This window comes from Rubripirellula tenax, assembly GCF_007860125.1.
Lineage (GTDB): Bacteria > Planctomycetota > Planctomycetia > Pirellulales > Pirellulaceae > Rubripirellula > Rubripirellula tenax.
Genome location: NZ_SJPW01000003.1, coordinates 115,343 through 173,013, shown reverse-complemented (window position 1 = coordinate 173,013; position 57,671 = coordinate 115,343). Strand labels below are relative to the sequence as shown.

Sequence of the window (57,671 nt, the reverse complement as noted above, 5' to 3'; positions counted from 1 at the left end):
TCAGGCGAGGGTTGGAACAAGCTGAAAGCGATCGAGCTGCTGTTTGTCGTCGGCATGCCCAACAAAGAAGTCGCCGAGGCAACGGGCCTCAGTGAACAGCAGATCGCGAACTACAAAAGCGACTTCCAAATTCGACTGCGTTCGATCATCAACCGAATGGAATTGGACGAAGGCGTCTTTCCCGAATTGGCTTAGCAGCCTGTTGAAAACGGGGTCTGACCCTTTGGAGACGTTGCTGAAATATTGTGAATTCGAAACGTCGGAGAGGGTCAGCCCCCTTTTTCAGCAGGCAGTTAGTGCGTCGGCGGAAATCGCAGCGTAAAAGCCGACGCGGCGATCATTCGGCCGTTGGGTGCGGTGGCGACGAAACCAGATAGCCGCTCCAGAATAACGGTTGGTCACCCGTGATTCCCTGGCGATCGTGCTCCGATTGCATCAGCAGCGGTTCCGCCGTCGGGTCGAGTTCTCGCTGGCGAATGAGCGTCGTCGCACGGCGCCATGATTCGTTCATGCCCATGAACGGAAGCTCTTGCAGAAATTCTCGCAGCAGCATGGCCGACGATTCGCCACCGACCGCCCATCGCGAAAGCAACACACTTCGCGCTCCGGCAACATGCAGACCAACCAAGGTCGTGAAAAGTTCATCGCCCGATCCAATTTGGCCGATGTCAATCGACGTTCGCAATCCAAACAGCACCACGCTGGCCGGCGATCCCACAGGAAAACGCAGCCAACCCTCCACCGTTCCGTACGGCGATGACTGGTCATAGGTCGCCAATCCTGTTGCCAGTGGGTTCTTTAAGTTGGCCGGTCGAGCGGAAGCGACTACCAAATGGCCGACCCGGTCGCCCACCAGCCCGGTCGGCACATTCAATTGGTCTGGCAATCGCAACGGTTCCTTAATCACGTCGACGACCGAATCGACAATCGACGCATTCAAGTCAACGTCGCGGGGCGCAAAAAACTGGTCGGTCGTGATGCCAACGACGCGCGAAGTTGCCGGCATCGCCGTCGGTTTGACCGCAATTCCTGGTGTCGGCGCGTACCGGATGGCGATCTTTTCAGAGATCAACGGCGAGTCGGGCTCGCCAATCGGCAGCAACTCGAACGGCAAATACCACAGCGGTCCGTCCGGCACGATGATCAGTTCGTCGAATCGCTCGGCGGTGATCTGATTGCCTTCGGGGAACAGTTTTTGTCGGATCGACACAGCGATCGTTTTCCATTCGTCATCCTCGGGTAAACGCTTTCCGCGAGTCTTGCCAACACCGATGCTCATCATCAAACGGCTGATGTCGCCTGGAATCCGGTTGCCGGCCGCAACGTTCCACATCACCACTTTGCCGTCGGCCGATAGAGTCGCATACAAACGGTTGCCGACGTGCGTGTAGGTCAACATCGCTGTGCGGGGGCCCAGTTTCGCGATCGGCAATTTCGGGTCTAAGGTGGGCACGGCTACTTGCGGCAAGCTGGTGCGGTTGATCGCCAACAACGTTGCCTTGGCCTCCATCATTTGTGCCACCGCGGCATCGGGCTCGGCGCGATTGATTGCGGCGCCTCGCAGTTCGGCCATCAACGGCCCGGCGGCCTTTCGTAGCTCGGCGATTTCCGGTGCAAGCAGTTGATCGTCACCTCCGGCGATCGCCCGAGCCTGCAGGATGCGTCCGCCGATGGGTTGTCGGTCGACGAAACGTGCTGCCAACATGGCGTCGCTGGCTTGCAGTAGGTCTTCCGCGTATCCCGACGCGGCAGCCAAGTTGATTCGCATCGCATGAGCCGGTGCTCGGTCGAGGATCAATCCGGCGATCGCGTCGACGGGGTCGCGACGCCAAACGTCGATCGACGGTTCATCGCAATACATTTTTAGCCACTTGGAACCCGTGCTGGCGCCGACGTTGCTGCCGGCCATTTGAGTCACCAATCCAAGTTGATAGATGCGCGGCATCGAAACGAGCGATCGTTTGCGGTCGGCGTGCCGAAGCGCGAAGCCTTCGATCGACGACAGAGCTTTGTCCAGATCGTTCACTTTGCCCGATCCCATTGTCGCGCCATTCGCGGCCGCGATCCGAGCTAGAACGTACGCGCCGTAGGCTTCCAAGCGAGGTTGAATCACATCGCGACGCGACGACAGAGCTTGAGCTTGTCCGAGCAAGCCCGACGCGGAAGCGGGATCGCCGGCGGTTACCGCCGCGTCGGCGGCAGCGATCAAGCAGTGCAGTGTCCCCAATCGCGACTGGCGACTGAGTGATCCGGCCGCAACGGTCGCCATCTGGGCGACGGTTGCCGCGCGGGCCGGACTGGTGCACCCGGCCGCCAACTGCATCGCTTCGCCTATCCATTCGGGTTGCTCCAATACCGCTGCCGCATTGGCCACGTTGGCCGCGATCGGGATGACATCATCGGGGTTCGCCGATGCGGCCAAGGTCGACGCTTGGCACAGCATTGCGATCGGCGACAAAGGATGGACACCGCCGGGTGTCGACGAACGAGCGGCCTCGGCGACGACACTTTTCTCGTCATGCTCTGAAAAATAACCGGCCGTCCGCATCGAACCGATCAACGAACGCGCCACGGGAATGTTCAGGTTCGCGGGGAATTTTGTGGCACTGACCAACGCCACGGCCATCGAGTCTTCTTCGGATAACGGCCCCAGGATGATCCGTCGACGGTAGGACGCGGTCGCGATGCCACGCATGATTTCGATGATATCCATCGACCGGACGTTCAATTCCTCGATCGCGCCGCCGGCGACCAATGACTGCTCGGTGACTCGATTCCCGGACAGAAACATCATCCGATCGCTCGTCGCGATCAAATTGACACTCGCCGCGTCGGGCCACAGCCAATTCGGCTTGGTTCGCTGAACTCCCATCTGGACGGTCGAATTCCAGTCCACTCGCGACAGCCAACCTTGGTATCGAGTCGCGATGTCATAGACTTGGTCCGAAATTTCGCGAGCGGCCGGAACATTTCCCAGGTGCCAATGGCATTCGCCCATCATCGCCAGTGCGGGAATCGCGTCGATCATCCGCCCGTTGATGTTGCGGCGAGATCCACGCAGCGCGGCCTCGAAAGCGTTCAGGGCTGATGGCAAATCGCCTCCGCGATAGACCCCGAGCGCCAAATAATACGTTTGCGGCGGATACTGGCCGGTCGGCTCGACGCCACCCAATGTCCCAAAAGCGGTTCCCTGGCCCTGGGCGAAAACAGCCTGACTTGGCGAAAATAGGCAAAACGAAAGTGCGGCGGCGGCAAGCCAAGCAAACCTGCGCCGAAGCGAATATCGAAGCGAATGGAGGGTCGGTGGCACGATCGTCGCAAAACGGCGATGATGCACCCATCGGGACGGGAATGGGCCAGATGCGTTCAAAGATCGCGTGAGGCAGATTCGCTTGAGACAGATGCACTTGTGATAAGGTCGCATAGGATTGCGGCTTCCAAAGTTAGGAAATCCAGAGCTGAGAAAAGAAAGCTGCCTTATCCTACAAGACTTTCGAGGCGAATCGGCGAACCGAATTCGGATAGGCCCGACGGTGGCCGCACCGCACAATCGCAGTTGACCCATATTCCCCAAACCCGTAACTTTAGCTTTCAGAACGATTTACGCGATTAAAGCGGGGCGAATGTCCGCGCACGGGCATCGGTTTGTCGCGATCAGGGATGAACTTCTTGAAGCGCTCGAGGCGCCAACGGCGGCTGACCTCGCAGGCTTTTCGGCAAAACAACTTCTATAGAACCATGTCATTTTTTGAACAGATTTGGGACATCCTCGGCGTCATTTTCGGTGGCGCCTTCGGTTCCGTTGAACGCGGTATCACGGCCGTTTTCGGGTCGGCCAACGCGCGGACCGTCGCTCGGTTTCGTGAACGCGCCGATCGAATCACGGCCATGGAGCCCAAATATGCGGCGATGACCGACGAAGAAATTCGCGCCCAAACGAATATTCTTCGTGGGCGACTGCGTGACGGCGAAGCGCTGGATGACATTTTGGAAGACGCGTTCGCGGTCTGTCGCGAAGGCGGCAAGCGTTTCATGAGCATGCGTCATTACGACGTTCAATTGATCGGCGGCATGGTGCTTCACAATGGTGGCATCGCCGAAATGGTGACGGGCGAAGGAAAGACGTTGGTCGCGACGTTGCCGACGTACCTGAACGCACTCGAAGGCAAAGGCGTTCACGTCATCACGGTCAACGATTACTTGGCCCGTCGCGACATGGAATGGATGGCACCGCTGTTCATGAACCTGGGGTTGACCATCAACGCGATCCAGTCCGGCATGTCGACGGCGGAAAAGCAAGCCGCTTACGCATGCGACATCACTTACGGAACGAACAACGAATTCGGCTTTGACTATCTTCGCGACAACATGCGACCGGCCGCCAAAGGCGACGATCGGTTCCCCAGCGAAGTTCAGCAATGCCAAGGTCCGCTCAACTACGCGATCATCGACGAAGTGGACAATATTCTGATCGACGAAGCACGGACTCCGCTGATCATCAGCGGCCCGGCCGATTTGGACTTGGGACGCTACCAGGAATCGGATCGCGTCGCCCGGCAATTGGTCAAAGAAACACACTTCACCGTCGACGAAAAACAGCACAACGTCACATTGACCGACGAAGGTGTTCGCGAAGCCGAACGGTTGGCCGGTGTCGAGAGCTTCTACACCGCTGGCAACATGGAATGGCCGCACCTGATCGACAATTCGTTGAAGGCTCATTATTTGTATCGGTTGGACGTTAACTACGTCGTCAAAGATCGCCAGATTGTGATCGTCGACGAGTTCACCGGGCGCTTGATGGAAGGCCGCCAATGGTCCGACGGGCTCCACCAAGCCGTCGAGGCCAAAGAGGGTGTGCCGATCAAACAGGAAACGCAAACGTTCGCAACGGCGTCGCTGCAAAACATCTTCAAGATGTACAAAAAGTTGTCCGGTATGACGGGCACGGCGATGACCGAGTCGACGGAGTTCATGAAGATCTACGGCTTGGACGTGGTCGCGATTCCGACGCACCGCCACATGCAACGGATCGAGCATCCCGACCTGATCTACTTGACCGAAAAAGACAAATTCAAAGCGCTCGCCGATGAAGTCGAACGCGCCCACAAGTGGGACATTCTCAACAGTAAAGACGACGAACACTGGGGCATCATCCAAAGCGAAACGGATGACGAAGTCAGCATCATCTTGAAGGGTGAAAAGACGGCGTCGAAGTTTCCGAAGTCGAAAATCACCTCGATCGAACGGAAGGGTCGCCCCGTGTTGATCGGTACGGTTTCGATCGAGAAATCCGAACGGTTGTCCGAGTTGCTGGAACGTCGTGGCATCGAGCACGACGTTTTGAACGCGAAACAGCACGGTCGCGAAGCCGATATCGTCGCCCAAGCGGGCCGGTTGAATGCCGTCACGATCGCGACCAACATGGCCGGTCGTGGTACGGACATCATCCTGGGTGGTAACCCCGAGAACATGGCTTGGGCACAACTGCAACACGAATACCCGACTCGTTTGGAAGTGCCCGACGAAGTTTGGAACACTTTGGTCGACGAGATCGACCAACGCGAAAAGATGAGCGAAGAGGGCGAAGTCGTTCGCGAGATCGGTGGTCTGTACGTCCTGGGTACCGAACGTCACGAGTCTCGCCGTATCGACTTGCAGCTTCGCGGTCGTTGCGGTCGTCAAGGCGACCCCGGTTCGAGCCGCTTTTTCTTGTCGCTCGAAGACGACTTGATGCGGATTTTTGCTGGCGATTTTGTCAAAAGCATGATGGAACGCTTGGGGATGAAGGAAGGCGAAGCGATCGAGTCTCAAATGGTGACTCGCCGAATCGCGGCGGCCCAAAAGAAGGTCGAAGAACGCAACTACGAAATTCGCAAGAGCTTGCTCGACTATGACGAGGTCATGGACGAGCAACGCAAGCGGGTTTACCGATATCGCCAAAACCTGTTGGACGGACACAGTTCGCGGAAGATGATTTTGGAATTGGTTCGCGGCCAAATCACCAAGTACGTCGACACGTTCCTTGAAACGAATTACGGCGTCGACTCGTTTGCGTCATTCGCCGGAGCGAAACTAGATTGCCAGCTGGAACCACGCGATTTTTCGAACATGGATTTCGAAATGGCCGACTCGTACGCCAAGGATATGGCCGAGCGATCTGCCGAAGTCACCGTTGCCGAAGTCGTCGAGGAAAATCTTCCCGAAGCGATGGAAGATGAATGGAACTGGAAGGCGCTGGCGAACTGGGCAAACACGCGATTGGGGACCAACTATCAGGAGCACTCGCTCCAGAAGATGGACCGCGACGAAATGATCGATGTCTTGACGGCCGCCGCGCATCAAAGGATCACGACCGTTGATCTGAGCGAAGGCGAGATGATGTTAGACGCAGACTTTGGTCTGCGAACGCTCAGCGCTTGGATGCACCATAAGTTCGGCATCGAAACCACGCCCGACGAATTCCGTGATGTCGAAGATCGGCGAAAGGTTTCCAAATCGCTGTACGAGCGTGCCGAAGCGGCGTACCTGCACAAAGAAGCTGAGTATCCGGTGCTGACGGGACTGTCGCGGTTCACCGAGAAGCAAGGTGCCCAAGTCTCGCTCGATCGCGAAGGTTTGGTCCAATGGGTGTCGCGTCGATTCGGTGCGTCGCTGGATATCGATAGCGTCCGACTCAATCGTGACGAACTGAAAGAACAGCTGATCGAATTCAGTCGCAACACGCACGGCGCCGCTGACGAAAAACACCAGCTGGCGAAATCCAAACTCGACGATTTGTTTGGGAAGGCAGACCCGAAAACGACGGCTGCGGTCGCCAGCGGAACGAACGGCAAACTCGACCAGTTGGCGGGTTGGCTGAACGACGAACTGGATCATCACGCTGCCAAAGAAGACCTGTCGCGAATGAACCGCGACGAAATGGCTTTGACGCTCGATGGAGCGGTGGACGATCGCTTCCACCCGGAAATGCGTCGCATGGAGCGGCAAGTACTGCTCAATATCGTCGATGACACGTGGAAAAATCACCTGTTGACGATGGACCACCTGCGTAGCAGCGTCGGTTTGAAGGGCTATGCCCAAATGGACCCCAAAGTCGAATACAAACGCGAAGGCATGCGGTTGTTCGAAACGATGTGGGAATCGATCGGCGAACGCGTGACGGACTTGATTTTTCGGATGGAGTCCCTGAACGAAGAATTCATCCGCAGCACCTATGTCGAAGGCCAAGCCCGTCACGACGAAGCCAACTCGGCGATGGCCGTTGCCGCCGAATCGAATGCTTCGCAAGCTGCGGCCGAAGCCAGTAACAGCGGTGGTGGCGAAGCGTCGCGACCGGATCCGATCCGAAATGAAGGACCTCGTGTCGGTCGCAACGATCCGTGTCCCTGCGGCAGCGGTAAGAAGTACAAAGCGTGTCACATGCGTAAGTAACGCGTATCGGGTTCGATGGAACGGAAAAAGGATTTTCCATGCGATTCAATTTTCTGTACGCCGTCGGGCTGATGTTGCTTTCGCCGGTTGTCGGGTACCGAATGGTTCGCCACGGTCGCTATCGGCGAGGGATTTCCGAAAAGCTTTTCGGGCTGGCGGCGAAGAAGGCCCACGCGATGACGCAAGGCCGCGGCTGTCTTTGGGTCCATGCGGTTAGCGTCGGTGAAGTGAATTTACTGCCTGGTTTGGTCCGGGAAATAGTACTTCGCGAACCCGGCGTTTGCGTTGTCATCAGCACATCGACGGATACCGGCTACGACTTGGCACTCAAGCTGTTTGGTCGCGAGCGAGTCTTCTTTTGTCCACTCGATTTCACGTGGGCCGTCCGACGAACACTCAAGAATTTGGCACCACAAAAGTTGGTGCTGGCCGAGTTGGAATTGTGGCCCAATCTGGTTCGTATCGCCACCGATTTCGGTGTATCCGTTTGCGTTGCCAATGCGAGGCTAAGCGAACGAAGCAGTTCCAGGTATCAAGCATTTTCTCGCTGGACCGCGTCCACGTTTGCCCGATTGACGTGGGTCGGTTGCCAAGACGAAGCGACTCGCAAACGCTTCGAGGCCTGTGGGACGCCGCCGAGTCGGTTGACGGTAACTGGATCGCTTAAGTTCGACAACGCGCCGACGTCGCGAGATGTCATCGCCGTCAATCGACTGTCACAGTGGGCCGGTGTTGATCCGTGGCATCGCGTTTGGATCGTCGGCAGCACCCAGCCAGGCGAAGAGGCGATGGCGATTTCGATCTACCAGTCGTTGGTTAGCGACCATCCAGAACTGCGTCTGGTTTTGGTTCCTCGTCATCGAGAACGTTTTGACGAAGTCGCCAAACTGGTTGAACATCATGGATTGAGCGTCCACCGTCGCAGCAGTGATCCGGCGATCGGGAACCAGAATTGGGAGGCCTCGTCGGTCGTTTTGGTCGACACGATTGGCGAGCTAAGAGATTGGTGGGGCGTTGGTCCGATCGCAACCGTCGGTGGCAGCTTTGGCGATCGCGGCGGTCAAAACATGCTTGAGCCGGCAGGATACGGATCCGCGGTTTCGTTCGGTCCCAACACACGAAATTTTCGGCAAATCGCAGAGCAATTGATCGATGCGGACGCCGCTGTTCGAGTCAACGATGCGGCGGAGTTGGAAACGTTCGTTCGCCGATGTTTGGACGACATTCCTGCTGCTGATTCGCTGGGACGAAGTGCCAGGGCGTTGGTGTTAAAGCACCGTGGTGCCACCGAGCGAACGGTCGCATCGTTGGTGGCCGATCGAAAGAAAGCTGCGGCTTAGGCGGTTCGAATGACCGCCTACGAAAAACGGGACAAACCCCACGCGGAGTTTGTCCCTATCGGTGCGACGGAGCGCTTCGCCGCAACCCGAGTACTTCTTCGTCGTTCGATCGCAGCCCAATCTTCGGCTCTTATCGCCAGACTTTCGTCCGCCTAAGAAAAACCGAACTCTGGTGAGTTCGGTTACGAGTGCGAGTCCCGGCATTTTATCTTGCCGGATTGGTGTCCTAACGCCGCTGACTATTCGTTCGACGTGTCGCGACTAGGTCGGCCACCACGGTCGCCGCCGGGTCGCCCTCGGTCACCACCGGCACGACCTCGATCGCCGCCGCGGTCACCACCACCACCGGGGCCACCGCGGCCGCCGCCCAGTGCACCGTCGGGCAAGTCAAACTTTTCGCCCTTCATTTCTTCGAACTGAGTTTTCTGTGCTGGCGTTAGAACGGCGAAAATTTTCTCGTCCATATCCGAACGCATCTTCGTCATTTGCTCTCGCATGTCCGAGTTGCCATCGCGGTTGCTGAACAGTTCTCGCATCTTTGTCGTCATCTCTTCACGCAGCGACTCACGGACTTCGTCCAGTTCCTTTTTTTGCGTGTCGCTGATCTTCAATTCGCTAACGACCTCGGGGTCGCCGAGCGCTTGAGCTCCCTGGGCTTGCAGCGAGATCTCTTTGAGACGTTCCATTTGTTCGGGGAACAGAACTTCATCGAGTTGCAGTTTCATCTCCGCCATTTTTTCCGAAGACTCTTTTTGCATCTTGGCGAAAAATTTCGTGCGGTCTTCCTCGCTCATTGAACGAAAGTCGACTCCCTCGGGACGTGTTGGACGCATCTGTTCGCCGAGCTTTTTGAGGGCTTCTTCTTGATCGGGCGAAATTTCGAGTTCCGTTCGCACTTCGTCGACTCGGAGCAACGTGAATGTAGGATCACCACCCATTCCGCCGCCACCACCACCGCCACCGGGGCGTCCGCCGAAACCACCGCCACCGCCACCTCCGCGTTGCCGATTGCCGTCTTGGGCGGAAACCGCCGCGACGGTCAGGCCTGCGGAAATCAATACAACGGCCATCAGCCGAAGGGACGCGAATGAAACTCTCATAACTATCGTTCTCGGTGCGAAAGGGATTCGAATGGAGCAAGAAAAGGGCGGTCGGAAACCGTTCGCCAAAGGTTGGTTCGAACCGGCAGCGATTTCGCCAAGTGTTTTGTTTGAACCATTGATTCGGTTCAGGGTTTCGGCACCGTTATCCCGACAACGTCGGTTTTTTGAAAAAATTGCTCCTTACCGAGCTTGTACAGTCCGTCGAACCAATTTTCTGGTCGCCAAAGGCTGTCGGGAACCCTCCCGACCAGTGCCAACGGCGACAACCTCACCGCGATTCCATTTTGGAGAATCCCATGAAACGCACCGCCATCGCCATGCTGTCCCTCGCGACTTTGCTAGTCGCACCCCTGTTCGCCCGTGCAGATGAAGCAACTGCGACGGCCGAGAAGACGATCGTCGAAACCGCGATCGCCGCCAAGTTCAACACGCTGGTCGCTGCCGCGAAGGCGGCCGGACTGGTCGAAGCCCTCAGCGGCGAAGGCCCACTGACCGTGTTCGCGCCCACCGATGCTGCGTTCGAGAAGCTGCCCAAGGGAACGGTTGAATCGCTGCTGAAGCCAGAAAATAAGGACAAGCTGGTTGCGATTCTGAAGTACCACGTCGTCAGCGGTTCGGTTCCTGCCGCCAAGGTTTTGCAGTTGGACTCGGCCAAAACGCTTCAGGGCACCGACGTCACCATCACTCAAGAGGGTGGCGCTGTCATGGTCAATAACGCCAAAGTTGTGAAGACCGACATCGAATGCAGCAACGGCTTGATCCACGTGATCGATGCCGTTTTGCTTCCCAAGGAATAGTTTCCCCAAGGCTGACCGATACGGTCATCTAGACGGAACACAGACTAGCTCTGACGCGGTCGCGTCAGAGCCCGGCGGTCGGCGACGACGCCAACGGATGTTCCGGTGCTTCGTGAGCGAAGTTACCGTCCGAGCGATCCCTTCTTCGACTTCTGCTCGAACCCTGCCCACGCGTCTCGTATAGAATGCTTGGCGAGGCATGGCGAAACCGAACCGCACTGTGGCGAAGTTTTGACGTGTTCGACTTCGCAACACTTTTCTACACGCGGCACTCTGGGTCTCGATGATGCGTTACACGATCGTTTGTTTGTTCTTCATCGTCATGGCTGTTGCTCAAACCGACAAGACTTCTGCCGACGATGTCGCGGATCAAGGTTGGGCTCGATTCCGAGGCGCCGGTGGGCGCGGCGTGTCCTTGGCCGACTTGCCAACGAAATGGAGCGATACCGAGAATTTGGAATGGAAAACATCGCTGCCTGGGAAAGGATCCAGCAGTCCCGTGGTCTTCGAAAATCGAATTTACCTGACTTCCTTTACCGGTTACGCGATGACCGACGATGATCCCGGTGATCGGTCCCAGTTGCAGTTGCACGTGCTGTGTTTCTCACTGGATGACGGACAATTGATTTGGGATAAGGAGATCGCGCCATCGGAGGAAGAACAGAAAGCGTCGAAACGAGTCACCGAACACGGCTACGCGTCGCCAACGCCTTGTGTCGACGCCGAGGCGGTCTACGCCTCTTTTGGTCCGTCGGGAGTGGTCGCCTTCTCTCACGAAGGCGAGCCCTTGTGGAGATGCAGCGTTGGAACCAATACCGCCGGATTCGGCGCTGCTGCCAGCCCGATCGTCTATCGGGATCTGGTCATCATGAATGCGTCAATCGAAGACGGCGCCGTTTATGGAATCGACAAAGCAACGGGCGAAGTGCGATGGCGGACCGAAGGAATCGATCGAGCATGGACGACGCCGACGTTGGTGCCGTGTGCCGATGGAAAGACGGACTTGGTCGTTAACCAAAAAGGGGCCATTCTTGGTTTGGATCCTGACACCGGTAAACGTCGATGGTCGTGCGATGGTCTCGACGACTATGTCGTGCCCTGTGTGATCGCAAGCGGTGGCCTGATGTATTGCAGCTACGGGCGCAGCAACACAACGATTGTCTTGCGATCGGGCGGCGAAGGTGACGTCTCGCAAAGTCATTTGGTTTGGGAAGTGCCGCGTGGAGCCAATGTGACGAGCCCCGTGTTGGTCGGAGATTACTTGTATTGGTCGCACGATAAAGCGATCGCTTTGTGTCTGCGGGCTAGCGATGGCGAAGAAATGTTCCGCGAACGAATGCCGACACGTGGCCGAGTTTACGGATCGATTGTGAGTGATGGCCAGAAGCTTTTTTTGACCACACGCGATGCAGGAATCTTGGTCATCGCGGCATCGCCGGAGTATCACGAGTTGGCGACCAACCAGTTGGGTGACGAATCAGAACGATTCAATGCCACGCCGGCAATCGTTGGCGATCGATTGCTGATCCGAAGTGATCGCACACTTTACAGCGTTAGAACGAAGTAGCTTCCGGGGGGCGTGCAAGCGAAGGTTTAAAAACGCATGAATATGCAGTCGCTTTTAGCGAAATCTTCGCAAAGCTACGTCGGAGATCGGCCATCCGGGCGCCGCCCAATCGTGATCCGGTAGGATGATGACGCTCGCGGCTCACACGCGTTTTCGAAGACCCGACTCAATGAACAAGCCGTAGAGGGAATCTAAAACGTGCCGGATGAATCGATCGACAATGATGACCTCGACCAACCGACCATCGTCGGACCGAAAGAGGATAGTCCGTCGGAAGACCGATCCGGTGCATCGTGTGGATTCGCTTCCATTGGTTCGATTGTTGGCCAGTATGAATTGCTAGGCGAGATCGCTCGCGGCGGCATGGGCGTCGTCTACCGCGCCCGGCACCAGCGACTGGGGCGACTCGCCGCAATTAAGATGATCTTGGATCCCGACGAGGCTGGTGATCGCGCGCATGATCGGTTCGACACCGAAGCGAAAGCAGCGGCGACCTTGGATCATCCTGGGATCGTTTCTTTATTCGAATCGGGGCACTGGAACGGCTATCCCTATTTTGCCATGGCCTATGTCGACGGCAAGAGCCTTTCCGACGAACTGCGTAGTGGGCCGCTCAAACCGGTCCAGGCGGCCAATCTAGCGGCCTCCATTTCCGACGCGATGGCGCACGCGCACGATCGACACATCGTCCATCGTGATTTGAAGCCAGCAAACATTTTGATCGACGAAAAAGGACAGCCCCATATCACGGACTTTGGTGTCTGCAAAGATTTGTCGGCGTCATCAGAATTGACGACGGCGGGTGAGTTGGTCGGCACGCCGCACTACATGCCGCCCGAGCAAGCGGGAATGGCCGGCGTTCCGCTTGGACCGGCGGCGGATGTTTACAGCATTGGTGCGGTATTGTTTGCAATGTTGACCGGTCGACCTCCGTTCTTGGCGGCGACGCCAATCGAAGTCGTATCACAGGTTTTAACGCAGGATCCGGTTTCGCCGCGGGCGCTCAATGCCAGCGTCCCCATCGAACTGTCGACCATCGCTATGAAGTGCTTGCGAAAGAATGCCAAGCAACGCTATCCGCACGCGAAGGATCTCGCCGACGATCTTCATCGCTTCCTCAAAGGCGAGCCGATTTTGGCGAGGCCTCCTAGCCTGATTGATCGGTTTCAAATTCTGTTGCGACGTCATGTCTTCGTCGCCAGCGTTTCGAGCACCGGCGCGTTGGCGCTGATCGCTATGATGTTGTTCCTGTTCGTGTCGCTCACGCGGACGCGCGACAATTTAGCAACTACTCAAATTGACTTGGACAAGGTCGAAGCCCAACTAAAGAGCGAACGCATTACCGTTGCTCGATTCTTGCGTACCCGTTCGGTATCACCTTCCGGTACGGATCCGATCAAAGTCATCCAGCAATTCGAAATGGACCGAATTGTCGATGCGCACCTGCAAGCAACTCCCACTCACCCCGATTTAGCGATGGAGCTAGCGGTGGAAGCGGCGAAGTGGTCCGTTTCGAATGATTTGGAATTGCCGGAAAACATTTTCGATTTCCTAAGAAACGAAGTGATGCGCCAGCAACCCAGTGATGCCGCCGCCGAACGCAAAAAGACATCTCAAGTGGTCGAGGGCAGCGACCTGTACGCGGAACTAGAAGACGCTTCGGCATCGGATCGATCGATTTTGGATAAGTTGATCGACGTTGCCAGAAAGCAAATTGTCAAACCCATGTCGAACGCCGACCGACGCTTGTTCGGGCTGCGTGTCGACGAGAAACCAGATACTGACGAGACCCAACTGTGAGCATTCAACTGCATATCATCGCTGGTCCGGATGCAGGCCGGAAGTACGCGTTGCCAGATAACGGAACGCTCGTTATTGGACGCGGTAGCGACAGCGATACGAAAATTCGGGACCCTCGACTCAGCCGCGTTCACTGTGAAGTGCAACAGCGAGATGGGCACTTTTTCTTGGTCGACCGAGGTGGCGCGGGTGGTGTACATATCAATGGTTGCGCGGTTGAAAACGAAAAGGCGATGAGCCTGGGGACAATCTTTGAAATTGGCGACTCACACTTGAGGTTGGAATCCGATGGCGGGCTTGATGCCGCCACCATGGTGCCCGGAAAAATGAAACTGCCGGGAATCGAACAACTTGCCGGCAAACCCAAGCCGACCGTCGATTCATCGCTTCGCGATCTCGTTGGTCAAACGTTCCAGGACCGATTTCAGGTAGACGAAATTGTTTCGCAAAGCGCGACCAGTGTCGTTTATCGTGGCACGGACTTGAAGCACGATCGGCCTGTCGCCATCAAAGTCTTGCGTCCTCAGATGGCAACGTCCGATCCGCAGCGAGAACGATTCACGCGCGCGATGCAAACCGTCATGCCGATCAAGCATCCCAACATCGTTCGGCTCCGCATGGCCGGTCGACGTGGCAACTATTGTTGGGCGGCGACGGATTGGGTCGACGGTTGCAGCGTTGCCGCGCTGATTGATTCCATCGGCATTTCGGGAATGTTGGATTGGAAACAGGTTTGGCGAGTCGGCGTGGATATCTCACGAGCCCTGGAGGAGGCTGGGCAACATCACGTGGTGCATCGAAATGTCACCCCGTCGAATTTGTTGCGACGAGATAGCGACAAAGCGTTTTTGCTTTCCGATTTGATATTCGCGAGAGCCTTGGAGACCACCGATGCCGCGCAATTGACACGCCCCGGTGATGTGATCGGCGACCTCGGCTATATGGCGCCCGAGCGGATTTTCGATGTCGAGAACGTCGACGAACGTTCGGACCAGTTCGGTCTAGGAGCGACGTTGTATGCGTTGTTGACCGGGAGGTCGCCCTACGCTGCGAACTCGCTTCCACAATTGATTGCAAACCTAAAGGGCGAGAAGCCAACCGCGCCTTATACCTTCCAAATCGGATCGGATGAACGGTTCAGCCATCTGGTGATGCGCATGATCGAAATCAAACCCGCCGATCGCTACCCCAACTCGACCGCCGTGCTGAAGGAGCTGGAACGCGTTGGTAGGCTGGCTGGGATGGAAATATAGGCCGAGTCACCATGCCTCGCCCGTGTTTCGTTTGCTGGCGTGAGATCGGTGTGAAACTTGATGCCCCCTTGGGTTTCAATTGCCTCGACTAGCCGATTTTGCTATCTCCCACGATGAGGGTGACGGATCTTGGCTCCGAGGAACAAACGCATGATGGCACAATCAATCGCCGTATTCACGGGCATCGTGTTCTCGTTGATCGGTCCATGCGCTTTGGGACAATTAACGATTTCCGATCCGGGCGAGAACCAAGAACAAGGCTATTTGCTCGGTGAAGGCGAGTCGTTCGGTCGTCCCGCAACTTCAGCGACGATTTCTGCGACAGCGGCCAGTCACCGTTCGTTGGCGCGGCCAAAGCCAATGACGCTTAAGGATGATGGGTTCACGACGAAGGAACCGTTGACACAAATACGCATCAACGTTCGCTATTTAATGGTCGATGCGGCAACACGTCAACAAATGTATCGACAACTCGATCCTAGCCGGACTCGTCATCTGGGGCCACCGTCGCGACAGTTGCCCGGCTCGAAATCGGTCTCGTCGCTGGAGGCTCGCGACGGGTGTGACAACACAATCACGGTTCCCTCGGGTGCGACTGTTTGTTTGTTGGATGCCACGGATGCGAAACTAATCATCGATGCCGTTTCGGTTGCCGCCGCTTCGTCAATGCAGCGATCGCCATCGGCCATGCTGTTGGACGGCAAAGAAGCGGAGATGAACGATCTGACGCAACGGCCGTTCGTCGTTGACGTACAAGGGTCGGCGGAAGATCGCAAACCCGTGATCGAAGTCTTTGAAGAAGGAACTCATCTTCGTTTGCGAGCGGATGTCGTTGCGGGTGAGACTTCGATTCGCGTGACGGCCCGCATCGAATGTAGCCGCATCCTTGACGTGGTCAGCGAATCCATTTTTGGCTACGGCGACGAGCCTATCGAGATTCAGTTCCCGCGTCATATGACGACCGTCGCCCAAGCCTCGGACGTCGTCCCGAACCAGTCGGTGCTGTTGATCGATCCGCATTTTCATTCGACAAAGCAGATTCAAAGCGAGACGCCGGTGCCGATGTTCGGCAAGATTCCCTACGTCGGACAGAACTTTAAAAACGTTCACGCTGTCGACGTCGAACAATATCTTATCTTGATGCTTGAACCCAGCGTGGTCAAGAAATTTTGACGCGAGCGAGTGAACGCGTTGGTCGATCGTAGAACGAACTCGGCAGCCGGTTTCGCGACTTAGGAACTTGTATTTTGACTGAGCCAACGTTCGTGCTGACCGCCCGGTGGATTCTGCCCTTGGTTGACGAACCCATCGAAGGTGGCTGGATCCGAGTGGATCAGGATCGAATCGTGGAAGTATCTCGTGAATCCGTACCTTCGGGCGCGATCGATCTTGGTGATGCGGCGATCCTTCCCGGTTTGGTCAACGCTCATACGCATTTGGAGTTCTCAGACCTCGTTCAACCGGTGGGTCACCCCGGTATTCGACTTTCGGCATGGATCGCGATGGTGATCGACCAGCGCCGCAAGGCAGCGTTGCACGATCGCGACGATTCAATCGAACGCGGCATCCGAGAGTCCCAAGAATCCGCTGTTACTTTGATCGGTGACATCGCGACGCCACCATGTCGCTATCCCGAGTGCAACGATGGGCCAGAAATAGTCTCGTTCGCAGAGGTCCTTGGATTGTCGGCGACACGAAGCGTTGATCGAATGAGTGCGGCCAATGCTCACATCGACGCGGATAAAAATGCCGGCATCAGTCCGCATTCTCCCTATTCGACGACGCGTGAAACGATCGCCGCCTGTGTTGATGAAGCCGTTCGGCGTCACCGGCCGGTCGCCATGCATGTCGCCGAATCGCCCGACGAGCGAGAATTGTTGATCGCCGGTAGCGGACCATTTTTCGAGTCGTTGAAAGCCATCGGAGTCTGGCGGGAAGGACAGTTTCCTTGGGGCGAGCGTCCCTTTCACGATTTGATCGAAATGCTTCGCAAGTCGCCGAGTGCGTTGGTTGTTCACGGTAACGATTTACAAGACGACGAGATCAGCGAGATCGCGAAACACTCCAACATGACAGTCGTCTACTGTCCAAGGACTCACGCGTTTTTCGGCTATCCACCGCATCCGGTCGATCGCTGTTTGGCGGCGGGAGTCCCGGTGGCATTGGGGACGGACTCGAGGGCAAGCAATCCGGACTTGAACCTTTGGCGCGAAGTTCAGTTTCTTTTGAATCATCGGCCCGATCTAGATCCGCAAGCCGTGCTTGCCATGGCAACGATCAACGGCGCCGATGCATTGATGCGCAGACAGTACGGCAGGATCGCGACAGGGTGCGTTGCCAGGTTCGGCACGGTTGCAACGGAGGCCAAGTCGATCGAGGACTTGTCCGCTGATTTCGCCAGCCGGCCGATCACGGCTTACTGAAACTTGATCGTGGTTAGCGATCGATCCTAGCCCGTGTTCAATCCCACCTGCATTCCGTCGGGCGCATAGATGCCTCGGCCACCGTCGACTGGCAAACAGACGCCGGTGACGAAGTCGTTTTCGCAAAGGAACTGCACCGCATGGGCAACGTGATGGGGCGTGCCGACGCGACCGACCAGCGTGCTTGTGGCGATCTTGGTCCGTTTTGTTTCCGACACGGAATCGTCCAACAGCACCGGTCCCGGTTGAACGCAATTGACACGCACCAACGGATTCATCTGCGAAAACTCGACCGCCAAAGATCGGGTCATCACTTCCAACGCACCCTTGCTCGGAAAGTACGCCGCATGGTCCAGGTAGGGCCGACCGGTTGCCCAGTCGCCGATGTTGATGATCGAACCACCACGCGTTTGTTTTGCCATGATCTCCGCCGCCGCTCGGGCGCAAAGGAACGATGCAATGGTGTTGATGTCGAAATAGCGGCGCATTTCATCGGCGGTGATGTTCTGTAACTTCGATGGCCGCCATATCGCGGCGCTGTTGACCAGAATGTCCAGTCGGCCGAAGTGCTCATGCGTTTGCCGAACCAATCGAGACGGAACTTCATCGTCATCAAGCGGTCCAACGGTCACGATGACTTCGACTTGATGTTGTTCGCGAATGGTTACCGCTGCGGCCTCGGCTTCGTCAACCGATGTGTTGGCATGCATTGCGATGTGGCAGCCAAGCGATGCCAAATGCGTGGCTATGGCTCGGCCGACGCGAGGCGCACCGCTCCCAGTGACCAGGGCGACGGGCGAAGGGGAATCAAAAAGTTCCGAGAGTGTTGGCATAGTTTATAGATAGCGACTGAGGGCATCGCCGCGAGTGGCGCGGGCGTCAACTTTGGCGATCGTGAGTGGGTCTTCGATCAACGGTGGTGCATGATGAGGTTTGGTGCGCGCGTCGATAACCAGGGATCCTTCGCAGCCAAAGTGTTTTTGCACCACGCCTGCGCCGATGCCGTCAACATCAGCGGCCGGATTGCTTCGCGTGAACGTGACCCACAACCAGTTCGCAAACCGACGCACTGCGAACTCGCTGTCGTCGACCAGTGTGATCAACGGAAACGCGTTGATCGCTGAAGATGCTTTGAACGCGCAAACGAATTCGACGAGCCGTTGGCGATCCGTTTCGGTTTTGCAGGGCAAAGCTTCAATCGCCAAAATTCCTGGCGCGACGACACGAGGATTCTTGAAACCGTCGGGCAAGTCGATGCCGGAAGGGATCTCTACGGGCAATTCACGGATCGGTGGTCCCGATGCGGCGATCACCAATTTCGAACCTTTGTTCAGCCCGGTTCCCGAATAGTCGAGTGTGTCGATGGTCGTCCGAGTATGAAAATGCAGATCTCGCCGCCAATCCACTCGGCTCAACATGTGTGCGAAAAACGCCTCTTCGCCATGAATGTCCAGCTTGCCGTCGGGGTTATCCGTGATCCATAAATACTTTGCCAACGACAGTTGACCGTTACCCAAGATCGCGTTGGCCTGGGTCAGCAATTCTTGCGGACCGTCGGACTTGACGAACGGCATGTACCGTTCGCTTCCGATCGCAAATAAAAGCGGATGGACGCCTGCCGCATCGACGGCGTGGACCGCTTGGACCCCCGGGATTACGGACGGAATGATGGGATCAGTCAGTTCGTGAATCAATTGTCCGAACGTCGTGTCTTCCTGTGGCGGTCGACCGACGACCGTGAACGGCCATATCGCGCCGTCACGGTGGTAGACATGCTCGACCCGCATTACAGGGAACGGGTGTTGCAGGCTGTAGTAGCCCAAGTGATCTCCGAAGGGGCCTTCGGGTTTGGTCGAGTTCGGATCGATCGTTCCGACGATCGCAAAGTCCGCGTCGGCATAAATCGGGGCGTGCGATTGCCTTGCCTTCGCGTTGACAATCATGGGGATCCGTCGCCCGGCAAGTGCGCCGCCGAACGTCAATTCCGTCAAACCCTCCGGCAGTGGCATCACCGCGGCAAGCGACATCGCCGGCGAACCGCCGACCGTGATACAGACGCGAAGTGGCTCGCCGCGATCGAGGGCTGCGCGATGATGAACGCCAATGCCGCGATGAATCTGGTAGTGCAGTCCGATCTCCTGATCGGCCAGATAGTCGTTGCCGCCCAATTGAATGCGATACATTCCCAAATTGACTCGCATCAAACGCTGTTGCGCTGAACCGGTGGCATCGGGATCATCGCTTAAGACTTGTGGTAGGGTCACGAACGCGCCGCCGTCGTCTGGCCAACATTGGATCGCGGGCAGTTCAGAAACCTTGCACTGATTCGCGGTCACCGCGCCGCCGCGAACCGACCGTGGCAGCATCCTGAGCGCCGTCAGCGGGACACCCGCGTATCGAAGGGGATGCTTGGGCAGTGCCGAAGGGTCCAACTTGATTTCGATCAGCCGGCGGACCGACTCCAGCGTATCGCGAAACAAATATCGAGCTTGATCGATCGATGCAAACAAATTCGACGCTGCCGGAAATCGTGAACCACGAACGTTGTTGAACAGCAACCCTGGGCCGCCGCTGGCGTACACCCGTCGTTGGATCTCCGCCATTTCGAGGTGGGGGTCCACTTCGTCTTGGATTTCGATCAATCGACCGCCTTGGCGTAGGTCATCGACGACGTCACGGGTACTGCGATGCTTCACAAGGATTGAATTTAACGAGGTAACGAATCAAGAAATCGGCGGTAACTGGTCTTCCGGCAACCGAGGCTAGGATAACCGCCATGACGGCGCTACACTAACGGTTCAAATGGTCTCGTACAGATTCCCACGGCAGACGCACCACTGGTATCCGTCTGTTGACATCCCAACGCCACAGATCGAATGCTCGAAAGCCTCCCCCTGCCGTCGCCCAACCTGTCGCTGATTGCTGATCCGATCCAAGATCGCGAGTCCATTGTTGTCGCCGGGCTATCCGGCGACGGGACGCTCTCGCCCACGTTGGTCCAATGGGACGAAGCCACCAACGGTTGGCTAACGCGTTTGGTCGAAAAAGGGCAAGTGCGAGGCAAACAGGGTGAAATGAACTTGTTGGCGTCACCTTTGTCCGACGGTCCGAATATGGTTCTGGTAGTCGGATTGGGTAAGAAGACACTTTCCCGCTCGAACGCTTTCGATCTGGCTTCCGCAGCCGTAAGGAAACTATCGGATCGGCGGCGCGATCGTATCATCATCGCGTTGGGGGAATCACTTCCTGTTGAGATGCAAGACGTCGTCGTCGCGGGAGCGATCTTCGGATGTGAGAATCAAGCGATCTACCAGAGCGAACCCTCGGCCACGATCCCCGCAGAGATCGGCTTCGCTGGCATCGGGCAAGCGGCGATTGATCGTGGGCGCATCATCGGCAGTTCGATCAATCAAACGCGTCGATTGGTCAACGAACCGTCGGCGATGATCTACCCGGCAAGTTTTGCCGAGGTTGCGAAGAAGGTTGCCGCTGAATGCGGTTTGGAATGCGAGATTTGGGATGAAGCGAAGTTAGAAGCCGAAGGTTGTCGCGCGATCCTTGCTGTGGGTGCAGGTTCGGCCGCGCCGCCGCGACTGGTCATCTTGAAGCACAACGGCGGCGGTGCGGAAGCGCCGCTGGCGATCGTTGGCAAAGGAGTTACCTTTGACAGCGGCGGTTTGTCACTAAAGCCCAGCGAGGGAATGGTTGACATGAAATGCGATATGGCAGGGGCCGCAACCGTTTTGGGGACGATGCGTGCGATCGCCCAATTGGGCGTCAAGCAAAACGTCATTGGTTTTTGCGGGTTGGCGGAAAACATGGTCAGCGGATCATGCTACAAGCTCGGTGATGTGATCGAAACGCGCAGCGGAAAGACCATCGAAATTCTGAACACCGATGCCGAAGGTCGCGTCGTGTTAGCGGATACCTTGGACGTCGCGATTCAGCACAGTCCTCGGGCGATGGTCGACTTGGCGACCTTGACGGGCGCGTGCATGGTGGCGTTGGGCGTTGAAGTTGCCGGCTTGATGCCCAACGATGCTTCGCTATGCGAGACCATCGAAGTGGCTGCCGAGGAAGAAGGCGAGCCGGTGTGGCAATTGCCGATGTTTGACTTGTACGACGACAAGGTCAAGAGCAAAATCGCAGACATCAAGAATGTCGGCGAGGGCCGCTGGGGCGGCGCGATCACGGCGGCAAAGTTTCTTGAAAACTTTGTCGGTGATGTACCGTGGGTTCACATCGATATCGCGGGGCCTGCGTTTGCCGACAGCGCCAAGCCGCACCGTGACGCAGGGGCCACCGGTGCGATGGTGCGGACATTGATCCGTTGGATCGAGAACGCTACCCACTAACGATTCGCCGTTACGCTTTGACGCCGGGCCAGAACTTTTTCCACTTGCTCTCGCTCGATTTGCTGCCCGCATCCTCGCTGTCGACGGGCTTTGCACCGCCGCCTTCCAGCTTCGCGGCCAGTTCGCGAATGCCTTGCGTGATCGCGGCCTTCGGAGCTTGAACGATCAAGGGGACGCCGTTGTTCCGCACTTCGACCATCGTTCGATAGTCATTAGGAAGCAATGCAAAGATTTCACGCCCCAGTGTTTCTTTCGCCTTTTTCAAGCTGATTTGTCCGGCTTCCAAGCCAGCGCGATTGACGACGATTTCGACCTTGTTCTGAAGACCGTCGATTTCTTCAAAGCCCATCATCAACCGAACGACGTTACGTAGACACGGCAAGTCTAGCTGCGTCACCAAAACCACGCGAGTCGCGCTCTCGATCGCCGCCATGTCAATGCTGCTGTACGTTTTTGACAGGTCAACGATCAAGTGAGTGAACGAAGCCTTCAACAGCCCGATCACCTTGCGAATGCTGTCATCGGTGATCGCAAGCGTGTCGTGCAACTCAACCGGTCGCGGCAGCAAGTACAATCCGCTGCTGTGTTTCGTCAATGACCGCTTGAGCAGTTGGATGTCAAGCCGCGAGATGTTTTGAACGACGTCAGCCAGCGTGTAGTCCGGGATCGAATCCAGGAACACGTCCGCATCACCCAGCGCCAAGTCGAGATCCAACAATGCGACACTGTTCCGCGGATCCGCCGCCAAGACACATCCCAAGTTGACCGCTGTGCTGGTGGAACCGACACCGCCGGTGGCACCCGCAATCGCATAGACTTCACAACTGCGCCCGCCGCCTTCGGTGGCGCCGAACTTTTGCTGACTGACGCGTTGCAGCGCGCTGTTGAGATCTTCTTTGTTCAACGGAATGGTAAGAAACTCACGAGCGCCCGATCGCATCGTTTTCAATATCATCTGACCGTCGGTCTGCTCGCTCGCCGCCAAAATTGCGGTGTCGGGTGCAGTCGAGGCCAACTTCTTGATCAGCTCGATCGCCTTCTCTGGATTCGAATCCAACGCCACGACGCCCACGTCAGGAGCGGTTTGCTCGATGACGTCCGGGAAGAATTCGTATCGCGAACAGTCTGCCTCCAGCCAAATCGTGTCCATTCCCAGGAGCATGCTCTTGAGTGCTTCGCGTGACCCATCATTGGGGTCCACCAAAGCGATTCGTAAAACGTTACTCATTGTGATTGACCGATGGAAAAATTAGATCGAACAGAGGAAGCCGTCTCAGGCAAGTACAAGTAAAGGGGCGTTGACTTTCGAGTTACTGAGGCGAGCTGATCGTGACACCTTCGCCGACTTGAATCGGTTCGTTGCCCGGAACGATCGCACCCGGGGGCAGTACAACGCCTCCGTGAATTTCGTTGGCTCCGACAGGTCCGCCGTAACCATGGGCGTCTTGGCCATAGCTGAATCCGTCGCTTTCGATTGGACAGTTGCAGTTGTCACCCAAAGTGTTCGGTACTTCGATGTGTCCCTTCATAAACAGTTCGCAGTCGGTGGGCGACGTCGAGTTGAGTCCGGGGCCGCCGCGAGGTACTTCGTGAGGATCCATCGCACTTACGAATTCAGGTGTGACCGTGATCAGCAACTCGATATCGTTACGTTCTTCACGTACACGGCGGAACATGGTTCCGATGTAGGGTAATTCGCCCAACAGGGGTGTTGCACGAGTGACCGACTCGGTTCGGCTCTGCAGCAAGCCTGCGATCGCAAACGTTTGTCCGGCTTGCAATTCGACGGCTGTTTCGACGTAGCGTGAACGGAATGCCGTCACCGAAACACCGGCAGCGGTGATCCCGTTCGAAGCATCCGGTTCGGAAACTTCGGGGCGGACTTCCAATCGCACTCGACCGGGGCCGACAACAAAGGGCAGGAAGTCGACTGCGGTGCCAAACTCTTCGTACTGGACCGTGATGGATCCATTACCCGAGGGAACCAAGTACGGGACCTTACCACCGACGTTGAAACGCGCCGGACGACCGTGGGTCGCGACGACCGTTGGCTCGGCCAAGAACTTGATCAAGTCTTGACGACGCAAGGCGGTGATCATGGCGGTGAAGTCGCCACCGCCAGCAAACATACGGTTGGTTCCGCTTAGAGCACCTTCGGTGGATGGAATCAGACCTGATACGTTGCTTTGTCCAAGATCAATCAGGCTGCCTGGCGAGCTGTAGAAGAACGCATCCTGAGTGAAGCTTCCCCAATCGATTCCCAAGTCACGAAGTTTCGTTCGCGAGACTTCCATGATCTTGGTGTGAAGCAGGATCTGTTGCACCCCGACGACACGAATGTTGTTTACAACCGTTGGGTAGAACTGTTCAACAATCGCAACCGCACGGTCCACTTCGTCGACGTTCGTGACGCTGCCCGAGATGATCGCGCTGGTATTGACTGGCAAGACCTTAAGCGATGCCAACGGCAGTTGGGAGGCCAAGATGCCTTCGACTTCGCGAGCGTCGGGCATCACGGTCACGTCGACCGTGTAGAGCTTTTCGTTCGTGTCCCAAAGGTTCAGCTGGGTCGTGCCTGGCGTCTTGGCGAAGATTTGAATCTGGTTCTGCGACACAGGTGTCGCCCCCAGGATCCCTTCGTTGTGAACTTGAAACTTTGGAATGCGATCTTCCAAAGTCAAAATGCGGCTACTCTTGACCAACATTTCCAATCGTTCAACCGACTGTGAGATGTTGCGGTTTACCGTCGACGTGTCCGACGCCAGGCGTACCGGACTCGATTGAGCCGAAACGCTGTCGGGGCTAAGGTTGCCTGCCAAAGCAAGCGTGAAAATGGCGGCCAAAAGTTTCGCCGTCGAACGGTTCGTTTCCATTGCAAAAGCATCCTTGCGAGACCTGATTTGGATCCATCCAAACGGTGACACCGAAACGAACCATGGTGGTAAGGTTCTGCGCCAACGGTCTCTGCGGGTAACGATAGTAAAAAGGGGCTAAGTCGTCGTATTTCGTGGTGACAGCGTCGCCACAAGCTGTCAGCTACTCGCTGGCCGATCCACGTCCGCCCGGAGGCGATGTCGATTGATAGAGCGGGCTGTTTTCACCAGTCAAGTAGCTGTAATCTTCATCAGCATCTTTGTCTTCGGGCGTCGTCGCTGCGGGCGGCGCGTTCTCGGTCATGGATTCAGATGGCGAATCACTCTCACCACCGACTTCACCGATCCGCACGGGCAACTTACCAGGCACGATCCAGTATTCCGTCATCCGACCTTCGGTCATCTTGAACATCGAGAAACCGTTTTCATCGCGTTTCTTTGTGTCGTTAGCGACCGGTTTCACTTGACGTGAAGAAGCGAGTTCGCGGCGTTCACGTTCTTTAGCAAGAGCTTTCTCTCGCTCGGATTCTTCCTGAGCGACGCGATGATCTTCCAGCCAGGTCAAAAATTCGCGACCGGCTTGGTTGGATCCATCCTCGTTGCTGTAGTCTGCGTCACTCCCCAAGCTCAATCGCACGTTCCCCAGCTCTTGGGCGTATTGCCAAGCGTCGGTGTCCTTTTCGTGGATCAGCAATTGGATGTTACGCAGATTTTTTGACTTGTCTTCGCCTGCCCGGCGTTCGGTGTCACCATCAAGAGCGTAAACGCGAACGCCCATCAAGACGGTCTTGCTCATGCTTTGAGGAATCAGGTCGCTCTTGGTGAAGTATGCCAGCACATCGACGCGATCACCCGGTTGAATTAGGTTGGCAATCGTCACGTCCGCAGCCTTCAACGCCACCACACGGTAGCCTTTGGGGACGGTCGTCCAATTCTCGTCCATAAGTTTCACGGGCATGATTGCCTCGCCGACGTAAAAACGTTGCTTGGCGTATTTGCCCTTCAATGATTCAAAGTCACCTGACGAACCCTGGGGGATCCGATCGGTGGGCCACTGCTCCAAACGAATCCGTTCGGGCGTGATTTCTTCGCCAATGTCAATTGCGGCTGTGGCAACGAAAATCTCCGTTGTGCTGCCGCCACCCTGGCCGTTGGCCTGCGCTTTGAGCCATTGATTCGCCATGACGGTGGCAACGGTGCCGCACACCAGAGCGATCAGTAGGTAAAGTGATTTTCGCATGGGAACTTTTGGGTCGTTGTGACACGGGCCGCACTGAACCTACAACGCATTCCAAAACGTGGAAACGAATTCGGCTAAGAGGGTGTTTCGGTACAAGAGCGTATGCCGCTGCAACCCATACGATCGGCGATGCATCACCGATACGACCGGCTCGCATGACTCAATTGGTTTCAGCGACTCAGTCGTTACAAATTGACAACGGCCGTGCGAGGAAGCCCCGCTCGGCCGATGCCTTGATTTACTTGTTTCACGATTGGACGTGCACGCGATTACACCAGCATGCCTGCCAGAGCGAAGTACGCGATCGATCCAATGGCCATCGGAATTCCGTAGGGCAGCAAGTACATGGTCGGCTTACGTTCGCGGGCGATGGCGGCGAGCGCGGCAGGTTTACGAACGGTCTTCCATTCATGGATGATTCTGTGAGCCATGGCAAAGTGCTTTTCCCATTCGCCGCTTCTCCAAATCATGACTGCTGCCATGATTCCACCGACGATGGCTGTCGCGGCGAATGCGTAAAGAGTGACGACTGCACCCAACCAAGCACCGACGCCGGCGAGCAGTTTCACGTCGCCAGCACCCATACCGCCGCGGTTGCGAAGCAACAGCAGGCACATCGTTCCGACAACGGTACCGAGCAGGCTGTACATCAGCCCCTGCATTCCAATGCCGCCCTGAATCGTCCAGTGGACCCAGCCCATCATGATGAATGGGAAAGTCAACCAGTTAGGTACTTTCAGAATCTTGCCATCAATGACAGCGGCGACCACCAATACGATGGTGACGAACCAGACGGTCCAGTTTTCGGCGATGCCGGCGAATAAGGTGGTCATATTGTTTCCCCGTGAAGGATGTTGCGTGCGTGCGTTTTTTGTCTCGGCCGATTCGAACCGCGGCAATCGCAATGCGATCGCGTCGGAAACGTTCGGAGGGCTCCGCCGGTGGCGAGACAGCCAAGGTGGGTGGGTTACTAACGTGGGCCGATCATCCAACTGAACATCGCGAACAGTAACGTCACGAGACAGCAAGACAGTTGCCAGGCGTAAGCCGCAGCATCAGCCGGTAGCAATGGATAGTTCATGATCAGGGTTCTCCCGCAGTGGATCGGATGCGGGCCGTGTGACGCGGGCGCGTCCGGTTGGCTGTTTCAAGTTTCGGTTCGGGCGAAGGGTTGCTTCGTTCCGACCTCAACGAAAAGCATCCCGGCGCGGCGGTGAGGGCCGATGAAAGCCCACACCGCGTCGCGACGAGATATCTTTTTGGTCCGCCGAAAGAATCGACGGCAATCAACTAGTTGCCGATTGCGTTACCGACTTCGGTGAACTTGGCTTCTGCGTTGGTACCGATGGTACCGACAGCAGCCAAGCAAACGACGACGATCAATGCCAACATAACCGCATACTCAACAGCGGTCGGGCCATCTTCTTCCTTCAGGAAGTTAACAATGCTTTGCGTGAAGTTCTTCATGTCAAATATCTCGCGAGGTGAGAGCATGTTGGGTAAGCAACATGCGACGACGACTTTCAGGAACGACTCAAAGTGAATCGTTTCCGTTAGGGAGCAGCCCGTCTTCCGACTTTCGTCTGACATGCCTTGGTAACCCTTGGCAGCCCGGCTTTCCTGGGGTGAAACGTGATTGCTCACATCCATCCACGGATCCGTAGCTTTGCGTGCCGACCTCTCGGGCGGTTTGCCTTTGTCATGGAAAGCAAGGCTGACCGAAGTTCGCAAACCACTATTCAGTGACTCGTTTCGCCTCGGCAGCAGATCGAACACCGATCCGCTCACTTCTACTGGAAACCTATGACACGAATCGCGTCTGTCAAAATACTCTGGCGTGGGAAACCTTAACGCTTTGCTAGAAATCGCCGGTCGTAACGGATGTGACGTCTACGACTGTCAGGTCTGGTCGATCCGACCCCACTTGGACTACTGAAGTGCTCGATCGAGCGCGTCATTCGTTAGCGGTGGATCACATTGATGACCCATGCATCGATAAAGAGTCGTCTGGCCATCGATCGGACCACGCCCAGCATTGATCGCGACAACGGGTCCCGACTCCGGCGACTCGCCGACTACCCAAGAGATCGTCGCCCGGGGACGAAAGCGTTTCAGAAACTTCGTCCGCGCTAATTGCATCGCTTGCATATCGGGAACTGCAAGCACCCATTGTTCGGATTGGCCGTGATGTAGGTCCAGTACCGAAATCAGCCCCCCGCAAGCCGCGGCTTGCTTGTCCAGAACTTCCCCGCCCGCGGTCAGCGTTCGCTCGGCCGCCAAACGAAAGTCGTCGCGATCACACAGTCGCGACAATTGCAACAACGTGTGTGCCGCCGATGCGTTTCCGCTGATCAACGATCCGTCATGCCAGTCCTTTGTCTTGGCGATCAGTGCTTCGCCAACATCAGCCGAGTAATAAAATCCGCCCCGATCGGAGTCCTCGAAATGGGCCAGCATCGTGTCCGCCAACTTGGTCGCCCGCGCGATCCAGCGTGCGCGTCCGGTTGCCTCGAACAACGCGATGAACGCCGCAATCGTATAAGCGTAATCATCGACATAACCTTCAAGATGTGGCTGGCCGTCACGATACGCGTGCAGCAGTCGCTGATTGGGCTGAAGCATCGTCGACAACACGAATTTCGCCGAACGCTCAGCGGCTTCGATGTAACGCGGCTCATTCAATACCGCGCCGGCAATGGCAAGTGATTTGATCGCCAGCGAGTTCCAGGCGGTGATGACTTTATCATCGCGACTGGGGTGGACCCGCCCGTCGCGTACTTGCCGAAGCCGTTCTCGATCCTCGGCTAGCTCCGCCGCCAGTTCTGCATTGCCGACGGAAAATTTCAAATGGGCGATCGACTTGCCTTCGAAATTGCCGTCCGATGTGATGTCGTAGACTTCACAGAACCGTCGGCCCCGTACTTCGCCGAGTGCTTGTATGACTTCATCGGGTGTCCAGACATAATATTTGCCCTCGATGCCTTCGCTGTCAGCATCCTCGCTGCAATGGAACCCGCCGGCGTCGTCCACCATTTCGCGGCAAAGATAGTCAAGCGTCTGTTTGGCGACGTCGGCGTGTCTTTCGTTCCCCGTGACTTGATAGGCGCGGACATAGACTTCAGCTAACAGGGCGTTGTCGTACAGCATCTTTTCAAAGTGTGGCACCAACCAACGCCCGTCGACGCTGTACCGGGCGAACCCGCCGCCGATGTGATCGTGGATGCCTCCGCACGCCATCTTGTCGAGCGTCCATTCGGCGGCGTGAATCAATCGCTCGTCGCCGCTGACGGCGGCCCGCCGAAGCAGCAAGTCCAAGTCCGTGGCATGAGGAAACTTGGGCGCGCTGCCAAACCCGCCTTCTTGGTCGTCAAAGCGATCGAGCAAGTCATCGACGGCTTGGTCAACCAAACACGCATCCGGTATCGCCGACGTAACTTCGGAGGTGCCCGTCGCCAATCCAATCATCGCATCGTTCATTTGGTCGGCGTGCTGATTGACTTCGTCACGGCGTTCATTCCAAGCGGCCGCGATCGCGTCGAGCACTTGTCCGAATCCGGGCATGCCCTGTCGCGACGTGGGCGGCCAATACGTACCAGCGTAGAACGGTTGGCGAACGTGATTCAAAAACACGCTCATTGGCCAACCGCCGCGCCCGGTCATCAACTGGACCGCACTCATGTAAACGTGGTCGACGTCCGGTCGTTCTTCGCGATCAACTTTGACGCAAACGAAATAGTCATTCAAAAATTTGGCGATCGCCGTATTCTCAAAACTCTCGCGTTCCATCACATGACACCAATGGCACGCCGCATACCCGATCGATAAAAAGACCGGTCGGTCCGTGGACCGCGCCAACTCAAACGCCTCGTCGCCCCACGGGAACCAATCCACCGGATTGGTTTGGTGTTGAAGCAGATAAGGCGAGAGCGATTCAGCGAGTCGATTCATGGCCGCCAATCATTCCTATCGCCCGGTACCGGTCGCCTGGTATCGAGGTTCTAAACGTCCAGGTTTCGTACATCCAGCGCGTGAGTTTCGATGAACTCGCGACGTGGCTCGACCTTGTCGCCCATCAGCAATCGAAACATTTCGTCGGCGGCACCGGCGTCGGTTAAGTTGACCTTCAACAGTGTTCGGTTGGCCGGGTCCAGGGTTGTTTCGCGAAGCTCTTCCGCGTTCATTTCACCCAGCCCCTTAAAGCGAGTCACTTGCAGTCCTTTTTCGCCGGCTGCGCGAACTTCGGGCAGCAGCCCGCGAAGATCTTCCATGGGACGCCGGATGTCTTCGCCGCGTACCAATTCGAACCGCGCGGTTGTCGATCCCGTTCGCTCGATCGGAATCAGATCGTCGACGCTGAAGCCGAGAGTTTGCAGATCCTTCAGGCCGCTGTTGATCGTTCGGACCTCGTGCAATTCGGTCAGGTGGGCCAAGTTGTCCGGTGGCGTTTTGATCTTGGGTTCGGCCGGAGTCGCCGTTGTGTCGTCGGTGATCTCCAGCTCGTCGTCGTCGTCTTCTTCGATGTCGAGAGTCAAGTTTCGCTGGTTCAAGAATTCTTCAACCGCGTCCTGGGTCATGAACCAATTTTCTTCGTTACCGTGGGTCACCAGCAGGGAAGGCAGCTTCTCGGCAACGGGATCGTAACGCATGGCGTGGCTTCGCAAGCTGATGCCACGTTGTTCCAGCGCGACGACGGCGTCTTCCATTGCGGCCAGCGACGTACATAGCGCACGCATTTGGTCGCCTTCGACACGCCGACCGTCTTCCGCTTCAAAGATCGTGTCATTCAAACCGCGTTCGAGCAACTGAGTCTTCATCTCGCCATCGGTTTGGATGTAGTACCGTTTCTTGCCGTGTTGGACACGAAACAATGGCGGCTGGGCAACATAGACGTGACCCCGCGCAACCAACTCGTACATCTGTCGATAAAAGAAGCACAACAGCAGCGTCCGAATGTGGCTGCCATCGACGTCGGCGTCGGTCATGATGACGATCTTGTCATACCGACGTTTGGTCAAGTCTTGATCGGCGCCGATGCCGGTGCCAATCGCTTGGATCATCGATTGGACTTCGGTGTTCTCCAGCACCTTCGCTTCGCGAGATTTGTAAGCGTTGATAATCTTTCCGCGAAGCGGAAGAATCGCCTGATACTCTCGCATCCGTCCGCCCTCGGCCGATCCACCGGCCGAATCACCTTCCACCAAGTACAGTTCGCACTCGTCCCGATTCTTGCTGATGCAATCGCGAAGTTTGCCCGGCAAGCCGCCGCCGGACAACGCATCTTTGCGTTTGCGAAGCAAGTCTTTGGCCTTGCGAGCAGCCTCGCGTGCTTCCGCCGCCAACATGCCCTTGCGAACAATCGTGACCGCGACGCGAGGATTCTCTTCCATGTACTTGGAAAGCTGTTCGCCCACCGCACCGCTGATGATGCCGTCGACGTAACTGTTACCGAGTTTGGTTTTCGTCTGGCCTTCGAATTGCGGCTCGGGCACACGAACACTGATGACGGCGGTGATGCCTTCCCGGAAATCGTCGCCCGCCGGCGCGACGCCTTTGAACAGATTCTCTTTCTTGCCATAGTTGTTCAGCGTCCGCGTCAAACCACTGCGGAAACCCGATTCGTGGGTTCCGCCCTCCGTGGTGTGAATATTGTTGACGTAGGACTGGACGTTCTCGGTGTATTCGGTCGTGTACTGCAGCGCCATGTCGTACTGGACGCCATCCTTTTCACCGACGATGCGGATCACGTCGGCGTGAACTGGGTCGCTGGCTCGGTTGAGGTGTTCGACGAATTCGACGATGCCCCGTTCGTATTTGAAGTCGCCGCCCTCGCCGTTTCGCTCGTCCAAGTACTTGATATGCACGCCCGAATTCAAGAACGCCAATTCTTGCAATCGTTTGTACAGCGTGTCGTAGCTGTACTTGGTGGTGCTAAAGATCTGGCCGTCCGCTTTGAACGTCACCTTGGTTCCGGTCTTCTTGGTGACACGACCCTTGGTGACGGGCGTTGTCGGTATGCCGCGTTCGTATTCCTGAGTCCACGTGAACCCTTCGCGACTGACTTCGACGTTGGCCCATTGGCTCAAAAAGTTCACCACCGTGACACCGACGCCGTGCAAACCGCCGGACGTTTGATAGGCACCCTTCTTGAATTTTCCGCCGAACTTCAAGACCGTCATCACGCCTTCGAGCGTGGTGACTTCGCGGTCGAGTTCTTCGGACAATTGATCGTGGCGGTCGATCGGGATCCCGCGACCGTCGTCCTCGACCGTGACGCTGCCGTCGGTGTGGACGACGACGCTGACCGACTTGGCAAAGCCCGCCATCGCTTCATCGATCGAGTTGTCAACGACTTCGTAGACCAGGTGGTGAAGGCCCCGATTGCTGGCGTCGCCGATGTACATACTGGGCCGTTCGCGGACGTGTTCAAGGTCCGAGAGGTGTTGAAGGTCCTTGCCCTCATACTCTTTGTTGGCCGCCGGGATGGTCGACGCCTGGGTGGTGGATGCCGAGCTCGCGTTGGTCGCGGGCTGGTTCTCTTCCGATGCACTTTCGTCGGGGGTGTCTGCGGTGGGGGCGTCGCTCATGAAAGCCTGCAAAAAGACGAAGAAAAAGGACGTGAGCACACCAATGTGCGAACCCCGGGATTATAGCGTTTTTTCGCCCCGAACGCAGTGGGTCTGGTCCAGCTGCGGAGCAGCGACGGATGGTAGCCTGGAGTGAATCCACACGAGCATCAGCGAGTTGGATGGAACCCCAGGATTTGGCCGATTCATCATCGCGGTGCCGAAGCCGCGACTAACGCTTCGGTAGATAGCGCTGATATGCGGCAACAGCCAGGACATCGCAGCGTTCGTTTTCCAGGTGGCCGGCGTGCCCTTTGACGTGCTCGTAGCTGATTTGGTGCGTCTGCATCAACGCGTCGAGTTGTTTCCAAAGTTCGACGTTCTTGACTTCCGCCAACTTGCTGCCCTCTTTCCGTTTCCAGCCGCGCGACTTCCACCCGGCCATCCACGACTTCATGCCCTGCAACACATAGGTGCTGTCGGCGTACAGCGTCACTTCGCAAGGCTCTTTCAGCACCTTCAGTCCGCGAATCACTGCCGTCAACTCCATCTTATTATTCGTCGATTCGGGTTCGCCGTCGGAACGCTCTAGCTCCTTGCCGCTCTTGTCGCATCGCAAGATAAACGCCCAGCCACCCGGTCCAGGGTTTCCGCTGCAGGCACCGTCGGTGTAAAGGCTGACTTTCTTCATGGCCGAAAGTTACCGCAGATGACAATGCGTTACAATTCATGGCAGACGCATGAACTCAATTTCTTTTGGAGCCGTCGCATGTTCAATCGAATCATCGCCGCCACCGCAATGCTACTGATTACGATCCCGATCGCCGTCGCCCAGACCACCGGCGGAATCAGTGGGCCGTTTGGTTCGCTGAATTTCACGTTCGGTCAAAGCAGCAGCCAATCGATCGTTGGGACCTCTCCGTCGCTGACCACATTAGATGGTTATCCGGGTTCGTTCATGTCGGGGACCATTCGCCCATTCGTCGTCGGATTGACGCCGGTTGTCGGCAACTATCCGGTGTTGATTGATCGTTCCGTCGAAGCGACGCGGAACGAGTTGACAAAGTTGTACCGTTCGCAAGCAGCGCTCGCGGACAAACGATTGATCGGTTACCTGCAACGAGGCGAACAAGCCGAAGCCGCCGGTAACATGCGAATGGCGAAGGCGAACTATCGTCGTGCGATTCGTCTGGCGAGCGAGCCGCTGAGGTCCGAACTGATGTCGCGTTTGAGAAAGTAGATCGCCAACATGCCCGAAGGTCACAAGACTCACTTCATCGCCCGACGTCACTCGGCGATGTTCGCCGGGCAGACGCTGAAAGTCACCAGCCCACAAGGCCGTTTCACAGCCGATGCGAAAAAGGTTTCTGGACGGACGCTCGAATCTGTCGAAGCCGCGGGTAAACGGATCTTCTACGCTTTTGAAGGCGGTCGCATCGTCCACATCCACCTGGGGCGCTACGGAAAGTTTCGCGAGCTCTCTTCGCCGCCGCCACTCCCGATCGGGCAAGTCCGAATCCGAATGGTGGGCGATCGCGAGTCAATCGACTTGAACGGGCCGACGACGTGCCAATTGATCAACAACGAACAACGCGATCGATTGGTCGCGGCGCTCGGTCCCGATCCGTTGGCCGGAGGCAAAAAATCGGAAGTATGGAAAAACGTCTCGCAAAGCGGCAAGCCCATCGCAGGCTTGCTGTTGGACCAGTCCGTCGTCGCCGGGGTTGGAAATATCTTTCGTGCCGAAGTTCTTTTTGAAACGCTGGTCGACCCCACGACGCCGGGTGACGAGTTATCCGAATCAGCCTTCGACGCCGTCTGGTCATCGCTGACGAAGATGATGAAAACGGGATTGAAGTACGGAAAGATCATCAGCGTGACGGCCAAGGAAGCTGGAAAGCCATTGAAAGATCTCGAAAACAAAGATCGATTTCGTATTTACGGAAAGCCGCGATGTCCGCGATGTGACAACGCGATTGATGCGATCGAGATCGCCAGCCGCAGATTGTATTTATGTTCGCGATGTCAAACACGCTCTTGAGTGTTGGGCTCCGCGGATATCTTCACCACCTTGTCTCTCCTGAGCCGTCAAAGGTTTCGCCATGCTTCGACCGTTTCTTCTGTTTGCGTTGATCGCGTCCATGCTCTTTGTCGACGTTGTCGCCTTGGGCGGCGAACCGATGGCGATCCGTCGATGGCCAGACGGTAAGTTGACCGTCGAAACGTTCGCAGGCCAAGAGATCACGTTCAAAACTGACGGAGCCTGGCAGATCACCGATCCCGGCGATGCATCGGATACCGGCCATGATTCGCTCAAAGTCGAGACGGTCACTCTCGGCGACGACTCGGTTGGTGCCGCCCACATCGAAGCATTGGGTGTTCATGCGATCATTGTCTCCGGTGCATCGCTTAGCCGGAATTGGAATGCCGAATTGCCGGAATCGTTGGCCGCTGATGTTTTGGTCATTGGTGGTGAAGACGTCGATCGGCTCAAGACGCCGCAAGTGAAACGACTGATCGAGAAACTCGATCCGCCGCGAATTCTGTTGAGCGGTCTGGATCCCGACAGTGACACGTTCGCCGAAGTGGCAAAGTGGATGCTTGGCGAAGATCAGACTCGTCACGTCACGCACAACACCATCGCCGTGGGATCAAGCCATTCTGATCCGATCGAGCGAGAGATCATTGCGTTGACGGACACGGCCTGGGAAATGCCCGACGACGTAGACGAACTTTTCACGGCAATGGAGAAGTCTTGCGAAGCGTCTCAGAAGGTGTTCGCAGAATTGACTGTCCAGCAAATGAATTTCAAGCCGGCCAACGGAACCCATACGCCTCGCTGGAATGCCGAACACATGGTGGGCCGGCAACTGCAATTTTTCTCCCAGATCTATCACGCCATCGATCCGGCGGTTCCGGTCATGGATTTCAATCCCAAGCAAATGCCGCCGGACTACGACGCGGCGCACCCGGACTGGTCGGGCGCCGACGAGGCTCGCCGGATGAGCCACGTCAGCGATTTTTGTCGTCGGTTCGCCTACCTGCTCGATGGCATCAAACCGAACGAAAAGGCGCCCGGAAGTCGCTGGCCCACACTCGGGGCGCTACTCAAACAAATGGATCGTCACTACGACGAACACACTGCCAATACGGTCAAAAAATTCGACCTGCCGAATTGGCCAGGCAAATGATCGTCTTCGAACGCCTCGCACACTCACGCCAAAGGCTCCCGGACCCATAGGAAACAAGGATGGCGGGAAAAATCTACTTGCTCAGCGGCGACTCGGACTTGATCGCGATGGAGGAAGCTCCCTACGACTCCGAAAAACTGCTCCAGGAAATGCTGGTCAAACACCCGGACCTGTTGGCAGGCGACCAGATCAACAGCGAGGATCCTCGACGATGGTTGCTGGTGACACGTGAAATGTCGGTGCCGGGCGAAGAGGGTAGCAATGGACGCTGGTCACTCGATCATCTGTTCTTGGACCAAGACGCCGTGCCAACGTTGGTGGAGGTGAAGCGAAGCAGCGATACCCGGATACGTCGCGAAGTGATCGGACAGATGCTCGACTATGCCGCCAACGCTGTTGTTTACTGGCCGGTCGAAGAGGTGCGTGCCAAGTTTCAGGCCCGCTGCGAAGAGGATAGTCAGAGAGCAGACGCTGCGATGACGACACTATTGGGCGCCGATTGTGACGTCGACGAATTTTGGCAGCGAGTGAAGACGAACCTGCAAGCCGGAAGAATTCGCATGGTTTTTCTGGCTGATGCTATTCCCGCTGAACTGCGCCGCGTTGTCGAGTTTCTGAACGAACAGATGGACCCGGCCGAAGTGATTGCGATCGAAGTCAAGCAGTTCATCGGTACGGGGGTTAAGACGCTGGTGCCACGCGTGATCGGTCAGTCCGAAACCGCTCGACAGAAGAAGTCGTCGGGCGGCGCGGCTAGGCAATGGGACGAGGCATCGTTCTTCGAAGCATTGCAAAGTCGCCGAGGAACACCAGAGTGTGAAGTCGCTCGCAAGTGCCTTGCTTGGGCGAACGCTCGCAAGCTGAGGATCTGGTGGGGCCAGGGGAAACACGATGGGTCGCTCATTCCGGTATACGACAACGACGTCGGAAAGAATTTCATTTTTTCGCTATGGACCTACGGCAAGGTCGAGCTGCAATTCCAGTACATGCGGACGCCACCGTTTGCCGAGCTGGCGATGCGACAGAAATTTGCGAGGCGTCTTTGCGAGATTGATGGAGTCGCCATTGCCGATGAGGCATTGACCCGCCGTCCAACATTCGGCCTGGAATTGCTGGTCGATCCCGAATCGCTCACAAAATTTTTGGCCGCATGCGATTGGGCGCTTGCTGAAATCGACAACGCGACAACGCGGCTCGGGTAAGGCTCGCCGGTGACTTACGATCTCCGATCAAGAGACGCCACGCTCGTCGTCGACGATTCCTATCGTTGCCAGCCTTCGATCTTGAAAATTCGTTCGGCGAGCTTGCGTTCCGGCTTGTTCGAATCCGGGCGGAACCAGACTTCGAAGCGGGCGGCATAAGGCTTTCCCCAGTCGCCTTCATAGATCGTGAACCCCGCCTTGGCACCGAAACTTTCTGCGGTCTCGGGTGACCAACTCATCCGAGTTTTCGATGCGCGTTCCAGTCGCTCCACCGACAATGGCGTTCCCTCAGTGACTTCGAACGCCTTCAAGTAAACCGATCCTGGCTCACCAGGATTGAGCGAATATGCCACTTCGTAAATTCCTGGCTGCATGCCCGTCAGCAATCGGAAGGGACGGCCATCTTTTCCCGCGAGGCGACTTGCCAAGTCACGCGACCTAGCCTGTGCTGCTGCCAAAGCGTCTTTTGGGCTCGTCAAAAAATCCGAAAACTCATCTTCCAAAAAAGCGACTGTGGCTTTCGTCATGCGCCGCTCGGGTTTGTCCGATTGCTCAAACACTTCCACCCACACACCGCCGCACTCAATCATGACCCGGCTCTCGTGCAGACTATTACCCAGGGTCATCTGCGGCTCCACTGAATCCTTTCCCTCCTGCACATGCTGCACCGAGTACCGACTCCATTGTTTGCGATCGAGGCACAGCAGGCAGCGGGTTTGAAACCGTGAGTCGCCACCAAATTCCGATATGTACCCGTGCAACGTGTCGCGTGGTTCTCCCCAAAAACTCCAACGGCGGGAAGCAAAGCGATTTCCTTGTTCAAGAAACACATGCCAGTCCGGAGACGCCTCGATATAGTTACCGAAAATGTTGGCGTGATCTGTCGACGCTTTGCGCAGCGACGGCATGTCAGCAGTAAACTCGGTCGAATCATTGCCCGAAGCACGCATAGCCATGCGGACTCTGTCTTGAAATTTGTCGCTTCCCTCGAGTGTGTCGTCACGCAAAGCATATCCGCCCCAAGTATCACCCGCATCCGGTTCGGCAATCTCAATGCCTTCAGGGATCGTCAGGTTGTCGGCAAAACCGTCTTCGCTAGGGCCAAACATGGATGAAAACATCAGAACGCCAAATGCGAAGACGGTAGCCACGCCACACCCAACAACCGAAATAAGACTGATGCCCCCGAGTTGCCAGCGTTTGCAGATCAGGTGCCACAAAGATGCTGCGATGATCCCGACAAACGCGAGTCCCCCAGCGCAAAACAGCACATTGGCCAGCAACTCGAATCGCGACACTGCCGCGATTGTGAACGCGACAAGAAGAACGATGTACGCGAGTGCGGGCAACCACCCACTGTTGAGATATCGTGTCACTAGCCTCTTCATGATTCTCAATCGACCCTTTCACTTCACTGGACGGCAGCGACGACCGTGGCTTTAAGCCAACGTGACTTTGGCACTCCGGTGCATCGAATGGTTGTTCGGGCGCGTCTTTAGGACGATGGAAATGTTAAGCCAGCGAAGGAATGGCGAGCGGTGGGAACCGATCCGTTAGAAAGTTTGGAGCAAGTGTTGGCAGCGGCGTGAAATCGTTGGCGGCTGTGTCTGAGCCAAATGCACACGATTTCTCCATGGGATAGTACTGATTGTAGTCGTCTCGCAAGCGATTGACTTTATCCAAGCCGGCAACATCAAGAAAGCGAAGCCAAGCAGTGTTGAATCGGCCAGCGGATTCTAGAAAAGCACGAAGTAGCTTTTTGTCGCTTGGAAGCAGCGAACCACCAGGAACATCCAAGTCGGGAAGTTCTGTCGCGAGTTTGTTGAAAACCAACTGGGAATCGCTGTCGATGAGAAGTGGTGCGAGGCGGTCCCAATCATCGCTGACACGTCGCCGAAGCGCTGTGAAATGACGCCGCGGCCACAACAGCATCTCAGCACGACGTATTTCGCAGCTTTTCAATAGAGCCGTTAAGGCAACTTCGGGAGCACGCGCTCTGGCGATGAATGCAGGCTCTTCACCCATCTCGGCGAGAATTTTGAGAAACTCAACGCGAGAGCCTTCGTGGTCGAACATGTGATTTCAACAGCAGCAATAGAGTTGGGATGACACGCGAGTCAGAGACAGGCATGATTCAGTCGGATATTGGTGGTCTTCGCTATCTTCACAGCGATCACTGCTTTCCAGTTGGGGGCCGTGACGTGTAAATCTGTTTGAAACTGAACTGTGTGGGTTTGAGGTCAACGCCATGATCAATCGCTGCATGCAGGTCGAAAACGCGTGCTGACCCTTGGAATGTGTGAATCGATTTGAGCGACTTGAATTGGACGTACGCTTGTTCCGCTTCCAACATTGACCGCCCTCCGTTCGGCCTGACGAATCCAACCGTGAACTGTCTTGGGCGAAACACGCAGCTACTTGGCGATCTCAGGTGGAGTCATGAATGGTTCAAGTGATTCCGCCACGGTTCCCGACCTCTCGTTGATTACTATTCAAACACTGCCAATTGCGGCAAGTGATCGCTCAACGCAAACGATTCCTTGTCGTTGATGTTCAGGCGGAACGCACCTTCAAACAACGGTCTCGATTCACTCACTCGTTCGGCAATTGGTCCAGCGGCCATGACGTAATCGATCCGCCACTTGGGAATATCAGACTTGATCGTGGGTCCTTCGCCTTTGTCTACCTTGGCAAATGTGTCCACCCACCCAGCGTTAATCCAAAGTTTGTACTCTTCCGTGTCGGGGCCGTGATTGAGATCGCCGATTAGAAGCATTGACCGCCCGGCATCGAGATCCGGTTTCATTGAATCGATCATCGCTCGGATCTCTCTCAGCCGAACCGTGGGATCGGCGGTAGGGTAAAGATGAGCGGAATGAACGATCCACGGATCGCCGTTGGATAGTTTGACCGTTGCCCGGCCCCAATGCCGGGTAAACAACTCTTTCGGTCTCTCGCTTCTCATTGGTGCGTTCTGATCCTCGATGATCTCAAATTTACTCAGCAGAGTTCCCGGCCAATTGCCGCCGCTGGGGAATCGAACGTGATTCATTCCCATCAGTTCTGCAACTTCTTTGGTCAGTTCCTCTCTGGGAGATTCTGAGAAGTTGATGATGTCGGGATCGTGCAGAGTCAATTCCATCGCCATTCGCTTTGCCATCTGGCCTTTGGCAACAGCTTGCTGGGCCAATTTGCGTTGATGTGGCCAGCCAGTGAGCTTGAAGATGTTGTAGGCAATCACTCGAAGCGGCTTTGGTTTTGATTCATCAGCGAACAAGTTGATGTTGGCTGCGGCAAGACTCGCCCCAACCGCTCCGCAAAACTCTCGTCGTGAAATTAGCATCGTGGTCTCCGGTGTTGTTATCGCCAATTCTATCCCGTCGTTGCTTGCTTCGATAGAATCGAGTCAACGGAGAACCCCATTGAGCCGAATCGAGTTGGAATCAGCCACCATGTCGAATTTCATCGCTGTCACGCTCTTTTTACTGTGTGCAATCGTGGGCGTGATAAATCGTGTTACCGCTCTCGGGGAGCTGTGACCGCGTTTGTCGACAATGGCGGTGGCTTTCTCGGCATCTGCGCTGGAAGCTATCTGGCGACGAACGATTACTCGTGGTCGTTGAATCTAATTGATGCCAGGGTTGTTGACCGAAGGCATTGGGCGCGTGGCAAAGGAACGGTCGAATTGCAGTTGTCTCCAGAAGGTTCTTCGTTCTTTGGCCACATCGGTGAAACAACAGACATCTACTACGGTCATGGGTCGTTACTGGGGCGTCGCGAATGGGACGATAAAAACGTGCCGGACTATCAAAGTCTGGCCATCTACAAAACGGAAATTGCCGAAAACGGTGCGCCAGAGGGCGTGATGCCGGGGACGTCGGCGATTGTGCGTGCGGAGTATGGTGACGGGCGAGTCTTCTGTTTCTCGTCACATCCGGAAATGGCCGACGGCAAAGAATTCATGATCGGCTATGCTGTTCATTGGCTGGCCGATACCAAAGACCCCGAAGCGATTGAACTCGACGGCATTGGCGATGTCATTCGACGAACCATTCCCACCGAAGCCGTTGGCGGAATCGGCGTGCTCGTGACGCAAAACGGTGTCGTCCAGCATCAAAAAGGCTACGGCTTTGTCAAAGGGCCACGCGTCACTTCACGCACTCCTCTCAGACTGGCATCGGTCACGAAACAATACGCTGCATTGTGCGCGGCGATGTTGATCGAAGAAGGTCGACTGGACATGGACGCGAAGGTGTCGCATTACCTTCCCAACCTGGACCTGCCAGTCAAAGGTCGCGAGCTTTATGTGAAAGACTTGATGTGGCACACAAGTGGCCTCGCAAACTTCATCGAGAAAAAAGAACAGGCAGCGATCGTGAAGTTCAGAGAGGAACGCGGTCTGCCTCACCTGACCAATGAAATTCATGCCGAGTGGCTGGCGACGATGGATCTGCGTCGTGCCCCCGGAATCGAATACGAGTACACGAATTCCGGCTACGTCCTGCTGACCAGAATCATCGAAGTGATCGTCGGTGAGCCGTTTCATCAATTTCAGCAACGCCGGATTTTCGACGTATTGGAACTGACCGGCACGACAGACAGCCATCGCTTCAATGGTTCGGGAAACATGGTCACCACGCTTGTTGATTACGCAAAATGGGACAAGGCCCTTTGGCAAAAGGATCCTCGGCTGCTTTCGAAAAACGGCTACAACTTGCTTTTCACGCAAGGCACGTTCGACAACGGTGAGCCGGTTGAGCACGGATTTGGCTGGCAGGTGCGACACGAGAATGGAAAGTCAGTGATGGCGGAACATGGCGGCGGAGGTAGCGGAACAACCGCCGCTCGGAACTGGATTCGACGCCACTTCGAAGACGGAACCACAGTCGCCTTTTTTGCTCACGAGCATCCACAGCTGAACACTGAAGCTCGGATGAAACTTTCCAGCGAACTGTATGAAGCTGTCCTAAAATCTCGTTCGGCCACAGAGTAAATGACAAGCGAATGCAAACCACGACGAATCCATCACGAAAATCACGACCCGTTTTCCTCGCAGATTCATGCGTCGGCGGAATGCCCGTCTTGAAGTCTCTTTGGAATGCCGGAGTTGCACGCAATACGACCTTCATGGCGGACTATGCTGTCAACCCGCTGGAGGTGAAGTCTGATGCGGCGATGTCATCGTCACGCCCGGCATGCAGTTCGGACCACAATTCACCATCAGCATTCGGGTCAACTTTTCACAGGACCATACCGCTGCGGTAGAAGCGGTTCAGCGAACGATCGAAATCGCCAATCGCTACCGAGTCTGCTCGCCACACCAAATTCGACAACAAGCATCCCAATAGCACCGCCATGACAAATATGAAACTTGCCACTGCTCTGCTGCTCATTAGTTTTGTTGCTCCGCATCCGGTCGTTGGCGACGAGGTCGACGTTTCGAGCTTCAACCCGAGCGCCCAATATATTGCTCGTCTCGAATCACTGCTCACATCGCTCAAACAGACCCAGTATCAACACACAACCGAGATCGACGAAACCGATGGTTCGGTGCAATGTGACTGCTCTGGGCTGGTTGGGTACATGTTGCGGCAGACGTATCCCGAAGCCTACGTGTCATTGAGAGGCGAAGAAGCGCCGTGGCGCAAACGCCCGCTTTCCGTCACTTACTATGAATCCTTTGTATCGGCCGAAGAGAACTCTGGCGGATATTGGCAACGCGTCACGAAGTTAACGGACGCTGTGCCCGGCGACATTCTCGCCTGGCGCAAGACGGACGTGAAAGCCGGATCAACCACCGGGCACACATGCACGATTGCTGGCAAGCCTGAGCTGGTCGGCGATGCAATGCTCCGAGTGCGTTTGATCGATTCCACTCGTTCACCGCACGAAAACGACTCCCGTAGCGAAGGTAAAAACGGGATGGGCGCAGGCTTTAAGACGTTTCTGGTGGATGAAAACGGCGGGTGTGTCGGTTACCTTGTTGGCACGCGTGCCGTGATGAGTAGGATCGCAATCGGTCGCCTTGTTGAGCCTAAAGAAACCACGTCGCATGCCGAAGACAAGGACTTTGTCGGCCTGACGACAGAGGCAGTCGCCGAATTGGCCAACCAACGAAAGCGTTCTTGGCGCATCATTCGGGAGAATGGAAAGCCGAAGCCACTAAGAATGGCCATCAACGATGAACGTCTGAATTTTGTCATCAAAAACAATCAAGTGATTCGCGTCCTGCGCGGTTGAATCGGAATAGTCAAATGAACAACTCTAAACCTGCCCGACAGTCTCACCCGCGAGTGCTACTCCGTGCTCTCGTCGGATTCCTCCTGATGCTCCCTGTGTTTCAACGACCGGGGCATGCGGAAACGACGGGCGAGAATCCCGTCTACGACATCGTTGTTTACGGAGATTCCTCCGGTGCCGTCACGGCGGCGATCGCGGCCAAACGTCAAGGCCACTCAGTGATTCTTGTCAATCCGACGCATTTCCTCGGCGGCATGAGTGCCAGTGGGCTGGGCGCGACTGACTTTCTAGGCCGCAGAGATACGTTCGGCGGAATTGCGTCTGAGTTTTACGACGCGATTGCCAAACACTACGGCGAAAAGTTCGTGCGCAGTTTTGAGCCGCACGTGGGGCGAGCTGTATTCAAGAAGTTGATCAATGAGGCGGGTGTTCCTGTCGTCTTCAACGCGAAGCTGAACCGCGAGTCCGGTGTCGAACTGGACGGTCAGCGTATCGTGTCTATCACAACGCTCGACGGTCTGACCTATCGCGGCAAGATGTTCATCGACGCTACTTACGTTGGTGATCTGATGGCGGCGGCCGGTGTCACCTATACGGTCGGACGCGAGCCCGAAGAACAGTACGGTGAAAGTTTGGCTGGCGTTCGGCGCGGGGACACCCAACCACGTATTCATTATCGGCAAGGCGATAAGGATCATTTCATTGTCGATGTCGATCCCTACATCGTTCCCGGAAAACCCGACAGCGGACTGCTGCCTCATGTACACAAGATCGAAGGCCTGACCAACGGCCAAGGCGATCGAAAGATCCAGGCGTACAACTACCGCCTATGTCTAACGTCTGATCCCACGTTACGAATTCCTCTCGACAAGCCGGCAGGCTACCGGGCCATCGATCATGAACTCCTGCTGAGGAACTTTGAGGCGGGTGACTCTCGGTTACCCGCCTTGATCGATGGTTTGGCCGGGTCGGCGTCGAAAGTCGATTGGAACAACATGCATGCCGTCGGAAGTGATTATGACGGAGCCAACTGGGACTATCCGGAAGCGACGTACGAAGAACGACGCGAGATCGAAGAGGCTCATGAACTGTACATTCGCGGGTTCTTATGGACGTTGTCAAACAGCCCGCGAGTGCCGGAGGCGATTCGCACCAGGGTTGCAGAATTCGGTTTGCCCAAAGATGAGTTTACAGACAACGGTGGTTGGCCCTACATGATCTACATTCGCGAAGCACGCCGAATGGTCGCCGACTATGTGATGACGCAAGCCGATTGCGAAGGCAAACGCATGGCTGATGATCCGGTCGGGTTGGGATCGTTCGGGATGGACTCTCATGTGGTGCAGTTCTTTGTCAACGAAAAAGGATTCGTGCGTCACGACGGCGTGATCTGGCACGTCCCGCCGAAACCGTATGGGATTTCCTACCGATCGATCATTCCTCGCAAAGGCGAATGTGAAAATCTGTTCGCCCCGATTTGCCTGTCAACGTCGCATGTGGCTCATGGTTCCATCCGGATGGAACCTGTCTTTATGACCTTGAGTGAAAGCGCCGCAATCGCAGCGAGTCTCGCAATCGCAAAGAGTGTGTCTGTTCAGGAAGTCGAATACGCTCAGCTTCACAAGCAACTGTTGGCGAACAGTCTGATCGTCCAATGGAAAAGCAAAAGCAAGTCAGCACAGGCACCACCAAAGGACAAGCCGGCAACGATTGAAGGCAATATGCTGGACGACACAGACGCAAAAAGGACCGGAGAATGGCAAGAAAGCAGCTTCGGAACTGGTTACATCGGTGACTCGTATTTACACGACGACAACGATGGCAAAGGCGAGAAGACGATTCACTTTGAATGGAGTGAGCTGAAGGACGGACGATATGAAGTTCACGTTGCTTACACATCGCATCGCAACCGAGCCACGAACGTTCCGATGACAATCCATCACGCAAAAGGAGAATCAGAACTTGTTGTCAATCAGCAGAACGAGCCCGCCGAAAATGGTTGGCACAAGCTGGGACGCTTTGATTTTTCGAGCAAGACGCGCGCGGCCATCGAGATCACTACTGCGGGGACCGACGGGTATGTGATTGCGGATGCCGTTCGACTTGTTCCTGTGACAGAACCGGATGTTCTTTCGCACGATGCAACGTCAGACACGAAAACGAAGCCCAACATTCTGATCATTCTTGCTGATGACATGGGGATAGAATGCCTTTCCACCTATGGAGGCAAACACCTGACGCCAAATATTGATGCTCTGGCAGCGCAGGGCATGCGGTTCACCCACTGTTTTTCAAACCCATTCTGCTCACCTTCGCGAGCGAGCCTCTTGACGGGACGCTACCCGTTCAAGAATGGCCTCATCGATGTGCTTCACAGTCGACGGCAGGAAGAGACCTATCTCTCGCCCGATCAACCCAGCTTCGCACGGCAATTGAAGACGCAGGGATATCACACAGCCATTGCCGGCAAGTGGCACATGTCGTTGCTTCATCAACACAACACGATCAACGCATTCGGGTTTGACCAGTACCAGGTCTGGCAGATCTTCGACAGCGCAGGAGAGAAGACGCCGCGGTACTGGCAACCAAACCTCAACCGAAACGGCACGCTGATCACCGAACAAATTCAGGATCGCTACGGCCCGGACGTAGATATCGAATTTCTAAGCGAATTCATGAAGACCAGCGTCGAGCAGCGCCAGCCGTTTCTGGCGTACTTTGCGACCCCACTGCCGCACTTCCCGTGGGAACCAACGCCAGATACGGAAGACCAGAGCTATCGCAAACTACACAACGAACACAAAGGCGACCCAAAATATTTTCCCGACATGGTGAAGTACCTCGACAAGTGCACCGGCCAGCTTTTGCAAACCCTGGAGGATCAAGGCATTGCCGATCATACCGTCGTCTTCTTTCTGGCGGACAACGGGACAGATCGCGATCTCAGCAACTCGTGGGGTGATGGAAAAACCATTCAGGGCGGCAAAGGCACGATGACAGACCGCGGCACTCACGTTCCACTGATCGTTCGCTGGCCAAAGCACATCCTGGCGGGTTCGACCTGCCCTGACCTGATCGATTTCTCTGACCTGCTTCCCACACTTTGCGAATTGTCTGGTGCTCCGCTCCCGATTAAGGAAATCCACGGACGAAGCTTCCTGCCTCAGTTACTTGGCAAGCCGAGTGAACCAAGAGAATGGGTCCACGTCCAGCATCAGGATGCGAGACACCTCAGAAGCCAGACCTACATTCTGAACAACAAGAATGAACTCCGCCCGGTAGTAAAGCTATGGGAGCCACCAGCACAGCCCATCAAGAACATTCCGACTGACGATGCACGCGCCGCACGCGAGAAGCTAAAGGCCGCGTTTGACGAGCTACAGAACTAAGAGCATCAGCGGTCCAAACTTGAGAGTATCCCAAGACCGAATCGCTACAGATGAGTTTCGCGAAAGCGGCCTATACAACTCCGGGAGCCGGGAAACTGTTTCATCACCCGGCCGGCGCGATTGACCAGTGGGGCTAGATCGAGTTCTTTCTGCGCAACAAGTTTCAGCGATGCGGTGATCGCATCGAAGATGCTTTGTTTCCAATCGCCGCGGGAGGCCAACCAAGCCCACTGTACAACGACACGCGAACGCCAAACCTGAAAGATGTTGATGCGAAACCAGCAAAGAAATCTGAAGTCCGATTTTGTCACGATTGTTCCGTGCGTCGCCGCAATCTGCAACCTGACTTCGGCGGCATTTGCCCAGCAAAACAAGTCGCGTACTGCTGCCATCGAACGAAAGTACCCTGCGTTGGCGGATACGGTCGAGCGGCGTTCGGTCTCGATTTGGAGTGACGGGACGAAAATGGCGGGCGATTTTTATCTGCCCAAAGATGTCGCTGCGGACGCGAGACTTCCCGTGATTGTTTTCATCGCCGGCACCGGCGGCACAAAAAAGGGCACGCCTGCTCGCATGGCTCCCGTGTTCGTGAAAAAGGGCTATGCCTTTTTTGCGTTCGATTACCGAGGCTGGGGTGAGAGCGATAGTAAACTTCAACTGCTGGAAGCGTTGCCCGAACCGGATGAGAACGGCGAGGTGACCGTGAAAGCTCGCGCCATTCGCTGGCAGATGGATTTCGCTGATCAGGTCGAAGACATCCGCAACGCGATCGCATTCGTCGCCGGTGAACCAAATGTTGATCCAAATCGAATCGGCATTCTTGGCACAAGTTACGGCGGCGGACTGGCTACATGGATCGCGGCAAACGATGCGCGAGTGCGATGTGCAGCAGTGCAGGTTCCCGGAATGGGCGGCGGACGAGGCCCCGCGGCGGAGCGCCGTGTTTTGCGTCTGCAAACGCAACAGGCGCGAGGCGAAGTTGAGCCAGTTCCGTTTGAGACGGGTGCTCCGGGTGGAAAGATGTCGAGCTACGCTCATATGCGGTACAATTCCGCCAAAGGCATCGGTTACAGCGCGATCGAAGCGGCGGAAAAAATCACGATTCCGATGCTGATTATCGACGCCGAAAACGAAGAGCTGATGGATCGCACCAAGAACGGAAAACGCGTCGCAGAAATTCTTGAAGCCAACGGCACGAGCGTCAAATATCACGTGCTCGAAGGAATCGCCCATTACGGCGTCTACGGCAAAAAGTTCGGCGAAGCGACCTCGATGGAGGTCGAATGGTTTGACCAGTATCTTTCTCTTTCGTCCAACAGTTCGAAAGACGACAAGCAATGACCCGTAACGATCTAATGACGGCTTTTTCTTACTTTCAGGCTCCTGAGAACAGCAGGGTCTTTGCAGCCACCGTCGGGCACCTGCCTGCCGCCTGCGTGGAAGAAGCCCACACGGTGTCGTATTGCAACTCCTTCAGGTGATTCAAAATGTTCCGATTCATCTCATTGTGTTTGGTGCTGACGAGCTGTGCTTCCGCACAATCAGCCACGCTTTCTGGTTTGGTCATGAACGGGAGCAAAGGCCTTCCTCTCGACGGTGCAACGGTCACGCTGCAGGATACTGGACTCGTCGTGACGACCGACGCGGAAGGTCGTTACAGTTTCGAAGGCGCGACGCGCACGAAGGAGGTCTCTGTGTCGAACCAGAACGGTGACAGGGCAAAACTGTCGAAGGCAACATCGGCGAATATGATCACGTTCAGCAAGACCGGCTATGGCTCTGTTTCTCGAAACGTCAAGTCAAATGACGGCACTGAAAATGTCGTGCTGACTCTCGAAAACAAAGTGACTTATGTCTGCACCACGGCGGACGCAAAAGGAAGATGGCAGCTTGCCCGGACGGTGTTCGACCCGATGACAAAGACATCTGAGATCACCTACCTGACCGACACCGAACAGTGGAACTTCAAGCCGAACTTCAGTCCCGACGGCAGCAAGATGACCTTCTTCCGACGCTATGCGGCTGACGGTCCATGTTGTGGTTCATGGCTTTCTTCCGTTTGCGTCATGAATGCTGACGGCAGCGGGCTCCACGAAATCATCACCGGCGAAGACAGTTTCAATACGGAACCTTACTGGTCACGAGACGGCTCGAATCGCATCAGCTTCAACCGCATGAATGTGGAGGAAGCCGGGGCTTACTGGAACAATTCTTCTGGTCAGCCGGGTTCGGAACAACGAATTGGACCGTGGGGCTGGATCAATCCACATTTAGCAGACGGACGAGTGTTCATTCAACGCAGTGGAAACAGCTTTCTAGCCACGCCTACTGAAAGTGGCAAAGCCAAGTATGTTCCGGTTCAACGTGTTGACAAAAAGTTCATCCACAAAATCGCACTGTCTCAGGACGAGACGATGATCGCTTATCAGAAGTGGATCGACTCAGATCACAACATGTACAAAGGCGGGGTGATGGTCTACGCGAAATTTGATGCTTCAGCACCTTCCATCACCAACGAAGTCATCTTCGACGAGTTGGATCCGTCCACAATGGCCTGGTATGTTTCAATCTCGACGGATAACAAGTTCCTTCTCTTCGCCAAAGACGGCGCCATCATGCAACACGACGTCGAGAACGGAACGACGACGAAGGTGTCAGCGAAATCCGATCCGTTCAAGGCGTATCCGACTTATACGACATTCTCGAAGTAAGAAGTCAAACCTGGCTTAATTCGAGACCTACCAGATAAGAGGGGGCAAGAACAAACTGTGCTCTACAGGTTATTCATTGATTTGATATTCCGTTCGAAAAACCAGTTGGCCTTCTGTTCTAAAAGCAAAAAATATGAAACGACAATTCATCGCTGTCATCGGCTTGTTTCTCGCCGCGGCTCCAGGTTTCGCAGATGACTGGGGCTACTATTCGATCATTCCTGTGAGTGCTCCAAAGCTGGTTTTGGAGGCTGTTGATTCGGGGACGGCGGCAGGCACAGTGGTGTCGATAGGGCAACCGACCGCTGAGGCGAACCAGAAGTGGGTGGTAGAGCCGAAGGGGGATGGCCTTTATGTCATCAAGCCGTCGTACAGTTCGATGCTGGTATTGGCAATCAACAAAGGCGGTGAACGCAACGGCACACTGGCTGTCCTGGAAACCGACAACGGAAAGCCGTCGCAGCTTTGGGCGTTGACTCAGCAGGAGAATGGCAGCTACACACTGGTGCCGAAGCATGCTCCAGAGAAGGGGCTTGATCACCTCGGCGGAAAGAAAGTCACGGGTGCGCAAATCGACCTGTGGGAAAACAAACCCGGCGATCAGCATCTGCAGTGGTACATCCGACCGCTCACGGGCAGCCCGGTTCCTGCTGCGACGGCCGATGTTGTTGCGGAATACGTGCCACCCGTATTGCAGCCGGAAGAAATCCTGGCGGGAGAAGTCAAACAGTTTCAGTTCAATGCCAGCAGGATCTTTCCCGGCACGGTTCGTGACGTCACCGTTTTCATTCCGGCGCAATACGATGCTTCAAAACCGGCGTGCGTCTACGTCAAGACGGATGGCTACCGGCCGCAGGAAAAGACGATGCTGGAAACCATGATTGCCGGCAAGGAAATGCCGGTAACTGTAGGTGTGTTTGTCAGGCCGGGAGATGTTCCGGCTCCGATGAAGGGTACGCTCGGGAGGCGCAATCGAGACTTCGAATACGACGGAGTCAGTGACAACAACGTGCATTTTCTGGTCGACGAATTGCTGCCGTTTGTGGCTAAGGAATTCAACCTGAACCTTTCCGATGACGGCAACGACCGCTGCATGGCGGGCGGAAGCAGTGGCGGCATCGCAGCGTTTACTGCTGCGTGGAATCGGCCTGATGCGTTCAGCCGAGTCTACGCGGCAAGCGGAAGCTGGGTGGCCTTTCGAGGCGGTCACGAGTTTCCAACCATGGTGCGAAAGTTCGAAGCTCGTCCGATTCGAGCATTCCTGACCACAGCCACGCGAGACATGGAGAACGCTGCGGGCGACTGGTTTTTGCTCGACCAGGAAATGGACAAAGCTCTGAAGTTTTCCGGCTACGACTATCAGTTTCGAACCATCGATGGCCGTCATGTCGCGGGTTACAGCGAACACTGGCAGGAAGCAATGGCGTATCTCTGGCGAGGCTGGCCGGAACGCGTACAGGCAGGCCCGAGTGCTCCGCGTGCGCAGGAGATTCTGATTCCCGGCGAAGGCTGGAAACTTGTCGCGGAAGGATTCAAGAGTACGCGTGGACCGGCCTGCAACGCAGTCGGAGAAGTCTTCTTTGCAGACACCACCAGCGACCGCATTCATCGTATTGAACTGGATGGGACCGTGAGTGAATTCGCGACCGACACAGGTAAGGCGCACTGCGTGACTGTCGGAGCGGATGGCAACGTCTTCACGATCTCGGAACAATCGGGCAAGTTGATGAGTTACGACGCAACAGGCAAAGGCAGCGTCGTGATGGAAGACATTCTCGGGCACTCGATTCTCGCCCGGCCGGATGGCAGCCTTTACGTCACAACGAATGGCGACAAAGCTCACGGTCCCGGCAGCGTGTGGTTAATTAAAGACGGGAAGAAAACGCGAGTCGATACGGGAATCAAATTCGCCACGGGCATGACCTACCGCCCCGACCAATGGCTGTTGTCCATGGCGGAAGGGCATTCAAAGTGGGTCTACAGCTATCAGATCAACAACGACGGAACGTTGAAGAACAAAGAGCGTTTCTTTCACCTGCACGTTGCCGAATGGGACGACGACGCCGGTGCGGAATCTGTCTGTTACTCAAGCGAAGGACGCCAATTTGTGGCAACTCGCAGCGGCATTCAGATCAGCGCCGACGACGGACCGACTCAGGTGATTCTTTCGGTGCCGGATTTCAGCCGAGTCACCGGGGTATGTCTCGGCGGAAAAGACGGCGACACCCTGTTCGCATTCTGCGGCAGCCGCATCTGGAAACGCAAGATCCAGCACCACGCCATGGGCGCATTTAGTCCGTGGACGAAGGTCAACGCAACAAAGCTGTAAAGCCCTTGGTTGGTCTTGGAGACCCGTGGCGTTCCGCGATCGCTGGTTTCGAAGGGGGCTGCGTTTGGCATGTTACTATCAGTCGCTTCTTGACTCCGGCGAGGTCGGCACCAAGGCTGAATTGGCCCGGTATCTTGGCATCAGCCGCGCTCGCGTGACTCAAGTTCTGAATCGGTTAAACACGGCTTGAGATGGTGTTGCGTGAGGAATGGTGGCAACGCAAGGCTCACACTTCCTTTCAATTCTCTATCCGTCGGCGTGATCGAAGCCTGCCAAAATAGCCGAAGAATTCTCGACAACCATTTTCGATGGCCCGTTTTGCACGTGGTCGACCAGCGGCAAAGTTCTTTCGCTTTTTCGGAACATTGCGGCAGGTTTCGGGCTTGGGGCCGAATATCAGTATGTATGAGCGATTCACAGTCACAATTTGAACTCATCGAGGCTGATTTTCTCAGGCTGTTCGTAAAACACGAGGCGGCTCTTCGAGCGTACGCCCGTGCGATCGTCCCCGACTGGGACTTGATCGACGAGGCCTTGCAGGAAGCCAGTATCACGATGTGGCAGAAACGCGAGCAGTTGCAGGAAGCGAGCGGATTCGTTCCGTGGGCCAAGACCGTGCTTCGATTCAAATGCCTTCGCCAGTTGGAGAAGCTGCGAACGCAAAGGCCGCTTCTGAGCGAAGATCTGCTGGAAACAATCGCGGAGCGGGCTGAGCGGCGTTCCGCTGACGGTTTAACAACTCAATCGCAAGCTCTTCAGACGTGTTTCAGTCAGTTCTCGCAGCAGCATCAAGAATTGCTGCTGGCCCCTCACAGCTCGACGCACACCGTGGTGGATCTGGCCAAACGACGCAACAAGTCGCCCAACGCGCTCTACAAGTTGCTCGCCCGTTTACGAAAGCAGCTCAACGAGTGCGTCAATCTCCGAATCTCAGGTGAGGTGAATTGATCATGCAGTCCAATGAATTGATTCAACGGTACTTGGTAGGCGATTGCACTGAACAAGAAGTTGCAGAGCTTGAGAGTCGCCTTCGAGCGGACGAGAAGCTTCAAGATAGGTTTCTTCAGGAAGCAGAGTTTGATGCCCATCTTCGGCAGGAAGCTCAACTGGGTGGCGTCGATGCGGCAGTAGTCTTACACGCGAAGAAGAAGACGCAGGCAATCTGGAAATGGGTGTCGGGCGTTTCGACGTTGGCCGCGACGATTCTGCTGGCAATTCTCTTGATGAACTTTCCGCCGCAAAGATCCGTGATGGCGTCTCCGTCACTTGGAAAGGTCGCTGTCGGATTACCTTTGGAAGACAGCATTTGGCTTGCCGCAGCCACAGGCAACATGGATATGCTCGCTGATGAGCTGCGTGACGGCGTTTCGGTCGATGCAAAGCTGGCTGACGAGCTGACACCTCTGCACGTAGCATCCCTGTTCGGTCAAGCCAATGCAACTGAAGTGTTGCTGAAAGAAGGCGCCGACAGGAGCATCGCTAATAGCGAAGGGAACACGCCCTTGCACATGGCCTCCTTTCTTGGGCACACCGCGATCGTCGATCAGCTGCTTGACGCTGGAGCCGACCCGATTCTCCGTAATAACCTTGGATACAACGCAGTCGATCTTGCAGCATCGCCATGGAATGCTGAGCAGCAGGAATACTTGAGCGCACTTGCCGATCGACTTCAGACCGACTTCGATCTTGAGCGGATTCGTCGAGAGCGGCATTCTATACTTAAGCTGCTGATCGGTGCGACAAGTACTGACGAAGCGACTGCTCCCGACGTTGGCATCTTCGACGCCGTGCTTGTCGGTAGTCTCCGGGCCGTTCAGCAGCATATTGCGGCTGGCACAGATCTCAATCAGAAGGAGACTTACGACAGCACGCCTCTGATTTTGGCGACGATCTTCGGAAAGACTGAGATCGCAAAAACGCTGGTGAACGCGGGCGTGGACCTAAACTTGCAGAACAAGTCCGGCGGAACGGCACTTCATCAGGCGTGTTTCTTCTGCCGCCCAGACATTCTTGAATTGCTGCTCACCGCAGGTGCTGATCCAACAAAAACGAATGCAGTCCTAACGAAGGACTACTTCACCGTCAACGAAGATGAGATCAAGTCAATCGAGTCCGTATTGACGATAGTCGGCGGCGACGTGACCTATGCGACCGGCGATTATGCCGACCTGTCGCCTGAGATTCCGCCCGTCTCGCCCAAGTGGAGTCCGGCAGCGCACTTCGGTGGATTTCAAAACGAGCGATGAATCTACAACGAACCACTGGAATGGCAATTCTGTTCAATACTGGCTGCAGGCGCTGTGCCACAATCGCGATAGTCAAGTTCCACCAGTCAATCCAACTCAAAGGACGTAAACATGAAAAACCCCTTCACTACTCAAGACTCGGCAATGCTGTTGATTGATCATCAACGCGGCACAATCAAGCTTGCTCAAAACATTCCTTATGACGTCATCGTTCAGAACACCCGAGCGCTTGCTCGAACGGCAGTGGAGACCGGCATGCCTCTGGTGCTGACAAGTAGCGAAGAGGACCATTTCCAAGGGACGCTGCTCGACGACCTCCAGCAAATCGCACCTGAACACTACGAGAAGCGAATCAAGCGCCCCGGAGTGGTCGATTGCTGGTTGTACGAGCCGTTCAAGCAAGCAGTCTTGGCAACGGGTCGCAAACGATTGATCATGGCGGGGCTGACAAACGACGTTTGCATCGTCTACCCAGCAATCAGTGCGGTGGAGGAAGGCTTCGGGGTGCAAGTGGTTGTCGATGCCGGCGGCTCACCGACTCAGTTGGCTGACGAAACATGCCTGCGCCGCATGGAGAAGCACGGTGTCGAATTGACATCGACCAACCAAGTCATGGCTGAACTCGCAACCGACTGGGCTTCAGACGAAGGGGCAAAAATTCAGGGAATCATGTATGAAGAAGTCCTGAAGTCGCTTGTCGAAGGTTGACCATTTCTGATTCGGTCTCGAAGCCGCCGATCGAGCGGTCCTTATCATTTGCTTCCACGCAAACACTGTGGATTCCAGGCAAATCACGATGCGGTCCCCTGAATCCCTTGAAAGGTCCGCATCGTGCAAGTTTGACGAAGATCGCGTTCAACCGTGTTGAACCAATCGAGAGTTATCGTCGTCTGGAAGGCGGATTGAGGCGTGGGTTGGCGGCGGCACGTGCGGAGTTTGCCGCGGATTGCAAGAGGCCGCGTATCGTTTCTACAGAAGCTATCCTCATCGCGCTCGCCCCTGTATCCTCTAAAACCATCTAAACCGTGAACATGCCGAAAACAATTTTCGACTGACACGGACAAAAGCGAGACTTCGTCGGTAGTGTTACAGAGTTTTCTTTGCCAGCCCGTCAAGCTCAGGAAAGTCGACGCATTAGCCTGGTCTTACAAGAAGTGTGCAAGCTCCAAGCCATCGTTGGCATTCATGGGCCGATGGTGATTACGGCGTTAGTCGGAGCAGACCAGCGATTTCCCCATGTCTGATACCAGCCATGGGTGAGTTCGTCCCACTGCTCCTTCGTGCGCCACTTCGGATAGGGCTGCGGCTGGAGCGGCTTGGGACTTTCATATTCGATCTCAAAGACACCATCGCCACTCACGCGACCAATCAAGAGCCGCCGTCGTGCGTAAAAGGTCGCCGAGTCGATACTTAGCGGGCCGCTCGGAGCGAGGAATTCGATGCCGGCAATCGCGTCGCGAATCGACGTGGCTTTCGTGGACTCGGCTTTGTTAACCGCTGTCGCCCACAAGTGCATGCCGGCGTAGGCGGACTCCATCGCTCCACTGACATATCGTTGACTGCCATACTGATCTTGAAAGCGTTTGATGAACGCGGCGCTTTCGGGTCTGCTCAGACTTTGAAAATACGTGTGTGCGGAATAGTTTTCCGCGGTTTCGTTTGCATTGTCGAAGTGCAGTTGCTGCTCGTCCAATGCCATGGCGAACTGAGTGACGCGAATCCCACGTCGGCTCAGCTCGCGAATGAACGCGGATTGCGAATCGCCGACGATCTCGTTCAAAATCGCGTCAGGCTGCTTCAATTCAATGTCGTCAACGATTTGGCTGACTTGCAATTCGCCCAAGGGTAGAAACGCGTGCCCGACCAGGTTGGCTTTATATTTCTGCACTTCATGATCGGCGATCTCCAACGCGACACGTGGATAGATATAGTCCGATCCGACAAAGTAGAACTGCGAATAACCTTGACGCTCAACGGCGTAGCGGACACAGGCCTCGGTCATTTGAGAAACATCCGCTCCCATGTAGACCACGTTGGGACTGGTTTCGAGTCCTTCGTGGTGCGAGGGATAAAACAGCAAGTGGTTGCGTTGCTCGACGACCGGCACCACGGTCTTGCGGCTCGACGATGTCAGGCAACCGAACAGCGTGCAAACCTGCTCTTGATCGATAAGTCGGGCGGCTTGTTCGGCGAAAGTATCGTCGTTGGATTTGCCATCGGCGATCGCGGCTTCGACCGGCCTTCCCAGTACTCCCCCGGCTTCGTTGATTTCCGTGATTGCAAGGTGATAGGCGTCGATCAACGACTCTTCGCTTTGGCGCATGGTGCCTGAGAGCGAATGAAGAATGCCAACGCGAATCGCGTCTCCGGATACGGCACCCGTGTGAGGCCAGAAGTAAGACGCCGCTGCACCGAACGCGATTGCGGCTCCGCCGCCGATGAGAACTCTGCGCGGAATTTTTGTGATTGGGATTTGGCGATTGCTCTTGCGGCTAACGTTTCGACTGTCCAGATCAGCGATCATCGACTCAAGCGATTGGTAGCGATCTTCGGGATCGATGGCCATCGCTCGTCGGATGACATCAGCAGCGTAGGCGGGTGTCGTTGGCACCACTTCTCTGGGATTCGGCGGCGGCTCGTGGCAATGCGCATGAACGATGCTCGCGAGCGTATCACGCGCAAAGTACGGCGTCCGTCCCGTCAAAAGGCTGTAGTAGGTTGCTCCCAACGAGTAGATATCGCTGCGATTGTCGACAAGCTTTCCCGCACACTGCTCGGGACTCATGTAATGTGGTGTCCCCAGCAGTTGCCCCTCGCGGGTCAGTCCCAAGTTGTCATCGTCAATGCGTTTGGCAATTCCAAAGTCGGCGATCTTGATGACTTCGCCATCGGCAATCAGAAGGTTGGCGGGCTTGAGATCGCGATGGATCAGGCCAGAATCGTGTGCAGCCGACAGTCCGACGGCGGCTTGGCGAACCACGTCGCGTGCCTCTTTCGGCGGCAGGCTTCCTTGTCGCTGCAAGCGATCCGCGACGCTACCGCCCGTGGCAAACTCCATGACCAAGTAATGAGAACCATTTTCTTCGGCGGCATCGAAGATGGCCAGTACGTTGGGGTGCGAGAGTTTTCCAACGGCTCGGGCTTCTGCGAGGAAACGACCGAGGCGTTGAGGTGAATCGGAAAAGTCGGCATGCAGGACTTTGATCGCAACACGACGATCGATCGTTAGGTCTTTTGCGGAAAATACGACTCCCATCCCACCCAAACCAAGAATGCTGGTGATTTCATGCCGACCGAGTGTTTGACCGATCCGCTTCTCCGCCTCTTTCAAAATGTGTTCGTAGTGCTGCTTGTCCGGGCGGTCGATTCGGGTGTCGAAGCCAACTTTCAGTTGATCGAACAACGTATCGGATTTCGGCATGGCTCCATCCAAACGTTTCGCGCAGTCGTCACAGTCACACAAGTGCGACTCCACCGACAATGCTTCCTCATCTGAAAGCCGGTCCGCAAGCCATGCCGCTAATGTTTCGTCGGAAAGATGCTGAGACTTCGTGTCCATCGGCGAGCTTAGTTAATGGTCCGAATGGAGGCGACGAAATGCAATGCGGATTGCAA

General features: G+C 55.9%; 40 protein-coding genes, 1 pseudogene and 1 riboswitch (2 of these 42 running past the window's edge). Of the genes and pseudogenes, 24 read left to right on the top strand and 17 right to left on the bottom strand.

Going from position 1 to position 57,671, the window contains the following annotated elements:
• On the top strand, window positions 1-195 hold the 3' portion of the coding sequence (locus tag Poly51_RS11565; RefSeq protein ID WP_146457616.1) for an RNA polymerase sigma factor. Its footprint begins 462 nt before the window's first position; only the last 195 of its 657 coding nucleotides appear in the window; its start codon lies beyond the left edge, outside the window; it ends in the stop codon at window positions 193-195.
• 142 nt (window positions 196-337) lie between these two features.
• Here the strand turns inward: Poly51_RS11565 and Poly51_RS11560 are convergent, their stop codons facing one another.
• Entirely contained in the window at window positions 338-3,310 is a 2,973-nt protein-coding gene (locus Poly51_RS11560; protein WP_186775491.1) for a CHAT domain-containing protein, read from the bottom strand.
• 428 nt (window positions 3,311-3,738) lie between these two features.
• On the opposite strand from Poly51_RS11560, the gene Poly51_RS31685 reads away from it, so the two are divergent.
• Together Poly51_RS31685 and Poly51_RS11550 are read left to right on the top strand one after the other, a co-directional pair.
• A complete protein-coding gene (locus Poly51_RS31685) occupies window positions 3,739-7,434 on the top strand; it encodes a preprotein translocase subunit SecA (RefSeq protein ID WP_146457611.1) in 3,696 nt (1,231 codons plus the stop codon).
• A 38-nt stretch (window positions 7,435-7,472) separates the two neighbouring features.
• Window positions 7,473-8,774, top strand: coding sequence for a 3-deoxy-D-manno-octulosonic acid transferase (locus Poly51_RS11550; RefSeq protein ID WP_146457609.1), 1,302 nt, complete (start codon window positions 7,473-7,475; stop codon window positions 8,772-8,774).
• A 239-nt stretch (window positions 8,775-9,013) separates the two neighbouring features.
• Here Poly51_RS11550 and Poly51_RS11545 read toward each other — a convergent pair whose 3' ends face one another.
• On the bottom strand, window positions 9,014-9,874 hold the full coding sequence (locus Poly51_RS11545) for a Spy/CpxP family protein refolding chaperone (protein ID WP_186775490.1): 861 nt from the start codon (window positions 9,872-9,874) through the stop codon (window positions 9,014-9,016).
• A gap of 299 nt (window positions 9,875-10,173) precedes the next feature.
• Between Poly51_RS11545 and Poly51_RS11535 the strand changes: the two genes are divergently transcribed.
• The 6 genes from Poly51_RS11535 (at window position 10,174) to Poly51_RS11510 (ending at window position 17,717) form a co-directional block, all read left to right on the top strand.
• Entirely contained in the window at window positions 10,174-10,674 is a 501-nt protein-coding gene (locus Poly51_RS11535; RefSeq protein ID WP_146457605.1) for a fasciclin domain-containing protein, read from the top strand.
• Window positions 10,675-10,957: 283 nt separating this feature from the next.
• On the top strand, window positions 10,958-12,241 hold the full coding sequence (locus Poly51_RS11530; RefSeq protein ID WP_146457603.1) for an outer membrane protein assembly factor BamB family protein: 1,284 nt from the start codon (window positions 10,958-10,960) through the stop codon (window positions 12,239-12,241).
• Window positions 12,242-12,439: 198 nt separating this feature from the next.
• Window positions 12,440-14,041 (top strand): serine/threonine protein kinase, encoded by a 1,602-nt coding sequence (locus tag Poly51_RS11525; RefSeq protein ID WP_146457601.1) that lies wholly within the window; start codon window positions 12,440-12,442, stop codon window positions 14,039-14,041.
• Window positions 14,038-15,294, top strand: a complete 1,257-nt coding sequence (locus Poly51_RS11520; RefSeq protein WP_146457598.1) for an FHA domain-containing serine/threonine-protein kinase — start codon at window positions 14,038-14,040, stop codon at window positions 15,292-15,294. The genes Poly51_RS11525 and Poly51_RS11520 overlap by 4 nt, the downstream gene beginning before the upstream one ends.
• 150 nt (window positions 15,295-15,444) lie before the next feature.
• Window positions 15,445-16,467 carry a type II and III secretion system protein gene (locus Poly51_RS11515; RefSeq protein WP_146457596.1) on the top strand — a complete coding sequence of 341 codons (1,023 nt, stop codon included), beginning with the start codon at window positions 15,445-15,447 and terminating at the stop codon, window positions 16,465-16,467.
• Window positions 16,468-16,541: 74 nt separating this feature from the next.
• Window positions 16,542-17,717 (top strand): amidohydrolase family protein, encoded by a 1,176-nt coding sequence (locus Poly51_RS11510; RefSeq protein ID WP_246114428.1) that lies wholly within the window; start codon window positions 16,542-16,544, stop codon window positions 17,715-17,717.
• Window positions 17,718-17,743: 26 nt separating this feature from the next.
• Here Poly51_RS11510 and Poly51_RS11505 read toward each other — a convergent pair whose 3' ends face one another.
• Window positions 17,744-18,550, bottom strand: a complete 807-nt coding sequence (locus Poly51_RS11505) for an SDR family NAD(P)-dependent oxidoreductase (RefSeq protein ID WP_146457594.1) — start codon at window positions 18,548-18,550, stop codon at window positions 17,744-17,746.
• Window positions 18,551-18,553: 3 nt separating this feature from the next.
• Window positions 18,554-20,413, bottom strand: coding sequence for a UbiD family decarboxylase (locus Poly51_RS11500; RefSeq protein ID WP_146457592.1), 1,860 nt, complete (start codon window positions 20,411-20,413; stop codon window positions 18,554-18,556).
• A gap of 180 nt (window positions 20,414-20,593) precedes the next feature.
• Between Poly51_RS11500 and Poly51_RS11495 the strand changes: the two genes are divergently transcribed.
• The gene (locus tag Poly51_RS11495; RefSeq protein ID WP_146457590.1) at window positions 20,594-22,072 is read left to right on the top strand and encodes a leucyl aminopeptidase; all 1,479 of its coding nucleotides are present in this window, start codon (window positions 20,594-20,596) and stop codon (window positions 22,070-22,072) included.
• A 10-nt stretch (window positions 22,073-22,082) separates the two neighbouring features.
• On the opposite strand, the gene Poly51_RS11490 is transcribed toward Poly51_RS11495, so the two are convergent.
• The 8 genes from Poly51_RS11490 to rnhA form a co-directional block, all read right to left on the bottom strand.
• Window positions 22,083-23,300 (bottom strand): nucleotide-binding protein, encoded by a 1,218-nt coding sequence (locus Poly51_RS11490; protein ID WP_146457588.1) that lies wholly within the window; start codon window positions 23,298-23,300, stop codon window positions 22,083-22,085.
• An 82-nt stretch (window positions 23,301-23,382) separates the two neighbouring features.
• Complete coding sequence (locus tag Poly51_RS11485) at window positions 23,383-24,945, bottom strand: type II and III secretion system protein family protein (RefSeq protein WP_146457586.1); 1,563 nt, start codon at window positions 24,943-24,945, stop codon at window positions 23,383-23,385.
• Between the two features lie 163 nt (window positions 24,946-25,108).
• Entirely contained in the window at window positions 25,109-26,185 is a 1,077-nt protein-coding gene (cpaB, locus tag Poly51_RS11480; RefSeq protein WP_146457584.1) for a Flp pilus assembly protein CpaB, read from the bottom strand.
• Window positions 26,186-26,454: 269 nt separating this feature from the next.
• Window positions 26,455-27,018, bottom strand: coding sequence for an A24 family peptidase (locus Poly51_RS11475; RefSeq protein ID WP_146457583.1), 564 nt, complete (start codon window positions 27,016-27,018; stop codon window positions 26,455-26,457).
• Window positions 27,019-27,475: 457 nt separating this feature from the next.
• Window positions 27,476-27,652, bottom strand: coding sequence for a Flp family type IVb pilin (locus Poly51_RS11470; RefSeq protein ID WP_146458473.1), 177 nt, complete (start codon window positions 27,650-27,652; stop codon window positions 27,476-27,478).
• A 135-nt stretch (window positions 27,653-27,787) separates the two neighbouring features.
• Window positions 27,788-27,890: riboswitch (cyclic di-GMP riboswitch) on the bottom strand.
• A 224-nt stretch (window positions 27,891-28,114) separates the two neighbouring features.
• Window positions 28,115-30,133, bottom strand: a complete 2,019-nt coding sequence (locus Poly51_RS11465) for a thioredoxin domain-containing protein (RefSeq protein ID WP_146457581.1) — start codon at window positions 30,131-30,133, stop codon at window positions 28,115-28,117.
• Between the two features lie 50 nt (window positions 30,134-30,183).
• Complete coding sequence (locus Poly51_RS11460; protein ID WP_146457578.1) at window positions 30,184-32,769, bottom strand: DNA gyrase subunit B; 2,586 nt, start codon at window positions 32,767-32,769, stop codon at window positions 30,184-30,186.
• A gap of 211 nt (window positions 32,770-32,980) precedes the next feature.
• Complete coding sequence (rnhA, locus tag Poly51_RS11455) at window positions 32,981-33,439, bottom strand: ribonuclease HI (protein WP_146457576.1); 459 nt, start codon at window positions 33,437-33,439, stop codon at window positions 32,981-32,983.
• Window positions 33,440-33,517: 78 nt separating this feature from the next.
• Between rnhA and Poly51_RS11450 the strand changes: the two genes are divergently transcribed.
• The 4 genes from Poly51_RS11450 to Poly51_RS11435 all read left to right on the top strand — a co-directional run bounded on the left by Poly51_RS11450 (window position 33,518) and on the right by Poly51_RS11435 (window position 37,141).
• Complete coding sequence (locus tag Poly51_RS11450; protein ID WP_146457574.1) at window positions 33,518-33,988, top strand: hypothetical protein; 471 nt, start codon at window positions 33,518-33,520, stop codon at window positions 33,986-33,988.
• A 9-nt stretch (window positions 33,989-33,997) separates the two neighbouring features.
• Window positions 33,998-34,789, top strand: coding sequence for an Fpg/Nei family DNA glycosylase (locus Poly51_RS11445; protein WP_146457571.1), 792 nt, complete (start codon window positions 33,998-34,000; stop codon window positions 34,787-34,789).
• A gap of 61 nt (window positions 34,790-34,850) precedes the next feature.
• Entirely contained in the window at window positions 34,851-35,939 is a 1,089-nt protein-coding gene (locus Poly51_RS11440) for a DinB family protein (RefSeq protein WP_146457569.1), read from the top strand.
• Window positions 35,940-35,998: 59 nt separating this feature from the next.
• Complete coding sequence (locus Poly51_RS11435) at window positions 35,999-37,141, top strand: hypothetical protein (RefSeq protein ID WP_146457566.1); 1,143 nt, start codon at window positions 35,999-36,001, stop codon at window positions 37,139-37,141.
• Window positions 37,142-37,200: 59 nt separating this feature from the next.
• Here the strand turns inward: Poly51_RS11435 and Poly51_RS11430 are convergent, their stop codons facing one another.
• From Poly51_RS11430 to Poly51_RS11420, 3 genes are all read right to left on the bottom strand, one after another.
• A complete protein-coding gene (locus Poly51_RS11430; RefSeq protein WP_146457564.1) occupies window positions 37,201-38,517 on the bottom strand; it encodes a hypothetical protein in 1,317 nt (438 codons plus the stop codon).
• A 136-nt stretch (window positions 38,518-38,653) separates the two neighbouring features.
• On the bottom strand, window positions 38,654-39,217 hold the full coding sequence (locus Poly51_RS11425) for a hypothetical protein (RefSeq protein ID WP_146457561.1): 564 nt from the start codon (window positions 39,215-39,217) through the stop codon (window positions 38,654-38,656).
• 412 nt (window positions 39,218-39,629) lie between these two features.
• On the bottom strand, window positions 39,630-40,484 hold the full coding sequence (locus Poly51_RS11420) for an endonuclease/exonuclease/phosphatase family protein (RefSeq protein WP_146457559.1): 855 nt from the start codon (window positions 40,482-40,484) through the stop codon (window positions 39,630-39,632).
• Between the two features lie 144 nt (window positions 40,485-40,628).
• Between Poly51_RS11420 and Poly51_RS31680 the strand changes: the two are divergent.
• The 10 genes and pseudogenes from Poly51_RS31680 to Poly51_RS11375 form a co-directional block, all read left to right on the top strand.
• A pseudogene (locus Poly51_RS31680) lies at window positions 40,629-40,787 on the top strand (BPL-N domain-containing protein); the annotation flags it as partial.
• Between the two features lie 39 nt (window positions 40,788-40,826).
• Window positions 40,827-42,134, top strand: coding sequence for a serine hydrolase domain-containing protein (locus Poly51_RS31000; protein ID WP_146457557.1), 1,308 nt, complete (start codon window positions 40,827-40,829; stop codon window positions 42,132-42,134).
• 362 nt (window positions 42,135-42,496) lie between these two features.
• Window positions 42,497-43,381: a hypothetical protein gene (locus Poly51_RS11410; RefSeq protein ID WP_146457555.1), complete on the top strand. Its 885-nt coding sequence runs from the start codon at window positions 42,497-42,499 to the stop codon at window positions 43,379-43,381.
• An 86-nt stretch (window positions 43,382-43,467) separates the two neighbouring features.
• Complete coding sequence (locus Poly51_RS11405) at window positions 43,468-46,770, top strand: FAD-dependent oxidoreductase (protein ID WP_186775489.1); 3,303 nt, start codon at window positions 43,468-43,470, stop codon at window positions 46,768-46,770.
• Window positions 46,771-47,040: 270 nt separating this feature from the next.
• Window positions 47,041-48,111, top strand: a complete 1,071-nt coding sequence (locus Poly51_RS11400; RefSeq protein ID WP_186775488.1) for an alpha/beta hydrolase — start codon at window positions 47,041-47,043, stop codon at window positions 48,109-48,111.
• 170 nt (window positions 48,112-48,281) lie between these two features.
• A complete protein-coding gene (locus Poly51_RS11395; protein WP_146457549.1) occupies window positions 48,282-49,481 on the top strand; it encodes a hypothetical protein in 1,200 nt (399 codons plus the stop codon).
• 133 nt (window positions 49,482-49,614) lie between these two features.
• Window positions 49,615-51,810, top strand: a complete 2,196-nt coding sequence (locus Poly51_RS11390; protein WP_146457547.1) for an RICIN domain-containing protein — start codon at window positions 49,615-49,617, stop codon at window positions 51,808-51,810.
• Between the two features lie 405 nt (window positions 51,811-52,215).
• Window positions 52,216-52,758: a sigma-70 family RNA polymerase sigma factor gene (locus Poly51_RS11385; protein WP_146457545.1), complete on the top strand. Its 543-nt coding sequence runs from the start codon at window positions 52,216-52,218 to the stop codon at window positions 52,756-52,758.
• 242 nt (window positions 52,759-53,000) lie between these two features.
• Window positions 53,001-54,056: an ankyrin repeat domain-containing protein gene (locus Poly51_RS11380; RefSeq protein WP_186775487.1), complete on the top strand. Its 1,056-nt coding sequence runs from the start codon at window positions 53,001-53,003 to the stop codon at window positions 54,054-54,056.
• Window positions 54,057-54,167: 111 nt separating this feature from the next.
• Window positions 54,168-54,764 carry an isochorismatase family protein gene (locus Poly51_RS11375; protein ID WP_146457541.1) on the top strand — a complete coding sequence of 199 codons (597 nt, stop codon included), beginning with the start codon at window positions 54,168-54,170 and terminating at the stop codon, window positions 54,762-54,764.
• 475 nt (window positions 54,765-55,239) lie between these two features.
• On the opposite strand, the gene Poly51_RS11370 is transcribed toward Poly51_RS11375, so the two are convergent.
• Both Poly51_RS11370 and Poly51_RS11365 read right to left on the bottom strand, forming a co-directional pair.
• Window positions 55,240-57,615: a bifunctional serine/threonine-protein kinase/ABC transporter substrate-binding protein gene (locus tag Poly51_RS11370; protein WP_146457539.1), complete on the bottom strand. Its 2,376-nt coding sequence runs from the start codon at window positions 57,613-57,615 to the stop codon at window positions 55,240-55,242.
• 8 nt (window positions 57,616-57,623) lie between these two features.
• On the bottom strand, window positions 57,624-57,671 hold the 3' portion of the coding sequence (locus Poly51_RS11365) for a protein kinase domain-containing protein (protein ID WP_146457537.1). Its footprint extends 1,827 nt past the window's final position; the window shows 48 of its 1,875 coding nt (coding positions 1,828-1,875); its start codon lies beyond the right edge, outside the window; the stop codon is at window positions 57,624-57,626.

Coding starts and splice junctions, on each gene's coding strand:
- Poly51_RS31685 (WP_146457611.1), top strand. CDS start 3,739: ATGTCATTTTTTGAACAGATTTGGGACATCCTCGGCGTCATTTTCGGT.
- Poly51_RS11550 (WP_146457609.1), top strand. CDS start 7,473: ATGCGATTCAATTTTCTGTACGCCGTCGGGCTGATGTTGCTTTCGCCG.
- Poly51_RS11545 (WP_186775490.1), bottom strand. CDS start 9,874: ATGAGAGTTTCATTCGCGTCCCTTCGGCTGATGGCCGTTGTATTGATT.
- Poly51_RS11535 (WP_146457605.1), top strand. CDS start 10,174: ATGAAACGCACCGCCATCGCCATGCTGTCCCTCGCGACTTTGCTAGTC.
- Poly51_RS11530 (WP_146457603.1), top strand. CDS start 10,958: ATGATGCGTTACACGATCGTTTGTTTGTTCTTCATCGTCATGGCTGTT.
- Poly51_RS11515 (WP_146457596.1), top strand. CDS start 15,445: ATGATGGCACAATCAATCGCCGTATTCACGGGCATCGTGTTCTCGTTG.
- Poly51_RS11505 (WP_146457594.1), bottom strand. CDS start 18,550: ATGCCAACACTCTCGGAACTTTTTGATTCCCCTTCGCCCGTCGCCCTG.
- Poly51_RS11495 (WP_146457590.1), top strand. CDS start 20,594: ATGCTCGAAAGCCTCCCCCTGCCGTCGCCCAACCTGTCGCTGATTGCT.
- Poly51_RS11490 (WP_146457588.1), bottom strand. CDS start 23,300: ATGAGTAACGTTTTACGAATCGCTTTGGTGGACCCCAATGATGGGTCA.
- Poly51_RS11485 (WP_146457586.1), bottom strand. CDS start 24,945: ATGGAAACGAACCGTTCGACGGCGAAACTTTTGGCCGCCATTTTCACG.
- cpaB (WP_146457584.1), bottom strand. CDS start 26,185: ATGCGAAAATCACTTTACCTACTGATCGCTCTGGTGTGCGGCACCGTT.
- Poly51_RS11475 (WP_146457583.1), bottom strand. CDS start 27,018: ATGACCACCTTATTCGCCGGCATCGCCGAAAACTGGACCGTCTGGTTC.
- Poly51_RS11470 (WP_146458473.1), bottom strand. CDS start 27,652: ATGAAGAACTTCACGCAAAGCATTGTTAACTTCCTGAAGGAAGAAGAT.
- Poly51_RS11465 (WP_146457581.1), bottom strand. CDS start 30,133: ATGAATCGACTCGCTGAATCGCTCTCGCCTTATCTGCTTCAACACCAA.
- Poly51_RS11460 (WP_146457578.1), bottom strand. CDS start 32,769: ATGAGCGACGCCCCCACCGCAGACACCCCCGACGAAAGTGCATCGGAA.
- rnhA (WP_146457576.1), bottom strand. CDS start 33,439: ATGAAGAAAGTCAGCCTTTACACCGACGGTGCCTGCAGCGGAAACCCT.
- Poly51_RS11450 (WP_146457574.1), top strand. CDS start 33,518: ATGTTCAATCGAATCATCGCCGCCACCGCAATGCTACTGATTACGATC.
- Poly51_RS11445 (WP_146457571.1), top strand. CDS start 33,998: ATGCCCGAAGGTCACAAGACTCACTTCATCGCCCGACGTCACTCGGCG.
- Poly51_RS11440 (WP_146457569.1), top strand. CDS start 34,851: ATGCTTCGACCGTTTCTTCTGTTTGCGTTGATCGCGTCCATGCTCTTT.
- Poly51_RS11435 (WP_146457566.1), top strand. CDS start 35,999: ATGGCGGGAAAAATCTACTTGCTCAGCGGCGACTCGGACTTGATCGCG.
- Poly51_RS11425 (WP_146457561.1), bottom strand. CDS start 39,217: ATGTTCGACCACGAAGGCTCTCGCGTTGAGTTTCTCAAAATTCTCGCC.
- Poly51_RS11420 (WP_146457559.1), bottom strand. CDS start 40,484: ATGCTAATTTCACGACGAGAGTTTTGCGGAGCGGTTGGGGCGAGTCTT.
- Poly51_RS11410 (WP_146457555.1), top strand. CDS start 42,497: ATGACAAATATGAAACTTGCCACTGCTCTGCTGCTCATTAGTTTTGTT.
- Poly51_RS11405 (WP_186775489.1), top strand. CDS start 43,468: ATGCTCCCTGTGTTTCAACGACCGGGGCATGCGGAAACGACGGGCGAG.
- Poly51_RS11400 (WP_186775488.1), top strand. CDS start 47,041: ATGCGAAACCAGCAAAGAAATCTGAAGTCCGATTTTGTCACGATTGTT.
- Poly51_RS11390 (WP_146457547.1), top strand. CDS start 49,615: ATGAAACGACAATTCATCGCTGTCATCGGCTTGTTTCTCGCCGCGGCT.
- Poly51_RS11385 (WP_146457545.1), top strand. CDS start 52,216: ATGAGCGATTCACAGTCACAATTTGAACTCATCGAGGCTGATTTTCTC.
- Poly51_RS11375 (WP_146457541.1), top strand. CDS start 54,168: ATGAAAAACCCCTTCACTACTCAAGACTCGGCAATGCTGTTGATTGAT.
- Poly51_RS11370 (WP_146457539.1), bottom strand. CDS start 57,615: ATGGACACGAAGTCTCAGCATCTTTCCGACGAAACATTAGCGGCATGG.